Source organism: Streptomyces sp. NPDC057877 (assembly GCF_042796855.1).
GTDB lineage: Bacteria > Actinomycetota > Actinomycetes > Streptomycetales > Streptomycetaceae > Streptomyces.
The window spans coordinates 170,185-226,296 of the sequence record NZ_JBHVMS010000006.1; the positions used below are offsets into that span (position 1 = coordinate 170,185).

Genomic DNA, 56,112 nt, shown 5'->3' on the forward strand with positions numbered 1-56,112 from the left:
CCGTGACTGTTGACATCGACAAGACGACGGGCCCGGCCGACACGCCCCCGGCCGGTCCGGAGGCCATCAAGGCCATCCCGGTCCGGCACTACGGGCGCTATGTGTCCGCCGTCGTCGCGCTCGCCCTGCTGGGCGGGATCATCTACGCGTTCTCCCAGGGCAGGATCAACTGGGGCGCGATCCCGGACTACTTCTTCAACGACCGTGTCCTCAGCGGTGTCGGCAAGACGCTGCTGATCACCGTGCTGGCCATGCTGATCGGCGTGGTCGGCGGCATCATGCTCGCGGTGATGCGGCTCTCGAAGAACCCGGTGACCAGCGCGATCGCGTGGTTCTACATCTGGTTCTTCCGCGGTACGCCGGTGCTGGTGCAGCTCGTGGTCTGGTTCAACCTGGGCCTGGTCTTCGAGTACATCAACCTCGGGCCGTTCTACCAGGACGAGTGGTCGGACTTCATGACCCCGTTCCTGACCGCGCTGCTCGGCCTCGGTCTCAACGAGGCCGCGTACATGGCGGAGATCTGCCGCGCCGGTCTGCTCTCGGTCGACGAGGGCCAGACCGAGGCGTCGCACGCGCTGGGCATGAGTCACGCCAAGACGCTGCGCCGGATCGTCGTCCCGCAGGCGATGCGCGTGATCGTGCCGCCGACGGGCAACGAGGTCATCAACATGCTGAAGACGACCTCGCTGGTGTCGGTCGTCCAGTACTCCGAGCTGTTCCGGGTCGCCCAGGACATCGGCCAGACCTCCGGCGCCCCGGCCGAGATGCTGTTCCTCGCCGCCGCCTGGTACCTCGTACTGACGTCGGTCTTCAGCGTCGGCCAGTACTACCTGGAGCGCTACTACGCCCGCGGCTCCACCCGCCAGCTGCCGCCCACCCCGTGGCAGAAGATCAGGAAGAACGTCCTCTCCCTGTCGAACCGGAAGGGAGCGGCGGCATGACCGAGAAGACCGAGAAGACCACGACCGTACCCATGGTCAAGTCGGAGGGCGTCCACAAGTCCTTCGGCCCGGTCGAGGTCCTCAAGGGCATCGACCTGGAGGTGAAGTCCGGCGAGGTGTTCTGCCTCATCGGCCCCTCCGGCTCCGGCAAGTCGACCTTCCTGCGGTGCATCAACCACCTGGAGAAGATCAACGCCGGGCGGCTGTACGTGGACGGCGAGCTGGTCGGCTACCGCCAGAAGGGCGACAGGCTCTACGAGCTGAAGGACAGCGAGGTCGCGCTGAAGCGCCGGGACATCGGCATGGTCTTCCAGCGCTTCAACCTGTTCCCGCACATGACGTCCGTGGAGAACGTCATGGAGGCCCCGATCCAGGTCAAGGGCGTCAGCCGCGGCCAGGCCCGGGAGCGGGCGATGGAGCTGCTGGAGCGCGTGGGCCTGGGCGACAAGGCCCGGAACTACCCCTCGCAGCTCTCCGGCGGCCAGCAGCAGCGCGTCGCCATCGCGCGGGCCCTCGCCATGGACCCGAAGCTGATGCTCTTCGACGAGCCCACCTCGGCCCTGGACCCGGAGCTGGTCGGTGACGTCCTCGACGTCATGCGCGACCTCGCCGAGTCCGGCATGACGATGGTCGTCGTCACCCACGAGATGGGCTTCGCCCGCGAGGTCGGCGACAGCCTGGTCTTCATGGACGGCGGCGTGGTCGTCGAGTCCGGCAACCCGCGCGACGTCCTGACCGACCCGCAGCACGAGCGGACGAAGTCGTTCCTGTCCAAGGTGCTGTAGCGGTACGACGGTGAAGTCCAAGGTGCCGTAGCGGTACGACGGGGAAGTCCAGGGTGCCGTAGCGGTACGACGGGGAAGTCCAGGGTGCCGTAGCGGTACGACGGGGAAGGGGCGGTACGGAATCCCGTACCGCCCCTTTCTCATGCCCCCTCTTGCGGCCGCAGCTCCGGCCGCAGCGCCAGCTCCCGCAACTGCGGGCGGCTCAGCGGATAGTCCGCCAGCAGCGGGCCCGGGGAGCCGGTGCCGAGGTAGCCGGTGATGTCGCGCAGGCGCAGCGCGCTGCCGTCCGGCATGCGCAGGCTCGCCTCCAGGCTGGGGCCCCAGTTGGGGTGGGTGCCCGGGTCGTCGAGGTTGCCGCTGTCCTCCCAGAGGGAGAGCCGCGTGCCGTCGGGGAGCCTCTCGGTCGTGCAGTTCTTCCTGTAGGGGTGCTCCGAGGAGCGCGCGCAGGGGTCGGACGCCGCCCGCTTCAGCTCCGCCTGCCGGGCGCTGACGACCCCCACGGTGAGGTACCCGACACCGCCGTCCCGCTCGACGGCGTAGTCACCGTCGTAGGGCCCCACGTCCTTGGGCGGCTCGGCCTGCGGCTCCCTCTTGACGAGCCGCAGCAGCGACACCTCCTTGACGTCGCCGATCCCCTTCGGCAGCAGCTCGGTGAAGCCGTCGGCGCCGGTGGACCGCACGCCGCCGGTCGGCGACGCGGCCACGCCGCCCTGCCCGCCGCCCGAGAGGGCACCCGTGCCCAGTACGAGCCCTACGGCCGCCACCGCCGCCACCGTGCCGGTGACCGCCGCCCGCCGCCGCCACCGCAGCCGGGCCGCCCGCTCGAACACGCCGTCGGTCCCCAGCCCCGTGGGCACCGGCACGCCGTCGACGGCCCTGGCGAGCAGCCCCCGTACCTCTTCGGTCTCGTTCATACGTGTTCCTCCCGCACCGCGGCCCTCAGTGCCGCGAGTCCCCGCGCCGTGTGGCTCTTGACCGTGCTCTCCCGCATGCCGAGCAGTTCGGCGGTGGCGGCCACGCTGAGGTCCTCCCAGTAGCGCAGCACCAGCACCGCCCGCTGCTTGGGCGGGAGCCGTCCGAGAGCGGCCCGCACCATCAGCCCGGTGTCGCTGTCCACCGACAGCCCCGGCACGTCCGGCACCTCGCCGTAGGCGTGCTCACGCCGCCAGAACCGGCGGCGCGCCGAGATGAAGGTGTTGACCAGCGTCTTGCGCGTATAGGCCTCGATGTTCTCCAGCCGCCCGTGCCTGCGCGCGCCGAGGACGACGTTCACCAGCGTCGTCTGGACGAGGTCCTCCGCCTCGTCGCGATTGCCGCACAGCAGATAGGCGCTGCGGAACAGCGCCGTACGTCTGCCCTCGACGAAGGCATGTAGAGCCGCGTCTGCGCCCCGGGTCATCCCTCCCCTTCCCCGGCCCACCGGGTTACGGACCGTCTCACCCCTCCAGTGCGGTGGGGGCCGGGGCGGGACGCGGCACGGCGGGAACTACTTGAGGGCGAGCAGGAGGGTGTCCGAGGGCGAGCACCACACCGGGCGCGCCTCCTCGAACCCCTTCTCGCGCAGCACGCGCGCGTGCCAGGCCGCGGAGGGGAGTTCGCCGTCGGCGTGGGAGCCGTAGATCTCGAAGCGGCGGGCGGTGGGCTCGGCGAGTACGGGGTCCTCGGCGGCCAGCCGCCACCACTCGGCCCAGTCGAGGGCGCCGTCGCGCACGGCCTGGTCCCTGCGGGCGTGCCGCAGCGCGGACTCGGCGGCGTTGATGCGCGGGGTGGTGTCGTCGGCCATGTGGTCGGCGTTCAGGAAGACCCCGCCGTACCGGACGAGTTCGGCGAGCTGCCCGTACAGCCCCGCGAGCGGCTCACGGCGCAGCCAGTGCAGGGCGGTGGCCGTGAGGACGGCGTCGTACGTGTCGTGCGGCAGCCGCGCGGTCCACTCCGGGTCCCGCAGGTCGGCTGCTACGAGGGTGACGCGGTCGTCCCCGGCGAAGGTGCCGCGGGCGATGGTGAGCAGCGCGGGGTCGAGGTCGACGCCGGTGCTGGTGGCACCGGGGAACCGGGCCAGCAGCCGGGCCGTGATGCTGCCGGTGCCGCAGGCGAGGTCGAGGACGCGGGGTGCGGTGCCGACGCAGGCCTCGACCATGTCGAGCATGATCCGGAAGCGCTCCTCGCGGTCCGGCATGTACCACTCCTGCTGCCGGTCCCAGCTCTCCTGCCAGGCACCCCAGTCCGCGCCCAGGGATTCCGTCCTCGTGTCCGTCATCGCCGCCCCCTGTTCCCGCCCCTGCGTAATACCCTGGAATCACGATCAGCCATTACTCGACCGTCCGCACGACCATAGCCCACCCCCGTAAGGACCACAAGTGGAACTGGCCTATTACTCGGACTACGCCGTACGCCTGGTCAACAGCGAGGAGCCCGTACGCGGCAAGGACGCGCTGACCTCGGTCGCGGCCGTCCGCGACCTGTTCGGCGGCAACCAGTCGGCGGCCCGCCGGGCCACCGACGCGGACGTGACACGGTTCCGCGCGGTACGGGCCAGGCTGCGCGCGGTCTTCGAGGCGGCGGACGGGGGCGACGAGACCCTGGCGGTCGACCTGCTGAACTCCCTCCTGCTGGAGTTCCCGGTCAGCCCCCAGATCTCCGGCCACGACCACCGCGACGAGGACGGCCGCCCCCTGTGGCACATGCACCTGGCGGACCATCCCTCGAACGCCACCGCGGGCTACGCGGCCATCGCGGCGATGGGGCTGGCCTTCCACCTCACGGAGTACGGCGTGGACCGCCTCGGCCTGTGCGAGGCGGCCCCGTGCCGCAACGCCTACCTGGACACGTCCACCAACCGTTCCCGCCGCTACTGCTCCGACCGCTGCGCCACCCGGGCGAACGTGGCCGCCTACCGCGCCCGCAAACGCCTGGAGGCGGACCGCGCGGACCGGTCGGAGAAGACCGGCCTGGCGGCCGACAGCGCCCAGCGCAGCACGGCCAGCGGCGAACGCTGACCGGGCTTCAACGGCCGGAACCGCAGCCGTACCCGCCCCAGCACCAGCTCATCGGGCACGGCCCCGTAGTCGGTGCTGTCCCCACCCGCGTACGGATTGTCGGCCAGCACCCACCACCCGCTCTCCCGCCGCTCGGCCACCCGCTTCACGACCAGCAGATCCTGCTGGAACGGATGCCGCAGCACGATGACATCACCCGGCCTGATCCGGGCCCGGTGCTGCAACACCAGCCGGTCCCCGTGATACAGCGTCGGCACCATCGACGGCCCCGTCACCTCGGCCAGCCCAAACGGCGGGACGCCCCTGCCCCGCTCGCCCTCCGGCGACAACTCCGGCATCCCAGCACCTCCCCGGTCGGATCCTCCACCAGTCTCAGTCTCACCCCGGACTTTTGTCCTAAGCCCAAGGGGGCACTCGCGAAATCCCGTGCCCCAGGGAGTAATGTCCCACCTGAGAAGACGATCACGAGGAAGGAATGCTTCATGCTTTCCCGCCTGTTTGCCCCCACGGTCAAGGTCAGCGCACACTGCGACCTGCCCTGCGGTGTGTACGACCCGGCCCAGGCCCGCATCGAGGCGGAGTCCGTGAAGGCCGTCCAGGAGAAGATGGCCGGCAACGACGACCCGCACTTCCAGGCTCGTGCCACCACCATCAAGGAACAGCGCGCCGAACTGGCCAAGCACCACGTCTCCGTGCTCTGGAGCGACTACTTCAAGCCCCCGCACTTCGAGAAGTACCCCGAGCTGCACCAGTTGGTCAACGACACCCTGAAGGCCCTCTCGGCCGCCAAGGCGTCGACGGACCCGGCGACGGGCCAGAAGGCGCTGGACTACATCGCCCAGATCGACAAGATCTTCTGGGAGACCAAGAAGGCCTGATCTTCGATCATGCCATCTGACCTGCGATTTCCTTGGTTGCAGTGTCTCGGAGTCCGCACCCGGTCCGCATGCCGCCAAGCACGGCGTCCATGACGGTCCGGGTGCGGTCTTCTTCGTCCGGCCACAGGTGCGCGTAGATCCGCAGCGTGATGACGGCGAACGCGTGGCCGAGGACCAGCTGAACCCTTCAGAGGAAGCCCGCCTGGAAATCTCGGCCTCGCCAAGTCGCCCCAGTCTACTGAAGGTCTCACATGGCCTGACTCTTCCAGTGCCGCATCTGACAGAAGGTATCGAAGGCCAAAGGGTGATGCGGCCCCAGGATGCGATACATGTCGGACAGCAGTTCCTCGTACGCGAGGACCGCTCCTGCTGCATCCCCCGCCTGGCCTTGCAGCGCTGCCAAGTTGTGACGGGTGGCAAGGGTATCCGGGTGGTCAGGACCAAGCACCCGAAGCCGATCTGCGAGAAGTTCGGCCTGCGCGGTGCGCGCCCCTGGTACGTCCCCTGCTTCCCCCTTCCAGCCAGCGAGGTTACTGCGGGTCGCAAGAGTGCTCGGATGATCGCCCCCCAGGATTCGAACCTGATCAGCAAGCAGGTCTTCGTAGGCCGTGACAGCAGAAGCCACATGCCCGGCTTGCCCTCGCCTACCAGCGAGATTGTTACGGGTCGCGAGCGTGTCTGGATGATCGCATCCGAGGACTCGCAGTTGATCGTTCAAGAGTTCTTCGGTGGCAGCGATAGCGCCCTGCAGGTCCCCCGCCTCACCCTGCCAGCCAGCAAGATTACTGCGAGTAGCGAGCGTGTCCGGATGGTCGGGACCAAACACCCTCAGCCGATCAGCCAACAACTGCTCGTAAGAGGAAACCGCACTGAAAACGTCTCCCGCCTCCCCTTGCGCCGCAGCAAGATCACTACGAGAAGAAAGGGTGTCCGGATGGTCGGGGCCGAGCACCCGCAACCGATCAGCCAATAGGTCTTCATATGCGCTGCGGGAGCCCACCACGTCACCAACCTCAGCTCGCCAGAAGGCCAGATTTCCGCGAGCGGTGAGGGTACGGGGGTGGTCAGGCCCCAGAACGCGCTCACATTCTGTGAGCAAACCTCCGAAAGCCACGACAGCGCCTGCTGCGTCACCGGCGTATCCCCGCATCGCAGCAAGATTATTGCGAGTGACAAGGGTGTCTAGGTGGTCGGGACCAAGCACCCGAAGGCGATCGGCGAGAAGATCCTCATACGCAGCGACAGCACCAACCACATCCCCCAACTCACCCCGCCAATGAGCAAGCTGGCTGCGAGTAGTGAGAGTGTCCGGGTGGTCAGCGCCAAGCACCCGAAGGCGATCGGCGAGAAGATCCTCGTACCCAGCGACAGCACCAACCACATCTCCCAACTCACCCCGCCAGCCAGCAGCATTGCCGCGGTTTCCAAGAGTTAGGGGATGGTCAGGCCCTAGCACTCGGACTTGGTCTACCAACACCTCCTCTGTTGCGGCCATGGCGCCCGCCACATCACCCATCTCCCCCTTCCAGTAGGCAACTTCGTTGCGGGTTGTGAGTGTGTGAAGGTGGTCAGGCCCGTGCACACGAAGCTGCTCCGTCAGCAATCGCTCGTATGCAGCAAGTGTCTCCGCTACATCGCCAGCCTGTCCCCTCCAGTATGCATTTTCATGGCGGGCGGCAAGCGTGTCAGGATGGTCGAGACCCAGCGCAGTGTGAGCAGCGTTAGCCAAATGCTCGAAATACTCAACCGCGCCCTGGACTTCACCTGATTCTCCTCGGCTTCGACCAAGGCGGAATAGCACAGGGTGAGCCTCGTCTTGCCACAGATAACCCTCACTACTGCCGATGAGAACGTCTGCATTAGCACGCAACAGCAAGGCGAACATTGTGTCACGCTCGGGATCTGGCCATACCTCCATCAAAGCATCAGCACTAGCAGAAACCAGATCGCGGAGATGCGCACGAACATCCTCTTTTTCGCGGATGGCTCGCTGAATCAACTGGTGGACACGGACAGTGTGGCTATTCGGGTCATGATCTAGCAGATTCAGGCGGTGCAAAATTCGGAGGGCATCCTCGGCATCCACATCGTCAACCACTCCACCATCGGATGCGTCCGAATCCTTGGACCCCTCGGCAGAAGCGGCCGAAGCGCGATGCCGACCAAGGAAGGAACGAACCGCGCAAGCGGTTAGGATCTGCTCGGGCACAGCATTGCTATCCAACACTGCGGAGATTTCCATCATGGGCTTCGCCAACCCAAGTGGCCGGCAAGTGTCAGCAAGAGCGAGGGAGATGTCCCACACAGCGTTGACAGTCCGAGTCTGGGCATCGGGCAGGCCACTGATCTCGGGTACAAGGTGAGCCAGTAGACGGGCACGATCAGCCAACAAGGCGCGGTATCTGGAAACTTCACGACCTGTATCCACCAGGTAAGCGGCTGCCTGTGATAGAGCCAGCGGAAGATGCCCCAAGTCGACCGCCAGAGCAGCAACATCGCTGTCGCTGTCTGCGTGTCCAGAGCGTCCTGGTCGGGCAAGGGCCCGGTGTAGATACGCAGCAGACTGGTCTGGTGTGAACATCCCAACTTGCAAAAGCGTGCGATTCTCGGTCGTCCAAGCCGCATCCCGACTACGGCTGGTTACCAGCACCTGCCCCACCGAAACTTCCGGCGGCCATAGCCCGGTGAGCGTGCTAGGCGCTGTTACATCGTCCAGCACTATCAGCCATCGCCGGGTCGTAGTCCCCAACCAAGCCAAGAATTGCTGTGCGGCCTCGTTGGCGTCCAGCCCTGCTGTGCCCCCGGGGATTACTACTTGCGCAGCCAAGACGTAGGCGCCAGCGACCGCTTGCGGGCTAGTCCCATTCACCCACAGCAGCAGCTCAACAGCCTTCGGTACCAATTCATTGCGAGGCAAGGCTTGTTCATCACCGGTGCCAGGTAGAGCGCTTGCGGAAAGAGTTGCGCGTGCGTACTCAGCGGCCAGCTGAGTCTTGCCCACCCCTCCGGCGCCGGTGATGACTTGGCAACGTCCCGTTGTCCTGCCGCCCTCGATTGCCTCGGCGAGCTCCCCAGCCAGTGGCCGGTGCTGGTAATAGCCCGCCTTGGCCGGGATGACCCCAATCAGCACAGGCCAAGACGGCTGAAGCCAGGGTGGAACTTCCTGCACGACCTGGTGCTCAATGTAGGTAACGGAGCTGCCGTCGCCAAGGGCGTTGCCCTTGATGTCCCGCCCAGCGCCAAGTGAGCCATCGCCTCGCACGCTGACCTGAGTCATTTCGGTTTCAGCAGGAATCTGCGAATCGGTACCTGCCTGGACACATGAGGCTTCGTGCAAATTCCTCGCGTCACGATCCGGTCTCCGGCGCCATCGGGGCGGGTTCATCGCACCTCGCTGTCATCGCCGATGGCGTTTCCGCTTATGTCTCCGCCGGCGGCAACCGCGCCCTCGCCGCGCGACTCAACTTCTGGGCCGGGCGTGACCGAATTCGTTTGCGGGGTACCTGGATGAGCCGGAGTGGTTCTAACCTTGCTACGGGCGCCGATGGCATTTCCCGAGATGCTGCCACTTGCCGCTATCGCACCCCGCCCGTACGCCCTCGCGACACCTCCAGCGTTAACGGGTGCCTGAAGCAGCGTGTATGCACTGAGCGCGAGGCCCACCAATGCAGCAACAGCTCCAACGACACTGGCCGTTCTGTCCGCGGTGTCCAGATCCACGAGCACCGCAACCAGCACCAAACCAACTCCGGTCACCCCACACAGCACTGCTACCGCCCACATGACCTTGCGCCTGGTATCCGACACGTGAAGCGCCCCCTCCGTGCTACTTTCCGCCGCGTAGGCAAGCACCGTAGCGCCCACAAGCTGACGGACATGCCGGACTTCCAAGATCCTCTGCCGGACGTCGTCGGAAGATCCAGGTCATCTACTTCCCGGGGTTCATACCCGCCCCGATCTGCTACGCGGCGAAGCAGGCCAGGACTCAAATCACGCCCATTGGCTTGCGATTTCTTTGGTCGTCGCGTCTTCCTCGCCGCTCCGGCTGCGCAGGCCACCAAGCACGGCGTCCATGACGGTCCGGGTGCGGTCTTCTTCGCCCGGCCACAGGTAGGCGTAGATCCGCAGCGTGATGACGGCGGACGCGTGGCCGAGGACCAGTTGAACCTGCTTGACGCTCGCTCCGCCAGCGATGAGGGCGGAGGCGTAGAAGTGACGCAGGTCGTGAGTCACCACGTGCGGGAGCTCGACGGATTTGCGACCTCGCGCTCGGCCGCCTCGTTCTCATCTGATTGGAGCGTCCTGCGAGCGCAGTTGCACTCCGTCTTCCAGCGGCGGTAGTTGAGAGGCTCGCCCTCCTCCATCGTGAACAGCCACTCTCTGGAGGGCCGTTCGGCGAGGTGCCCCAGGAGGGCGTCGATGACCACCTCTCCGACCGGGACGGTGCGTCGGGACTTGACGGTCTTCGGCGGACCGATCTTCCCGGACTGAAGGCGCTGCCGCTCGACGCGAATGGCGCCCGCCTTGAAGTCCACGTCCGACACCTTGAGGCCGAGCGCCTATTCGCAAGCCTGATCCGGCAAGGGTGACGATGGCCGCGCGGATGTACGGCGGCATCACGCGGGCCATGGCCTCGACCTGCGCGACCGTGGGCGGGATGACCTCCTCGTCCGGCATGGGCGGGAGGGTGATCCGGCGGCACGGGCTGGAAGCGATGACCTTGTCCTCGACGGCCGCGGTCATGAGGCGCACGAGGACGTCGTAGACGTTGCGCACGCTGCCGGGGCCGAGCAGGTGCCGAACGCCCCGCCGAAATCCTCAACTGGCGCATCACTGTGCAGCCGAACAGGCGAGCACAGGCAGCTCGCAACCGGAGCAGCCGTATCACCACACCCGTGACGCCCACACCACAACCCACGCCCACGCCGGTGATCGAACGGCCTGCGGAACGCGGCCGACAGCGATAGCCAAATCGGCTCTCAGCGACGGCAGACGAGGATGCCGCCGAGACACCTGACCTCGAAGGCGCCCTTTCGGGCGATGTGATCGGCAAGGATCGTGCGGGCCCGCTCGATCGTGGCCTCGAAGGGCACCTCGTGCTGGTCCGCCCACGCCCGGTACGAGGCCATGTGCGCGATGACGGGCTCGGGGTCGTGGACCGTGATGGTGCCGGGCAGTTCGATCGTCTCCACCCGGCCGAACTCCTCCCGCAGGAAGCCCGGAGCCTTCTCCAGGGAGAAGCGGGCGCTGAGCGAGATGCGGGCCGGGCCGCGTCCGGTGCCGAGGACGTCGCCCGCGGCCCACTGCCACAGGTCGTCGAGTTCGGCCTTGTCCAGGTCGCTGTTGGTGGAGGCGATCACCAGCCCGTCACGGGCCACGACACGGGACAGCTCCCTGACCGCCTGCGGGATGTCCGGGACGTGGTACAGCATGTGCAGCGCCAAGGCGGCATCGACGCTCGCCGTGGCCAACGGCAGGCGGGTGGCATCCGCGACGGCGACAGGGCCGGGCACGTCGGCGAGGATGCCGGGGGCGATGTCCAGGCCGAGCATGGCCAGCTCAGGACGGTCGTCGCGGAGCCGCTGGATGAACTTGCCGTTGCCGCAGCCGACATCGACCACACGCCCACGTACGCCGCTCAGTTGTTCGGCGACGATGCCAGGCAGGTCGTAACGGGGTGTCTGCCACTGGTAGAGCGACTGGCGGGCGGCCAGGTCCCGGTCGCTGTTGTAGGCGCTTCCGGCGAGGCGGCTCCGGTCGGTGACGGCGGCGTCGCGTGCGGCGGACAGTTCGGTCACGTCGGCAGCTCCGGTGAGTGGGCGGCGGGTGAGGCCGCGAGGACGGCCGTGTGCTGGAGTCGGTCGCGTAGGCGGGCGGCCTGCGCGGCTCCACCGTACTGCGGCTCTCCCAGCTCCCGGCCCAGAGCGGTGAGCCGGCGCACGATGCTGGCCGACATGCGCTCGGGCGGGGAGTCAAGGACGAATCCGAGCATCGCCTCGGTGCCGTCCAGGTCGCCCAGGAGCAGGTGACCGCGGGCGAGATCGACATGGGCGGCGAACAGGTCACCGACGGACTGGTCGTCGTCCTCGGCACTGCGGTAGAGCCGGATCGCACTGTCCGCGCTGACAATGGCCTGCTGGACGTGCTCCCTCCCGCCCACGGCCAAGTGGCTCGTGCCCGCGTACGCGAACTGCTTGGCGGCCGGGAAGGCGAAGATGCCCGGCACCTCGTCATGGCCGGGCATTGCCACGCGGGAGCGCTCGGCATCCGCAAGGGCGGCCACCGCGCCCACCCGGTCTCCGACTATGGCCAGCGCACGCGCCTCCAGGCTCGCCAACCGGGCTCCGATGCTGCCGGGAGCCCGATGGTGGCGGCCGGCCTGCGCCAGCCGCGCGGCCTGCTCGTACCGCCCAGTCCAGTAGGCGATCAGGGACTCCACGGCCCGCACCCAGGCCAGCATCCCCTCGTGCCCGGCTGCCTCCGCACACGCCCGAGCGGTACGAGCGTGAGTGGCAGCGGAGTCATAGTCGCCCAGGTCCAAGCAGACGTGCGCGGACAGCCCGCACAGCCGTGAAGCCGCGACGTACAGGTCAGCAGTCTGCCGGGGATGCTGGCGCCCGCGCAGCAACTCGAACGCCCCGTCCCGCAGCCGCTTGATCTCGATGTACAGCTCCATCAGCGGATGGCTGACGTAGGCGCGAGCGAGCCGAGCAACATCGGCCTCCAACTGCTCGACGACGAACTCATCTGCGTTGCGCTGCGCGATGAACCGGGCGAAGTCCGCCGACATCGCCGCGTCCGCCGCCGACATAGCACCTGATCGCGAGGGCGCCGCAGGCCGCGCCGGAACGGTCTCCGCAGCCTTGTCTTTACCCTGGCGGCCCTTGCTGGCCGCAACAGCACGGTCGAGCACTCCGATGTCGACGCCGAACACCTGAGCCAGGTACCTGCGGGTGTACGGAACCGGGATGCGGGCCTCGCGCTCGTAACGCCCAATCTCCTTACCGGTCTTGGCGGCCCGTCCCTCCAGGGCGTTGCATTCGTCGGCCACCCGCTGCTGGGTCCAACCACGCCCAGTGCGCAGCCGGATGAGCAACGCGCCGATCCCCGTGTCGCCCATCCCATCTCCCAGGCGCATGCGAACTCTGGCCCCCATAGTGGCCCCCCGCATGGCCCCCACGCTGGCTCCCGACCCAAACGAGCGACGGTGCTTGGCTGTTGGCCATGCCCAGCAGACTGCCCGACGAGCCGGACACCCTCGCACGGGACCAAGCCCTCGAAGGCGCCGTCGAGCACAAAACGATGCTCTTCGACCGGCGCCGGACCACCCCAGGCGCCGCCCGCTCCTTCGTCGCCGAGACCCTTACCCAATGGGGCCGGACCGAACGCCTCGACGACATCCGCCTGTGCACCTCCGAACTGGCCACCAACGCCGTCCTGCACCGAGCGCCTATGGGTGGTCAGGTTCTGGTCCGCGTCGAACTGCAGGCCACCGCGCTGCGCATCGAGGTGCACGACGGCGGCAACGGCAGACCCGAAAATAGGGAGGCACGGGAGACCGCCGCCGACGGACGCGGCCTGCTGCTCGTGTCCGCAGTCGCCGACCACTGGGGCGTGGAGGAACACCGGGGCCCGGCAAATGCATCTGGGCCGCCTTCCACCACAGCGCGGTGCCCGCATGCTGACGCCTGCCCGTACCGAGTCCGTCACACCGTCCGCCGGTGTGATCGTCTCCCTTGCCACCACCGCATGGTTGGACACCACGCCGACCGGCGCCACTCTGTGCTGCCTCCTTCTGGTGCCCCAACCGCCGCGCAGCTTCTACGAGACGCCAGCCGTCATCGAGCAACGCATGCGCGCGGTCGCCGAGGCTCTGCGCCTCGGCCCCGCCGCCGCGCCCCCGCCGGACATCGGGCCACGCCTGCGTCTGTTCACCCCAACCGAGGTAGCCCTGCGTTTCGACGGAACCCCCTGCCGCAAGCGCATCCCCACCGGCCGCCCCTGGACTCTGCTGCTCGGCCAAGGAACCCCGGCGGCCCTCGTTCTCGGCCTCGACCCACTCTCCCGCAGCGCCGCACCTGCGGAGATCGACTCCTACCTGGACCGCGCCACGCTCCGCCAGCGCCTTCCGTTCGGCCACACCCGATCCGAGTGAACCCCAACCCAACCCAGGGGGACATCCCGTGACGCCCCACCCCGTCTCACCAAACACAGTCCTGGCCAACGCCCTCCACCACACCGAGGACGTTCTGACCCCACGCATCCTGGCCACCCCACCCGAGCGGATCGTGTTGGTCGTCGGCACCCAGATCAACGGCGCCCCGCACATCGGCACCTCACTCGTGCAGTCCCTGGCCTTCGCCATGGCCGCGCGCCTTCGCGACCGCTTCGGCATCCCCACCGAAGTCCTGTTCAGCGCCCTCGACAACGCCCCCTACGAGCTGACCACCGACCCGGTCAGCGGTCACCGCTACCAGCGCGCCTACGCCCAGGCCCTCGGTGACGAGGCTCTGACCGACCTCGTCACCGCCCTCTACCAACCCCTGTTCACCGCTCTGTCCCGGCACCTGGGCATCCCCCACCGGGTCGAGACCTACAGCCATCAGCAGGCCGGCGCGCACTTCCGCCGCACCTGGCTCCGCCTCCTGCCCCGCCTCGACGCCGCCCGCTGGTGGCTCGCCCCTTCCACCGGCACCCCACACCTGCGCGTCCCTTGCCCGCACCCCGGCTGCGGCTGGGCCGAGAAACACGCCGAACGCACCCGCGTCCACCTCACAGCCCGCGAGACCGCAGAAGTGGCTGCCGCCTGCCTTCACCACGGCCCCTACCAGGCGACCATCACCCCGACAGCGGGCGCCTACCTCGACCTGGCCACCCTGTACCGCAACGCGGTCAAGGAACTCTGCCTGTCCAACCCGCACGGCATCCTGCACGTCATGGTCAAAGGCGGCGACTGGGTCTTCGGCTCCCACCTGGTCGACGAGGCCCTCCAGGCCGTCGGCCTCACCCGCGCCCAGCTCCCCGCTCGCCTGTTCTGCCCGCAGGTAGTCACCGACACCGGCGCCAAGCTGTCGAAGTCGCTGATCCGCGAGCACCGTGCGCCATTGCCCGAGGGCACCGCCGCCTGGATGCTCGACACTCGGCAATGGCCCGGCACCGTCGCCGAGTACGCCGAGCAACTGCTGGCCATGACCGATACGTTGCTGTCCGACCCCCGCCACTTCTTCCGCGCGTACTCGGCTTCCGAGATCGGCCGCATGATGACTGCACCAGCCACCAGGAGCGTTCCACCACCATGACCGACACCAGCGCCCGCGTCCGCGAGCTCAACCTCTACCGCCAGTACTTCGACCTCGTCGCCGCAGGCAGCAAGACCATCGAGGTGCGGGTTAAATACCCGCACCTCGCCGACCTGGCCGCAGGTGACGTCATCCGCTTCCGCATCAAGGGCACCGACGAGACGTGTGAGGTCAATGTCAAGCGGGTCACCGAGTACTCCGACTTCGAGGCGCTGCTCGACGGGGAGGGACCAGCGAACATCAACCCGACCGCCACTCGCGAGCAGCAGATCGCCAACATCCGGGCCATCTACCCAGCCGAGAAGGAAGCCCTCGGCGCCCTCGCCATCGAAATCGAACGTACCGCTGGTCACTAGCCCGAAGTCGCCCACCAAACCGGCCAGCGAAGGGGCACAACCGTGACTCCCCAAAGTCGTCCTACCTGCCCTGAAATCCTCCACCGGGTTAGCCGCGACAGCAAACACGGCCCACCGCCGCGCTGATCAAGCAGATCTGCCACGGTTGTCAGTGCTCTGCGCCAGGATCACCACATGAACTTTGACTGGGAGCGCGCGGCCGCGATACAGCGGTCAGTGGTGGGGGGTGTACTCCTGGCCGCGATTGCGGTTTCGGCCTACCGCATACTTGCGTGGACCGCACGTCGGATCCGACCACTGCAGACATGGTGGTCGGCGTGGAACGCGAGAGTCGCAGAAAGGGATATGGCTCCAACAGCTGAGGCTCTGCAACGCCTTGGCCTGGAGGACTTGCCGATTCAGACGTTCCGGGAGGCGGGCAAGAAGACTGCTGCGAGCGTGAAGCTTCGCTACTGGCTGCTGACCTTTCTGATCGGTGCCGGATGCACGGACCTTGTCATGGCAGTGATTAAAACGATCGAGACACGGAAGGTACAGCCGAGCCTGCAGCCATCGGCCCTCCTACTCGCTGCTGTGACGCTACCCCTTCTGATGTGGGCAGCCCGGCGCAACAAAGCCATCGCGGGATACACGCTTCTACTCTCGATCATGGCCGCCATCGAGGCGTGCGACGCTGTGGCCCGCTCGGATACAAGCGACCGGCCACAGGAACTCAGGCATTTGGACGATACCTGCTCCACAGTCCGGCGCTCGCTTCTGCGCGTCCACCGCATCACGAACAGCGTCGGCCGAGGATCTCCACGACAGCGGAACGCCAAGAACCATGCCGCCCTCGTCGTGGCCAAGCTTCAACTGGCCGAGGCACAAGTCGACGCCAAGGGCGATGGAGCGCTTCGCAGCCTGGCCGCACTACTGGCAAAGATCGCGAACAGCTTCGCCGCGGGGAACGTCAGCACGCTCCTGCCCGAGCAAAGCCTGCGCAGCACCACCCCAGTGGTCAATAGAGAAGGGCTTCGACTAATGGCCGTGGTCGTCGCTGCCGTGGTGTCCCTGTGTCTTGGTGTGCTGCTCGGGCTCCCAGCGGGCGTCGACATCGTCCTGGCGGGCAGTACCGCGCTGCTGGCTTCGATGGTGGCGTACGGACCCCGAGCCGCGATAGCCAAGGCGAGCGAGATCATGAGCATTCTCCGGCAGTAGCGAGGCGTCCCTCCTTAGCCCTGCCGATGTGCGTCACCGCACCAGAATCACCCCGCCGTAACCGGCTACCTGACTACCGCAGCAGCCATACCGACTCCACCGCGCGCCCGTGAGTTCAACCTCCACAGCCAGCACTTCGACCTGGTCTAGGCGCCAAGACCACCGAGGTGCGGGTGAAGCATCCGCACCTCGCGGAGGGGGTGCGGCGCAGTTGCGACTCAATCCTGCCGTCCCCGATCCCGAGGAAGGGTCGCAAAGCGTGCGTTCGGTGTGCCACGCCGGGCCACCGCAAGCATGTTGCGCTCGGTGTCCCTCCGCTTCCCTCGGTCGTGGCCTGGAAGCGGGTGCCGAGCAGGTATCCGATCCCGCAGCAACAGGACGCCACCGCGCACCGACGCTGGGCTTGGGACTCCGGGCGATGCAAGCGTGAGCATCGTCGTGGCGCCTACGACCTCCTCGCACACCGCGGGTAAGACTGGCGCAGAAGATGACGTCGCCCAGTGCAGGGGTCCCTATCTGGTGGCCCGAAAGTAGCGAGGAGGTCCGTCCAACAGTCGGCCATACGAGCTTAGAGTGGCGCAATGGCACGTTCATGGACTCGGCTGCACGAGCACCTCGGTCACCGTCCCGGCCCCCTCACATTCGACATGGTCGCTGCCGCCGTAACGGACAAGCTCGCCGAGAGCGACGACCTCGACTGGAAGGAGAAGTTGCCGAGCTTCGCGCCGAAGCCGGGCATCTGGAACGAGTTCGCCAAGGACGTTGCCGCCATGGCAAATACCCGGGGCGGGCTGCTCGTGTACGGCGTCAGCGACCAAATCGACCTGGTCGGCGTCGACCTCGTGTCAGCCGATAAGAAGCAGATGCTCAGCGCCGTACGCAACGGCATTCAGCCCTATGTCTCCGGTGTCGACTTCATTGAGCTGCCAGCCCCAGGCGGCAGCGGCCCGGATATCCTGGTTGTCGACATCCCACCCAGCGAGATGGCCCCGCACTTTCAGTACGGATGGGAACAGAAGGACAAAGATCGGGTCACCTTCAACGCCCCCTTCCGGGTCAACGACGACACCTTCTATATGACCGAGCACCAGGTCGCCCGTGCTTACCAAGAACGGTTCGCCCGCCGGGCCACGGCAGACACGCTCCTTAAAGATCGTCTCGCAGAGGTGACCGAAGTCGTCATGAGTGAGTCCGAGGACTCTCACGCGTGGCTGGTCGTCGCCACCTTGCTCACTCGGCCCGTCCCCCAGCTGGTGCCAGCGCCGACCCGGAGTGAGGCTGCTGAAATTCTTCGGCAGTCGACAGTGTCGGCGGCTCGGATCGGGGGCGCCAGACCTGCGGTCCTCTCCAACCGCCTGGCCGACGATGTACGTGTTGGGTTGCGACGTTGGATTGGCAGCAACTTTCTCGTCCCTGACCGCCGCAGCCGCGGCCGTGGAGCCCTCATCGAGCTGCACCACGACGGGTCTGTCGTCGTCTGCGTCGACGTGAGTACCCACCTGGCCGCTGGCGACGACACCGCAGTGGACACCCTGGTCCTGAGGACCGTCGCCCAGGAAGCACTCGTTCTGGCCGACTTGCACCGCCTCCACCGTGCCCCAGACACTGCTGTCGAGATCACTGCCACGGTAGCGACGACCAGCACTGGTCGACGCCTCGTCCCCTTCGACTACGACTGGGGCCGGATGGAAGTGGTCGAAGGCACCCGCCGCCCGAAGCGCCTGTTGCCCTCCTCCAGTGAACTGGCACCCAACGCCGACGGCGAAGCCTTGCGAGAGTGCGCCCGTGAGGTCGCCAGCGGTCTTCTTCACCAGTTTGGGATGGAACCCGCCGCTGACTGAGTGCGCTGTCGACGGTCGCACGTTCCCGTGACATGCCGATGATTAAGTTGCGAAGCAGCTACAGAGTCCTCAGGGCACAGCAGATCCCCATTTGCTAACCCACGCCCCTCGCAAGACGGACTACCCCACACACGACAGCAACATTTCTTGGGTCCGGCAGTCCGCACCCAGTCCGCAAGACACCCGCTCAAGACCGTCGCCTCCCATCGCCACCAATCGCCAAAAGGCCAGGTCAGCGCCCCGCAGGAAACATCCCCGCAGGCCACCGACCCGGCCCATTACTAGGAGACCAAGAAGGCCTGACCCCGGCCCTCATATTTTCCCACCCGCACCCGGCCCGCTGGCCGCCGAGAACGGCGTCCGTGAGGGTCCGGGTGCGGTTTCGTTCCCCCGGACGCCGACCGTGACGCCGGAGGACCTACTGTCCGACGGGGCCTTCCCCTGGCGGAGACGGCGGACGAACTCGCGGCCCGCCGCGCGGTCGAGGCCGCGGCACCGTACCTTCTGGGCCGTTGGGACAGCGAGGACGAAGCCGTGCGGTTCGCCCTCGCCGCCCTCGCGGCGGCGACTCAGCACAGCGCCGCCAGCGCGCGGATGCGGCACCTGGCAAAGCGCTGGGACACAGGGCTGAAGCCCTTGGTCGAGCGGGAGTTGTCTCCGCCGCTGGCCCAGTGGACATGACGGCCTACGCTGTGGTCCGTGAACAGACGCCGCCGTAAGAAGTCGTCGAAGGCCCTGGTCCGGGCCGCGATGTTCGGTGAGGTCGACGCCGTACGGGCCCTCCTGCGTGCCGGTGCCGACCCCGACGGGGCTGACCCGGAGGGCACCACCCCGCTGTACGCCGCCGCGGTCGGGGGCGCGAGCGAGGTCGTCGGCTCGCTGCTGGCGGCGGGGGCCTCGCCCGACGTGGAGAGTCGTGGGGTGACGGAGGGGACGCCGTTGTGCGCGGCGGCGGCGTGGGGGCATGAGGAGGTCGTGCGGCAACTCCTCGCGCGGGGGGCCGATCCGTGGCTGCGGGAGGACGGCGGGACCGGTTGTTCCCCGGTTGAGTGGGCCGAGCGTGGTGGTCACACCGGGACGGTCGCGTTGCTAGTGGGGCAGTCTCGCCGCCCGGGAGCGTAGGTAGCGCTGCTCGGGGAGGCTGAGGGTCTTCGTGGCGGCCGACTCGTACGCGGTGCGGGCGGCGGGGAAGTCGCCCGCGCGCTCCAGGAGATGGGCGCGGACGGCGTCCAAACGGTGGCCCGTGGTCAGTTCGGGGGCGAGGGCGTCCAGTTCGGCCAGACCGGCTCGAGGGCCGTGGGCCATGGCGACCGCTACCGCGCGGTTGAGGCGTTCGACGGGGCCGGGGACCAGGGTGACCAGGATGTCGTAGAGGCCCAGGATCTCCCGCCAGTCGGTGGTCTCCGCGGAGGACGCCTCGTCGTGTACCGCTGCTATCGCGGCGCGCAGTTGGTACGGGCCCGGGCGGCGGAGGGAGAGTGCCTGGGTGATCAGGGCTACGCCCTCTTCGATCGCCTTTCTGTCCCAGCGGTCGCGGTCCTGTTCGTCCAACGGGATCAGTTCGCCGTGCGGGCCGGTGCGGGCGTCGCGGCGGGCGTCGGTGAGGAGCATGAGGGCCAGGAGGCCGGTCACCTCGCCGTGGTCGGGGAGGAGGCGGTGCACCGTGCGGGTGAGGCGGATGGCCTCGCCCGCGAGTTCGCGGCGGGTCAGGGACGTACCCGAGGTGGCCGTATAGCCCTCGTTGAAGATCAGGTAGAGGGTGTGCAGGACCGCCGGGAGGCGTTCGGCCCAGTGCTGCGGGCGGCCGAAGCCCGTGCCGCGTACCTTCTGCTTCGCCCGGCTGATGCGCTGGGCCATGGTCGCCTCGGGGACCAGGTACGCGCGGGCGATCTCCGCCGTGGTCAGACCGCCCACGGCGCGCAGGGTGAGGGCGATCTGCGCGCGTGGGGTGAGGTCGGGGTGGCAGCAGAGGAAGAGGAGGGAGAGGGTGTCGTCCTCGCGCGGGGCGCGGTCGGCGCCCGGGGGCGGGGCCGTCCAGGCGTCCCTCGGGGTGAGCGCCGCCTCCCGTTCCTCGCGCTGCCGCCGTGCCCGCTCGCTGCGCAACGCGTCGGTCAGCCGCCGCGCCGCGACCTTGATGAGCCACCCGCGCGGGTTGTCCGGCACGCCCGCCGACGGCCACTGCCCGGCCGCCGCGAGCAGCGCCTCCTGTACGGCGTCCTCGGCGGCGTCGAAGTGTCCGTACCGTCTGACCAGCGCGCCGAGGACCTGCGGCGCGTGGCGGCGCAACAGGTCCTCGGTCTCGGAGAACGGGCGCACGGTGCTCAGGCGACGTCCCCGGAGCCGTCCGCGATGGGGCGGATGACGACCGGGTACTCGGGGGCCCCGGCGGGCTGGGGGCAGCGGGCGACCCGGGCGGCGATCTCCGTGACCCGCTCCAGGCTCTCGCACTCCAGGACCCAGTAGCCCGCCAGGAGTTCCTTGGTCTCGCCGTACGGGCCGTCCGTGATCACCGTCCTGCCGTCCGCGTCCAGGCTGACGTGCCGGGCCTTGGCGGGTTCGGTGAGTCCCTGGGCGTCGACCAGTTCGCCGGACTCGGCGAGGTCGTTGCTGATCGCGCTCATGAACTCGAACATCGTCTGGATGTCCTTTTCCGACCAGGCCGGAGAGGTCTCCGAGCCCTTGCCGGTCATCGCGTGGTAGTCCGCCTGCGTGCCCTGCACCATGACGAGGTACTTCATCGGTCCGCTCCTTCGACTTCGATGGGGCCGCCCTCGGTGGGCGGCTTCACAGGGGACGTCGGAGCCGGTCCGGGGTTCTCGACACGCTGCTCAGGAATTTCCCGTGGTTTTCTCGGCGGCTTGGGTCGGCTGTCGTGCCTCCCGGGCCGCCGGGGCGTCCGGCGGCTGCGGCGCGGGGGCCCGGTGGTGCCGTTCCGCGTGGGGTTCGGCGCCTTCCGGGACGTACGCCTCGCAGTCGGCGTTGTGACACGGGCCTGCCACCCACTTGGGGACCCAGGCACCCAGTGTCTTGTGACGGTGCACCACCGTATCGACGGGCTGTCCGCAGGCGGGACAGACGTTCGTTTCGCTGCCCATGCCCCAAGGGTAGGGCGGCGGACGGCTCAGCGCTTCCTGTTGTACGCGCGGATCAGTACGCCGTTGCCGAAGGCGCGCACCGACTCCAGGGTGAAGTCGGTGACGGCGAAGCCCGTGCCCGCGAACATCGGCATGCCGGAGCCGTACACCTGCGGGTAGGTCTTGATGACGAGTTCGTCGATCTCGTCGCGCAGCGCACCGGCGATCTCCGCGCCGCCGCAGAGGTAGATGTCCAGGGGGCTGTCCTCGGCCTTCAGGGCGCGGACCCTGCCCACCAGGTCGTCGGCGATGATCTCGACGTTCGGGTCCGGGGACTCCTTGAGGGTGCGCGAGGCGACGTACTCGCGCAGATGGGCGTAAGGGCTGGTGACGCCCTCCTTCAGGGCCAGGTCGTAGCTGCGGCGGCCCTGGATGATCGTGTCGAAGCGCCTGTTCGGTACGTCGTCGATGCCCAGCCCCTTGCGGCCCTGCGTCGGCACGGTGTCCGGGTGCTCCGTGGTGAGGTGGCCGAGGTATTCCTCGTCCAGGTAGGCGAGCATCGAGGTGGCGTCGCCCGTCGGGTCGCCGATGAAGCCGTCGAGCGAGCAGGCGATGACATAGGTGAGCTTTCGCAAGCCGGTCTCTTTCCGTAGGCTGCCTTCGTTTCAACAACTGCAGTTGTAGTACTTCGGGCGTAGTGGTTGCAAGGGCATTTCGGCGCCGGATGGAAGTGAGAGAGGGGATTCCGTATGGCGGGCAATCCGGAGCGCCGGGCGGCGCTGGTGGACGCGGGCATCGAGGTGCTCGCGCGGGAGGGTGCCCGTGGGCTGACGTTCCGCGCGGTGGACTCGGCCGCCGGGGTGCCGGTGGGCACCGCCTCCAACTACTTCGCCTCGCGCGACGACCTGCTGCGCCAGATCGACGCCCGGGTGCAGGTGCGGCTCACCCCCGACCCGGAGGTGCTCGCCGGGCTGATGAGCCTGCCGAGGGACCGGTCGCTCGTCACGGCGCTGATGCACGACCTGATGGCCCGGGCCGAACGGGACCGCACCGGCCACCTCGCCCTGCTGGAGCTACGGCTCGAGGCCACCCGGCGCCCGGAACTGCGCGCCTCCTACACCGACTCGGTGCGCGGCCAGCTGGAGTACGGCATGCGGTTCCACCGTGAGGCCGGGCTGCCCGGGGACGACACCACCGTCACCGTGCTCTATCTCGCCATGCTGGGGCTGCTCGTGGAGCACCTGACGCTGCCGGGCGTGCTGGACGGCGCGCTGCCCGGGGCGAGTGTTCCGGAGGGGCTGGTGGCGCGGATCGTGGCGGCGGTGGTGCCGGAGGGAGAGGGCTGACCCCGGCCTGACTCAGGGCTGCTGGGGCTCGCGCCACATGGGCCACATCAAGGGGCCGTCGGGCAGTCGCAGCGCGGGGCCGTGCTGTTCGAAGCCGAGCCGCTCGTAGAGGCCTCGGCTGCGGGCGCTGCTGGCCTCCAGGTAGGCGGGCGTCCCCTCGCGGTCGCAGCGCTCGAGGACCGAGCCGATGAGTGCGGTGCCCAGTCCCTGGCCCTGGCGGTGCGGGGACACGCCGATCATCCACAGGTACTCGTGGGCGCGGTCCGCGGGGTGGATGTCGGCCGTCAGCCTGCCGATCAGCTCGACGCGCTCGTTGGCCGGGTCGACGACGGCGCGCAACTGGGCGGGCCCGTCGTCGTCGGGGTCGTGCGCCCCGGCCGGGGTCGGCAGCCACAGCGCGCAGGCCGTGCCGTCCTCGGCGAGGTCGATCCGCCCCTCCGCGAGCACGATCTCGGTGAACGCGGTCATGAGCCGGTGGTGGGTCGCACGGCGGTACTCCGCGCCGGGGAAGACCCAGCCGCTCACCGGGTCGTCCTGGAAGGCCTCGTCCAGCAGCCGGACGATCCGCTCACGGTCGTCCCGGCCCGCCGCCCGTATCGCCGCACCCATGCCCGCTCCCCTGTCGTTGAGGCATCAACAAGCCCTGCTCCTACGGCTGTTGAGCCTATCGGTACGACGAAAGGGTGGGCCCGCACGAGGTGGCGGGTGCGGGCCCACCGGGCCGGAGCCCCGGCCGCGCGGGGCAGGAACCACGCGGCCGGGGCTCCGGGGCCGGACCCTGCCTCAGCTGGTGCGGCGGGTCACGTACTCGGCGAGGGCCAGCAGACCCCCCGCGGACTCCGGCGACGGGATGGCACGGGCCAGCTCGTGCATCGCCCGGGACATCCGGTCGGCCGCCTGGACCTGCGCCCAGTCGCGCCCGCCCGCCCGCTCCACGGCCTGGACCGTGCGCTCAAGATCGCCCTTGTCGTACGGCGCCTCGTACAACTCGGCGAGTTCCCCGGCCGCCGGGGTGCCGGAGGAGAGGGCGGCTACGACCGGCAGGGTCTTCTTGCGGGCGGCGAGGTCGGCACCGGCCGGTTTGCCGGTGCGGCCCGGGTCGCCCCACAGACCGATCACGTCGTCGATGAGCTGGAAGGCGAGCCCGGACTCACGGCCGAACGCGTCCAGCGCCTCCACCTCGTCCGCCGAACCGCCCGCGTACAGACCGCCGATCGCGCACGCGCACCCCAGGAGCGCGCCCGTCTTGGCCTCGGCCATCGCCAGCACCTCGTCGAGGGTGACCTCGGCGGGTGCGCACCCCTCCAGCGCGGTGTCCGCCTGCTGTCCGGCGCACAGCTCCACGACACAGGACGCGAGCCGGGCGGCGGCGGCCGTGGCCGCCGGGTGCGGGTCCTCGGCAAGCAGCCGGTGGGCCACCGCCTGGAGGGCGTCCCCGGCGAGGATGGCGTCGGGGACGCCGAACACCGTCCACGCCGTGGGCCGGTGCCTTCGGGTGGTGTCCCGGTCCATCACGTCGTCGTGCAGCAACGTGAAGTTGTGGACCAGCTCCACCGCCGCGGCCGCGGGTACGGCGGCCAGCCGCGCCGGGGCGCCACCGAGCGCGGCGGCCGCGGTGAGCACCAGAGCGGGCCGGACCGCCTTGCCCGGGTTGCCCGCCGCCGGGCTGCCGTCCGCCTGCTCCCAGCCGAAGTGGTAGCGGGCGATGCGGCGCAGGGCCGCGGGCAGCGAGTCGACGGCCGTGCGCAGCTCGGGGTCGACCGCCGCCCTGGTGCGCGCGAGGATCTCCGCCGCCTCCTGCGCGTCGGGCAGACCGGGCGTGCCGTCCGTGCTGTCGGTGTGGGGCGTCGCGATGGGGGTCCGCCTTTCCAGCGCCTGGGGGTTCCACGCCGGGTCCACGCGCCCGGGCGGGCGAGGACCCGGCAGGCCTACCGGGAGGGTCACCGCCAGCGGCCGATCTCGACGTTCTCCAGCACACCGAGCGCGTCCGGCACGAGGACCGCGGCCGAGTAGTACGCCGTCACCAGGTACTTGATGATCGCCTGTTCGTTGATGCCCATGAAGCGCACGGACAGGCTCGGCTCGATCTCGTCCGGGATGCCGGACTGCCGCAGTCCGATGACGCCTTGGTCCTCCTCGCCGAGCCGCATCGCGATGATCGAGGTGGTACGGGCCTCGGTGACCGGGATCTTGTTGCACGGGAAGATGGGCACACCGCGCCAGGTGGGGATGCGGTTGCCGCCCATGTCGATGGTCTCCGGCACCAGACCGCGCTTGTTCAGCTCACGCCCGAACGCGGCGATGGCGCGCGGGTGGGCGAGGAACAGCTTGGTGCTGCGCCGCCTGCTGAGCAGCTCGTCCATGTCGTCGGGGCCGGGCACGCCGTCGTGCGGCTGGATCCGCTGGTCGTACTCGCAGTTGTGCAGCAGCCCGAACTCGCGGTTGTTGACCAGTTCGTGCTCCTGGCGCTCCTTCAACGCCTCCACGGTCAGCCGGAGTTGCTGCTCGGTCTGGTTCATCGGCTGGTTGTAGAGGTCGGCCACGCGCGAGTGGATGCGCAGCACGGTCTGGGCGATGCTCAGTTCGTACTCGCGGGGCCGGGACTCGTAGTCGACGAAGGTGTGCGGGATGTCCGGCTCGCCCGCGTGGCCGGCGGCGAGGTCGATCTCCTTCTCGCCGTACTTGTTGGTGCGCTGCTCGGGGATCGCGCGCACGAACTCCAGGTGTTCGCGCAGGGAGTCCGAGCGCTCCGCGACCTGCTCGACGTCCTGCCGGGACAGCACCAGGACGGTGCAGGCGGTCACCGCGCGGGCCGTGAACTCCCAGATGGCGTCCGGGTCGAGGAGCGCGTGCTCGCCGAGGTGGGCGCCGTCGGCGAGGATGCCGAGGCTCTCGTCGTCGCCGTAGGGGCCGGTGCCGAACTTCTCGACCCTGCCGTGGGCCAGCAGATAGACCTCGTCGGTCTGGTTGCCGAAGTCGGCGATCACCTGGCCCGCGGCGATCTCGCGCTGCTCACAGCGCCGGGCCAGCTCGGCCAGCACCTCCTCGTCCTCGAATCCGCGCAGGGCGGGGATCTCGCCCAGTTCGGCGGGGATGACCTCGACCCGGTCACCGGTCTTCACGAAGGTGATGCGGCCGTCGCCCACGGCGTAGGTGAGTCGCCGGTTCACCCGGTACGTGCCGCCCTTCACGTCCACCCACGGCAGCATCCGCAGCAGCCAGCGCGAGCTGATCTCCTGCATCTGGGGCACGGACTTGGTGGTGGTGGCCAGATTCCGCGCGGCCGCCGTGCCGAGGCTCTGCTGCGGCCTGGTCTCTTCCGTGCGGACCTCTTCGCCTACCGACATATGGAACTGCCCTCCCGGTTGTGTGTCCGGCCGCGATCTGCGCCGGCCACCGATCTCACGAAAGAGCCTTCCATCACTCAGCGTGCCGATGCTATTACCCGAAAGAGCGGGAATTTCTGATCGCCCGCCGGGGCAGAAATGGGGACCCCCGCTGGGACTCATGGGGCCGTCGCAACCCGGCGACGCGCTGTCCGCACAGCCGTCCGGTTGGTGTCCGAATCGGCTCGCACGCTGTGCGAACGGAGGGTTCCGGCCGCCTCCGTTTTGGTACATCCAGCGATACGAGGCGACCGCGCGGGGTGGTCGTCGCGCAACGGGTGAAGGAGGCGGGCCATGGCCTCACCGATGTCCGCGGCCAAGTTCCTCGCACGGCTGCGGGCCGAAGGGCTCACGGTCGTCGAGGTGGGCGAGTGGAGACAGCACCACCGCAACCACAAGGGGCCGTGGGGACCGGTCCACGGCGTGATGATCCACCACACGGCCACCAAGGGCACCAAGCGCACCGTGGACCTGTGCCGCAAGGGCTACGAGGGCCTGCCCGGGCCGCTGTGCCACGGCGTGATCACCAAGGACGGCCGGGTGCACCTGGTCGGCTACGGCCGCGCCAACCACGCGGGCAGGGGCGACGACGACGTCCTGCGCGCCGTGATCGCCGAGAAGGCGCTGCCGCCCGACAACGAGGCGAACACCGACGGCAACCGGCACTTCTACGGCTTCGAGTGCGAGAACCTCGGCGACGGCGAGGACCCCTGGCCCGAGGCCCAGCTCGAGGCCATCGAGAAGGCCGCCGCCGCGATCTGCCGCCACCACGGCTGGACGGAGCGCTCGGTCATCGGCCACCTGGAGTGGCAGCCGGGGAAGACCGACCCGCGCGGCTTCCCGATGAAGCGGATGCGGGAGCGGATCCGCGAGCGGCTCAAGTGACACGAGCCACCATCGCCCCCGCCCAGTGCCGGGGCGCGTCGCCGACAATGGTGGCGTGTCCAGCCGACCCGACCCCACCACCCTGCGTCCCCTGCTCCCCTCCCCCCTCCAAGAGGTGCCGGACGACCGCCTCGCGCGGTACGGCGTCGGGCTCGTCCTCAAGCGGGACGATCTGATCCACCCGGAGCTGATCGGCAACAAGTGGCGCAAGCTCGTGCCCAATCTGAGGGCGGCGCGGGGTCGCACCGTGCTCACCTTCGGTGGTGCCTACTCCAACCATCTGCGGGCCACCGCCGCCGCGGGCAGGCTGCTCGGGCTGCCCACGGTGGGGGTGGTCCGGGGGCAGGAGCTGGCCGACCGGCCGCTCAACGCGTCCCTGGCGCGGTGTGCGGCCGACGGTATGCGGCTGCACTTCGTCGACAGGTCGACGTATCGACGCAAGACCGAGGCCGGGGTGCTGGCGGGTGTGCTGCGTGCGGCGGACGCCGAGGGGGCGTACGTCGTGCCCGAGGGCGGCAGCAATGCCGAGGCCGTACGGGGCTGTGTGGACCTCGGCGGGGAACTGCGTGGGCACGCCGAGGTCGTGGCCGTCGCCTGCGGTACCGGGGGCACGCTGGCGGGGCTGGCCGCCGGACTGGCGGCCGGGCAGCGGGCGGTGGGGGTGCCGGTGCTCAGGGGCGGTTTCCTCGGCGGGGAGATACGGGCCCTGCAGGAGCGGGCGTTCGGCGGGCCGCGCGGTGCCTGGTCGCTGGACGAGCGCTTCCACTTCGGCGGTTACGCCCGTACCGGCCCCGAACTCGACGCCTTCGCCGCGGACTTCGAACAGCGGCACGGGCTGCCCGTCGAACGTCTCTATGTCGCCAAAATGCTGTACGGCCTTGTCACCCTGGCCGCGGAAGGAGCCTTCCCGCGCGGGAGCACCGTGGCGGCCGTCGTCACCGGCCGTCCGTTCCCGTAGAGAGCCCCCGCTACTGGTGCGTCTCCCGGTACGCCGCCGCCTCCTCCAGGTCCAGCCTGCGCAGCAGCGAGCGCAGCATCTCGTCGTCTATGTACCGGGCGTCCCGGAGCCTGACGAACACCTCCCGCTCGGCGCCGATCATCTCCCGGGCCAGCCGCCGGTAGGTGTCGTCGGCGGTCTCGCCGGTGATCGGGTTGGGCTGGCCGAGGCGCTCCCAGACGGCGTTGCGGCGGCGCTCCAGGACCGCGCGCAGCCGGTCGGCGAGCGGCTCGGGCAGGGCGTTGCGCTCGTCGGCGAGGAGTTCCTCCAGGCGCTGCTCGGCGGCCCGGGAGGCCTGCGCCTGGGAGTTGGCCTCGGCGAGGGTCTCGGCCCGCACATCGCGTCCGGGCAGCTTCAGCAGGCGGATCAGCGTGGGCAGCGTGAGGCCCTGGAGGACGAGCGTGCCGATGACGGTGGTGAAGGTCAGGAAGAGGATCAGATTGCGGCCGGGGAAGGGCTCACCGTCGTGCATGGTCGCCGGGATGGAGAAGGCGATGGCCAGGGAGACCACGCCCCGCATCCCGGCCCAGGAGATGATGAACGTCCCCTTCCAGGTGGGGTTCTCCTCCCGTTTCCGGATCCGCGCCGACAGCAGCCGTGGCAGGTAGGTCGCCGGGTACACCCACACGAACCGGGCCACGACGACCACGAGGAAGACGGCCACCGCGTACCAGAGGGCCGAGCCGACCTCGCGCGTCTCGAGTTCCCTGAGGACGACCGGCAGTTGCAGTCCGATGAGCGCGAACACCGACGACTCCAGGACGAAGGCGACCATCTTCCACACCGCGCCCTCCTGGAGGCGGGTGGCGAAGTCGACCTGCCACGCGCGGTGGCCGAGGTACAGGGCCACGACGACGACCGCGAGGACACCGGAGGCGTGCACCTGCTCGGCGACGGCGTACGCGACGAACGGGATCAGCAGCGAGAGGGTGTTCTGCAGCAGCGGCTCCTTCAGGTGCAGGCGCAGCCAGTGGATCGGCACCATCAGCACCAGGCCGATGCCGATGCCGCCGACCGCCGCGAGCAGGAACTCGCCGATGCCGCCCGCCCAGGTGGCGCCCTCGCCGACGGCCGCCGCGAGGGCCACCCGGTAGGCGGTGATCGCGGTGGCGTCGTTCACCAGGGACTCGCCCTGCAGGATCGTGGTGATCCGGGACGGCAGCCCCACCCGGCGCGCGATCGCCGTGGCCGCCACCGCGTCCGGCGGCGCCACCACCGCGCCCAGCACCAGCGCCGCGGTCAGCGGGAGGTCGGGCACGATCAGATGGGTGGCCCAGCCGACGACGACGGTGGCGAACAGCACGTAGCCCACCGACAGCAGGGCGACCGGGCGGAGCTGGGCGCGCAGGTCGAGGTAGGAGCTGTCGATGGCCGCCAGGTGCAGCAGCGGGGGCAGGATCAGCGGCAGGACCACGTGCGGGTCGATGTGGTAGTCCGGCACCCCGGGCACGTACGACACCGCCAGCCCCGCCGCCACCAGCAGCAGCGGCGCCGGGACCGGGGTGCGCCGCCCCGCCCCCGCGACCGCCGCGCTGCCCGCCACCAGCAACAGCAGTGGCATCACGTCCATGCCCTCACGCCCCCTACCTTTTCCGCGCGGTCGGCCGCACGCCCGTCGTAATCTGGCAATCATGAAACAGTGCACGCACGCCGACGCGCTGCCACACCCCGAACCCGAGCCGCTCAGCGTCACGTGCCTGGTGTGCCTGCGGCAGGGCACGCATCCGGTGCAGCTGAGGCTCTGCCTGTCCTGCGGCTTCGTCGGCTGCTGCGACTCCTCGCCGGGACGGCACGCGACGGAGCACCACACGGAGACCGGCCACCCGGTGATGCGGACCTTCGAGCCCGGCGAGAGCTGGCGTTGGTGCTTTGTCGATCATGTCCTGGCCTGACCGGTAAAGGTCCCGGCGGCAGGACGGTTCGACGGTCTGACGTCTGGGTACGTCAACCCGGCGCGCGCTCTTCCCAATTGGGCCCGCAGACCCCCTAGCCACTGTGCGTATATGTATGTTTACTATGAGTGACAGCACGGGGATGGGGTCCCGGGGACAGGATCGTCGAGGGCGCGGTAGCGTCACGGCTGAACCACATCGCGTTCCCCGAGGGGCGACCCTCGGCCCCGAACAGCTTGTACCACCTTGGAGGTGAGGGTGTCCCAGATCGCAGGCGAGCCCGCGACCCAGGACTTCGTGGAAGTCCGGCTGCCGGCCGCGGGTGCCTACCTGTCGGTGCTGCGGACGGCCACGGCCGGTCTCGCGGCCCGTTTGGACTTCACCCTCGACGAGATCGAGGACCTGCGCATCGCGGTGGACGAGGCCTGCGCGATCCTGCTCCAGCAGGCCGTCCCCGGTTCGGTGCTCAGCTGTGTCTTCCGGCTCGTCGACGACTCGCTGGAGGTCACCGTCTCGGCGCCGACCACCGACGGCCACGCCCCCTCGCGGGACACCTTCGCCTGGACCGTGCTGTCCGCCCTCGCGGGCAAGGTCTCCTCCGCCGTGGACGAGGACAAGACCGTTTCGATCAGCCTCTACAAACAGCGCGGCGCGGGACCTGGGCCGGCGTGAGGGACGGGGACGGGCCGGTGCGGGACGAAGATCGCGGCACACGTGAGCTGCCGGCCGAGGACGGAATTCAACCTTCCGCCGACGCCGAGGACCCCGGGGCGGGCGGTCCGGACGGAGCCAGGCGCATGGCGGACGGCATCGACGGCATCCCCGAGCAGGCCCGGCCGCACCCGGAGGACGACTCCGGGGACTCGGCGGAGGCCGAACTCCCGGTCGGCGGGCAGCGGGATCAGGAAGGTGCCGGGCAGAGCGCACCTCTGGAACGGCGGATCGGGGTCACCCCTGTCCGAGCTGCGGCGAGGGCTCGGGGAAGGGCAACGGGCGGGACGATGAGCGAGCACGAGCGATACTCCGAGCAGGACGCGGCCGCGCAGGGCGTGCAGGGCACGCAGCACGAGGCGCCGGACCGCAGCGGGGCGCGCGCCATGTTCGTCGAGCTGCGCCAGCTGAGGGAGGGCAGCCCGCAGTACGCGGAGCTGCGCAATCAGCTGGTCCGGATGCATCTGCCGCTCGTCGAGCACCTCGCGCGCCGGTTCCGCAACCGCGGCGAGCCGCTCGACGACCTCACCCAGGTCGCCACCATCGGCCTGATCAAGTCGGTGGACCGGTTCGACCCGGAGCGGGGCGTGGAGTTCTCCACGTACGCCACCCCGACGGTCGTCGGCGAGATCAAGCGGCACTTCCGCGACAAGGGCTGGGCGGTCCGCGTCCCGCGCCGCCTCCAGGAGCTGCGGCTGTCGCTGACCACCGCGACGGCCGAGCTGTCCCAGCTGCACGGCCGCTCCCCCACGGTCCATGAGCTGGCCGAGAAGCTGGCGATCTCGGAGGAGGAGGTCCTGGAGGGCCTGGAGTCCGCCAACGCGTACTCCACGCTGTCCCTGGACGTCCCCGACACCGACGACGAGTCCCCGGCGGTCGCCGACACCCTCGGCGCGGAGGACGAGGCGCTGGAGGGCGTGGAGTACCGCGAGTCCCTCAAGCCGCTCCTCGAGGACCTGCCGCCGCGCGAGAAGCGGATCCTGCTGCTGCGCTTCTTCGCCAACATGACCCAGTCGCAGATCGCGCAGGAGGTCGGCATCTCCCAGATGCACGTCTCCCGCCTGCTCGCCCGCACCCTGGCGCAGTTGCGGGAGAAGCTCCTCGTGGAGGAGTGACCGGGGAGCTGGCGGGCTACTTCTCGGCGCTGCCGGGTCCCCGGATCCCGAGGGCCCGGGTCGTCGCGGGGTTCATCAGCAGCACGAGCGCCGTGACCGCCACGACCCCGAGCACGATGCCCGCCGGGATGGAGGCGCTGTCGGCCTGGAGCAGGTTGTAGGCCACCGGCAGCGCCATGATCTGCGTGATGACGGCGGGCCCCCGGCTCCAGCCGCGTCGGCCGAGCAGTCCGCGCGCGGCCAGCAGCGGCAGCAGCGCCAGCACGGCGAGGGTGATCCCCCCGGTCACGGCCTGCCGCTGGTCGTCCGCCTCGCCCATGAGCCCGTAGACGAGGATCCAGACCCCGCCGACCATCAGCGCCAGCCCTTCGAGGCCGGTGAGCACGGCGGCCCACATCAGCCGGCGCGGCCGGGACTCACCGTTCTCCGGCTGGGCGGAACCATCGGGCTTCTGCTCACTGCTCACCCCAGCAGGGTAGCCCTCCGGTCCATCCGATCCGCACTCCGGTCTACGCCCGGTACCCCCCAGTAGGTACGCTGCCCTCCATGCGTGCACTTCTCGTGGTCAATCCGGCGGCAACCACCACAAGCGCACGTACGCGCGATGTGCTGATCCACGCGCTCGCGAGCGAGATGAAGCTGGAGGCGGTCACCACCGAGTACCGCGGGCACGCCCGCGATCTCGGTCGGCAGGCGGCGGAGAGCGACGACATAGACCTGGTGGTGGCCCTCGGCGGTGACGGCACGGTCAACGAGGTCGTCAACGGTCTGCTGCACGCCGGTCCGGATCCGGCGCACCTGCCGGGCCTCGCCGTGGTCCCCGGCGGCTCCACCAATGTCTTCGCCCGCGCCCTGGGCCTGCCCAACGACGCCGTGGAGGCCACCGGCGCCCTGCTCGACGCGCTGCGCGAGGGCAGCGAGCGCACCGTCGGCCTCGGCCTCGCCTCCGGCACCCCGGGCAGCGACGACGAGGCGGTCCCGGCGCGCTGGTTCACCTTCAACGCGGGGCTCGGCTTCGACGGGGGCGTGGTCGGCCGGGTCGAGCAGCAGCGCGAACTCGGCAAGAAGTCGACCCACGCGCTCTACGTCCGCCAGGTGGTGCGCCAGTTGCTCGGCGAGCCCAACCGGCGGCACGGCACCATCACCCTGGAGCGGGCCGGCGCGGATCCGGTCGAGGGACTGGTGGTGTCCATAGTCTCGAACACCGCCCCGTGGACGTTCCTCGGCAATCGCCCGATGTACGCGTCACCTAAGGCCTCGTTCGATACCGGGCTCGACGTATTCGGGCTCAGCCGTCTGTCCACGGCCGCGGTTGCCCGGTATGGCACCCAGTTGCTCACTTCGTCCCCCGAGCGCGGCCCCCGTGGCAGGCACGCGGTGTCCCTGCACGATCTGACCGACTTCACCTTGCATTCGAAGGCGCCACTGCCCCTTCAGATGGACGGTGACCACCTGGGGCTGCGCACCAGCGTGACGTTCACAGGCGTACGCCGTGCACTGCGTGTGATTGTGTGAGCAGAAAGGGCTGAAGTCCTTTCACTCGAACGTTTAGGCCACGATCCACCCCATGGAAGTACGGCTGTGACCTAGTCGACACCGAGGAATCAAAAAAAACTTTCCGGAAGGGGTTGTATCCGCCGCTGAGGTTTGCGAGTCTCTACGTGGCGATCGGGACAGCCCGCAACACCGGCTCCACAGATCACCGGAACCCCTCTCCAAATCACAGGACCACGGCAGGGAAACCTGACGGTCGGCCCTTCACTTGTTGAGGGATTCGTGAAAGCGTTCACATTCACAAGCAATCAGCACGTAATACCAAGGAGAGGTAGCAGCCATGGACTGGCGTCACCGCGCCGTTTGCCGCGAGGAAGACCCCGAGTTGTTCTTCCCCATCGGCAACACCGGTCCTGCGCTGCTGCAGATCGAGGAAGCCAAGGCCGTCTGCCGTCGCTGCCCGGTTATCGAGCAGTGCCTGCAGTGGGCGCTGGAGTCCGGTCAGGACTCCGGTGTCTGGGGTGGACTCAGCGAGGACGAGCGCCGCGCGATGAAGCGCCGCGCCGCCCGCAACCGGGCTCGTCAGGCCTCCGCCTGACATACCCACCCCGCTGACAGCCTGAGCTTGGCGGCGCGTGCAGCGAGTACGCATCTCCCGCCACCCGAGTCGCAGCGCGCAGTACCCCCGATGCGCTTGAACTTGCAGCAGCAGCGAGCACTGGCCTCGGACCCCATGGGTCCGGGGCCTTTTGCTTTGCCCCCACCCGCGGGCGACTCGGCTACTTCTGCGAGCGCACCGGCACGTCCAGGATCACCTGGGTGCCCCGCTCCGGTGCCGGGACCATGTCGAAGGTGCCGCCCAACTCGCCCTCCACCAGGGTCCGTACGATCTGCAGGCCCAGGTTTCCGGAGGTGTGCGGGTCGAAGCCCTCGGGCAGGCCCACCCCGTCGTCATGCACCGTGACCAGCAGGCGGGACTCCTTCGACGTACCGCCACGCACCGCGGAGACCTCGACCGTGCCGGTGTCGCCCTCGCGGAAGCCGTGCTCCAGGGCGTTCTGGAGCACCTCGGTCAGGACCATCGACAGCGGGGTGGCGACCTCGGCGTCCAGGATGCCGAAGCGGCCGGTGCGGCGGCCGGTGACCTTGCCGGGTGAGATCTCGGCGACCATCGCCAGCACCCGGTCGGCGATCTCGTCGAACTCCACGCGCTCGTCCAGGTTCTGGGAGAGCGTCTCGTGCACGATCGCGATCGAGCCGACCCGGCGTACGGCCTCCTCCAGCGCCGCGCGACCGCGCTCGGACTCGATGCGCCGGGCCTGGAGGCGCAGCAGGGCGGCCACCGTCTGGAGGTTGTTCTTCACCCGGTGGTGGATCTCCCGGATGGTGGCGTCCTTGGTGATCAACTCGCGTTCGCGGCGTCGCAGTTCGGTGACGTCCCGGAGCAGTACCAGGGAGCCGATGCGGGTGCCCTTGGGCTTGAGCGGGATCGCCCGGAACTGGATGACGCCGTCCTTGGCCTCGATCTCGAACTCGCGCGGGGCCCAGCCGCTGGCCACCTTGGCGAGTGCCTCGTCCACCGGCCCCCGGGAGGGGGCGAGTTCGGCGGTGGTGTGGCCCAGGTGGTGGCCGACGAGGTCGGCGGCGAGGCCCATGCGGTGGTAGGCGGAGAGCGCGTTCGGGGAGGCGTACTGGACGGTGCCGTCGGCGTCCAGCCGGATCAGGCCGTCGCCGACGCGGGGCGAGGCGTCCATGTCGACCTGCTGGTTGGGGAACGGGAAGGAACCGGCCGCGATCATCTGGGCGAGGTCCGAGGCGCTCTGCAGGTAGGTCAGCTCCAGTCGGCTCGGGGTGCGCACGGTGAGGAGGTTGGTGTTGCGGGCGATGACGCCCAGGACCCGGCCGTCGCGCCGTACGGGGATGGACTCGACCCGGACGGGGACCTCCTCGCGCCACTCCGGGTCGCCCTCGCGGACGATGCGGCCCTCGTCGAGGGCGGCGTCCAGCATGGGGCGGCGGCCCCGCGGGACGAGGTGGCCGACCATGTCGTCCTGGTAGGAGGTGGGGCCGGTGTTGGGCCGCATCTGGGCGACGGAGACATAGCGGGTGCCGTCGCTGGTGGGGACCCACAGGACGAGGTCGGCGAAGGAGAGGTCGGAGAGCAGTTGCCACTCCGAGACCAGCAGATGGAGCCACTCGAGGTCGGAGTCGTCGAGGGCGGTGTGCTGGCGGACCAGTTCGTTCATGGAGGGCACCTTGTGAGCGTACCCGGGGGTGTGCGGGGCGCCTAAAAGCGCGAACCCCCCGGAAACACCCGCGGGCCGCGGCGCCTGAGAGGGACCCTCAACCCTCCCGGCACCGCAGCCCGGAGCAACAACGGCCGCGGGGTGTGCGGTCCCGGTCGGCCGAAGGATGAGGAGCCGGGGCAGTCAGGGCAGAGAGCGCCGGTTCCTCGATCCGCCTTCCTGTGCGGGGAAGACGGAGGCTTGTGATCTGCGCGGGGAACAGGCAGCTTCCCCGCGCATTGATTTCCACCACACATTGTGGACTAGACCAGTTGGGTGTGTCCATGCGTGGGCGGTATTTGTTGTCGGAGACTGACTGGACTTGACGCTCGGCCAGCCTAACCCGCGCGCGTCGGCCGCGGGGCCGGATGCCGGCGCCAATTTCCGCCAACGCGCCGGTGCGCCCCCTTCAGCTCGTCTCCGTCACCTTCGCCAGCGCGCGCGGGGCGTCCGGGTCCTGGCCCCGGGCGATGGTCACCTCGTGGGCCAGCAGCTGGAGCGGGATGATCTCCAGGACCGGCTGGACCTCCTCGGCGACGTTCTCGGTGGGCATGACGAACCCGGCCGAGGCGCGCTCGACGTGTTCCCGGGGGCCGATGACGACCAGGTCGGCGCCGCGTCCGCGCAGCCGGTCCAGGACGGGGCGCAGCGCCTCGCCGCCCCTGCCGTCGGTGACCACCGCGATCACCGGCGAGACGTTGTCGACCATGGCGAGCGGGCCGTGCAGCAGATCGGCGCCGGAGTAGGACAGGGCGGGGATGTAGCTGGTCTCCATCAGCTTCAGGGCGGCCTCCTTGGCGGTGGGGTAGCCGTAGCCGCGTGAGGTGATCACCATGCGCTCGGCGAACCGGTACCGGGCGGCCAGCGCGCGCACCTCGTCGTGCCGGGCGAGCAGCTGCTCGGCCAGGCCGGGCAGCACCCGCGCGGGGGCGCCGTCGCCGTCGCGCAGGCCCTCGACGAAGAGGTAGAGGGCGAGCAGGGAGGCCGTGTAGGTCTTGGTGGCGGGCAGCGCCCGCTCCGGTCCGGCCAGGATGTCGATGTGGTGCTCGGAGATGCCCGCCAGCGCCGAGTCGGGGTTGTTGGTGACGGCGAGGGTGATCGCCCCGGCCGCGCGGGCGGCCTGGGTGGAGGCGACCAGGTCCGGTGAGCCGCCGGACTGGCTGACGGTGATGACCAGCACGTCCGTGAGGTCCGGGCGGGCGCCGTAGGCCGTGGTCGTGGACATCGAGGCGAGCCCGCAGGGCAGGCCGAGGCGGATCTCCAGCAGGTACTTGGCGTACAGCGCGGCGTTGTCGGAGGTGCCGCGGGCGGTGAGCAGGACGAAGCGGGGTCTCCGGGCGGCGATCTCCCGGGCCACCCGCCGGATGGGCCCGGCGCCCTCGTCCAGGAGCCGCCGGAGCACGGCGGGCTGTTCGGCCATCTCGCGGGCCATGATCCGGCCGGGGACGTCGCCGCGCGGGTCGAGGGTCGTGCCGCTCATAAGGGTGTCCTCCCGGTCCTCCTGACGGTCCCCGTGCCTTCCCTCCCATTGCACTCCCCCGCGCCGCGCCGCGCCTGTTAAATTGGACCCGAGATTGGTCTAAACCACATCCCCGTGACCCCCTCTTCAGAACGGCAGGCCCAGCGTGGAAGTTGTCATCGTTCCGGACGCCAAGGCGGGCGGCGAGCTGATAGCCGAGGCCATGGCGCGGTTGCTCAGGGGCAAGCCCGACGCCCTGCTCGGGGTGGCCACCGGCTCCACCCCGCTGCCCGTGTACGAGGCGCTGGCGGCCAAGGCGCGCTCCGGCGCGGTGGACGTCTCGCGGGCGCGGATCGCCCAGCTCGACGAGTACGTGGGGCTGCCCGCCGCGCACCCGGAGTCGTACCGCTCGGTGCTGCGGCGTGAGGTGCTGGAGCCGCTCGGGATCGGGATGGACGCGTTCTACGGGCCCGACGGCGAGGCCGCGGACGTCCAGGCGGCGTGCGAGGCCTACGACGCGGCGCTGGCCGCGGCGGGCGGGGTGGACCTCCAGCTGCTCGGGATCGGCACGGACGGGCACATCGGCTTCAACGAGCCGTGTTCGTCGCTGGCCTCGCGCACCCGGATCAAGACGCTGACCGAGCAGACCCGCGTCGACAACGCGCGCTTCTTCGAGGGCGACATCGACCAGGTGCCGCACCACGTCATCACGCAGGGCATCGGCACCATCCTGGAGGCCCGCCACCTGGTGCTGCTGGCCACCGGCGAGGGCAAGTCGGACGCGGTCGCCGCGACCGTCGAGGGCCCGGTCGCCGCCGTATGCCCGGCCTCCGCGCTCCAGCTGCACCCGCACGCCACCGTGGTCGTCGACGAGGCCGCCGCGTCGAAGCTGAAGCTCGCCGACTACTTCCGGCACACCTACGCCAACAAGCCGGACTGGCAGGGCATCTGACCGGCGAAGGCGAACGCCGGGCACCCCGTGAGGGGGCGCCCGGCGTTCGCCGTCTCCCGTGGGTCATCCCCCCGTGACGACCCCCGCGAGAACCTCCGCCGCCGCCCGGCCGCAGACCCGCGCCGCGCCGTAGGTGGCGAGGTGCAGCGCGCCCCGGGGCGGCGCCTGGGGGACCCCCATCTCGACGACAACGGTGTCAGGGCGGGCCGCGAGCAGGGTGGTCAGGGCCGCCATCCAGGGGTGCCGGTGCTCGTCGCGGACGACGGCGACGATACGGCGCTCCCCGGCCGCCGCCAGGACCGCACCGGCCGCCACGCTGCCCGTGAAGGTGCCCGACTCGGTGCCGGGCAGCAGCCCGGCCAGCTCGGCGGCCACGCCCCAGGGCGTCTCGTCGCCGACGGCGATGTTGGCGACCGGCGTGAGCGCGGCGACGTAGGGCGGAGCGGTGAGCGGGGTGCGGTCACCGGTGATCCGCAGGGCGCGGCGGGCGGCCCGCATGCCCACCTCGTCGTCGGCGGGGCCGGACGGCCCGGACTCGCCCGCCGTCCACTGGGCGAGCTTGCGTACCCGCTCGGCCGCGTCCGCGAGCCGCGCCTCGGCCAGCTCACCCGCGCGCACGGCGGCCACGAGGGCGTCGCGCAGCCGTCGTACCGTGTCGTCGTCGGCGAGGCCGCCGCCCACGCAGATGGCGTCGGCACCGGCGGCGATGGCGAGGACGCTGCCGCGTTCGATGCCGTAGGTGCCCGCGATGGCCTGCATCTCCATGCCGTCGGTGACGATCAGGCCGTCATAGCCGAGTTCGCCGCGCAGCAGCTCGGTGAGGATGCGGGGCGAGAGGGTCGCCGGGTGGTCCGGGTCCAGGGCCGGGACCAGGATGTGGGCGCTCATCACCGCCTTGGTCCCGGCGGCGATGGCGGCCCGGAACGGCGCCAGCTCGCGGTCGGCCAGTACCGCGGGGCCGGCGTCGATGCGGGGCATCGCGTGGTGGGAGTCGACGGCGGTGTCCCCGTGGCCGGGGAAGTGCTTGGTGCAGGCGGCGACCCCGGCCGACTGGAGGCCCGTGACATAGGCGGCGGTGTGCCGGGCGACCAGGTCGGGGGCGGCGCCGAAGGACCGTACGCCGATCACCGGGTTGTCGGGGTTGGAGTTGACGTCGGCCGAGGGGGCCCAGTTGAAGTTGACCCCGCAGGCGGCCAGGCGGCGGCCGAGCGCGTGGGCCACCTCGCGGGTCAGGCCGGTGTCGTCCACCGCGCCCAGGGCGTGGTTGCCGGGGTAGGAGGAGCCGGTGCGCACCTCCAGGCGGGTGACGTCGCCGCCCTCCTCGTCGATGGCGACCAGGACGTCATCGCGCTCGGCCCGCAACTGTGCGGTCAGGGCGGCGAGTTGGGCGGGGGAGGCGATGTTGCGGCCGAACAGGCCCACCGAGGCGAGGCCCTCGCCGAGGCGGCGCAGCAGCCAGTCGGGGGCGGTGGTGCCGGTGAAGCCGGGCTGGAGAACGGTCAGGGCGTCCCGCGTGAGGGTGTCGGTGCCGCTCGCGAAAGTGGTCATCGGGTGGCGTTATCCCTTCACGGCGCCATCGGTCAGGCCGCTGACGGCCCTGCGCTGGAGGTAGACGAAGAGGATCAGGATCGGGACGGCGAAGAGGGAGGAGGCGGCCATGGTGGCGCCCCAGTCGTCGCCGAAGGCGGTGCGGAAGCTGGACACCCACAACGGCAGGGTCTGTGCCTCGGCCTCCTTGTTGAGCACCAGGACCAGCGGGAACTCGTTCCAGGCGGTGATGAAGCCGAACATGGAGGTCGACATCAGGCCGGGGGCGAGCAGCGGGAGGATCACCCTGCGGAACGCGGTGACGCGGGTGCAGCCGTCGACCATGGCCGCCTCCTCCAGTTCCCTGGGCACGGCGGCGACGAAGCCGCGCAGTGTCAGGATGGTGAAGGGCAGGATCATCATCATGTAGAAGACCGTCAGCGGGACCAGGCTGTTCAGCAGGGAGGCGTCCCGGACGATCATGTAGATCGCGATGACCATGACCTCCCAGGGCGCCATCTGGGCCAGCATGAAGCCGACGATGAAGCCGCGCCGCCCCTTGAACCGCATCCGGGCCAGGGCGAAGGATCCGGCGAGCGCGATGATCAGGGAGAAGACGACCGCGAGGCTCGTGACGATCAACGAGTTGGTCACGTACGTCCAGAAGTGGTCGACGCTGGTCGCCGTCTTGAAGTGCTCCAGGGTGACGTCGGTGGGGAACCAGACGGGGTCCTCGGAGATGATGTCGCCGGTCGGCTTGAAGGCCGTGGAGAACATCCAGTACACGGGGAAGACGCAGCCGACGAACAGGACGACGGCCGTGACGTTGGGCCAGATGCGGCCGAAGAGCGTGCGCTTCACAGCTCCCCCTCCTCGTCTTGCTTGAGCACGATCCGCAGGTAGTAGGCGGTGAGCCCGAGCAGGATCAGGATGGTCAGGACGGCGATGGCGGCGCCCATGCCGTAGTGCTGGTTGCCGACGCCCTCGATGTAGGCGTAGACGGGCAGGATCTCGGTGAGCCGGTCGGGGCCGCCCGCGTTGATGACGTAGACCTGCACGAACGCCTTGAAGATCCAGATGACCTCCAGGAACGTCGTGGCGTAGAGGAAGGGCCGCAGCACCGGCAGGGTGACCGTGGTGAAGGACTTCCACGCGCCCGCGCCGTCTAGGGCCGCGGCCTCGTACAGCTCGCCGGGGATCACGGTGGTCGCCGCGTACAGGTTGATGGCGACGAACGGGATGGACATCCAGACGATCAGCACGGTGACGACGAAGAACGTCGACATCTGGCTGCTGGTCCAGCTGTAGTCGGCCATGGAGTGCCAGCCGAGCTTGTCCAGGACCCAGTTGACGACGCCGAAGCGCTCGGCGAACAGCCACTGGTAGACGGTGGTCGCCGCGACCACCGGCATCGCCCAGGCCAGCACCAGGCCGATCATCAGCAGGAACCGCATCCGCCTGCCGAGGCGGGCGAGCAGCAGGCCGACCAGTGCGCCGCAGACCATGGTCAGGGCGACGTTGACCGCCGTGAACAGGACCGAGCGCAGGGTGACGCGCCAGAAGTCCTCGCCGGTGAGGACCTCCTTGTAGTTGTCGACGCCGTTCCACTCGGTGACGTGCTGGATCAGCTGCGTCATGTTGAGGTTCTGGAACGACAGCAGGATGTCCTTCAGCAGCGGCCAGCCCAGCAGCAGCACGGTGGCCACGCAGGCGGGCAGCAGCAACAGGTACGGGGCGAGCGCGCCGACGCGCGCCGCGGCTCGCGGTGTCGGCCTGTCGGACTCGCCGCCGTCCGCCCCCTTGCGGACGTCCGTCGGCCCGGAGGGCGGCCGTTCGGTCTGCACGGTCATGCTCGCGTTCTCTCTACTCGACCTACTCGACCTGACGGAACGCGGGGCGGGGGCCCGACCGGAACCGGGCCCCCCTCCCCTGTGCCTTACTGCTGCTGCGACAGGCGCTTGTTGAACTCGTCCTCGACCTGCGCGGCGGCCTCGGCCGGGGACTTACCGCCCAGCACGGCGGTCATGTAGGTCTTGATCGGGTTGGGGGCGTTCTCGACGGCGGCCCACTCGGGGATCAGCGGCGTGGTGCCACCGCCCGCGGCGGCCGGGGCGGCGGCCTCGGCGGCGGCGTTGCCCGTCAGGTTGGTCTGCAGGGACTCCTTGTTCGGGATCACGCCGTTGGTCTTGGCGAGCTGGCCCTCGAACTCGTCCGACAGGGCGATCTTCAGGAACTCCTTGGCCAGTTCCTGCTTCTTGCTGCCCGCGGCGACGGCCAGGTTGGAGCCGCCGAGGAAGACGCCCTCGGGCTTGTCGGCCGTGGCGCCCGGGATGGTGAAGTAGCCGATCTGCTCCTCGATCTTCGGGTTGGCCTCGATCGCGATGCCGGCTTCCCAGCCCATGCCGATGAACGCGCCGACGTCGCCCTTGCCGAAGACCTGGCCCTGCTGCGGGGTGGCCTCGTCCTTGTCCTTGGGCGCCTTGGACAGGGCCTGGAACTTCTTGTACGTCTCCATGGCGGCGGCGACCTTGGGGTCGTCGAGGTTGGAGACGTACTTGTCGCCGTCCTTCTTGACGAGTTCGCCGCCCTCGCCGATGACCAGGCCGACGAAGTGGTACCAGTTCTGGCCGGGCAGGTAGATCGGCTCGGCGTCGGTCTTCTCGCCGATCGTCTTCAGGGCGTCGTAGAACTCGTCGCGGGTCTTGGGGGTCTCCTTGATCCCGGCCTCGGCCCAGACCTCCTTGTTGTAGAGGACCACGCGGTTGGCGAAGTACCAGGGCGCCGCGTACTGCTTGCCCTCGTAGATGGAGGACTCGTTGAGGGACTCGGTCCACTCACCGCCGATCTCGGCCTTCAGGTCGGCGAGGTCGGCGAGGCCGCCGGTCTTGGCGTAGGCCGGGGTCTGGGTGTTGCCGATCTCGAAGACGTCCGGCGGGTTCTCCTCGGACAGGGCGGTGGTCAGCTTCTGCTGGATGCCGTTCCACTGCTGGACCTCGAACTTGACCTTCGCCTTGGTCTTCTTCTCGAAGGCGGCGGCCAGGTCGGCCTGCCAGTCGTCGGGCGAGGAGCCGTCCATCACCCACACGGTGAGGGTCTGGCCCGCGTAGCCGTCCGCGCCGGCCTTGCCGCCGTCGCCCTCGTCGCCGTCGTCGCCCCCGCACGCAGCGATGGAGACCATCATTGCCGCGACACCGATCGCGGATATCAGCTTGCGCTTCACGCCACCCTCCTCAGGGATGCCACAAACCCCCCTCGTCCCCGCGGTGAGACCGTCAACGCGTGCTGTCCGTGGGGCCGGGACCTGGACCAATGGTGTAGACCAGTACCGGGAGCTTGGCCCAGACCAAATGGCCTGTCAAGGGTCCTGAAGTAGGCCTCTACCAGCCGTTATGGGACCTACATATGCAGGAACCATTACTAAAGAAGGCGACGAAAACACCGCCAGACGGGGCCCTCCTCCGGTAGACCACTGGGGGACCATTGCGCGGGATGGACTAGACCAACGATGGGCGCGGGGGTATACAGAGGGGATCACGGACCGTGCGGAGACCCGTACGAAAAGCCGTGCCACGATGTGAGCCGTGGCCGACACACGTCGGTCGTGTCGGACCGGGAGCCGGGAAGGCGGAGCATGAGCACCGACGTCAGCAGTGCGGAGAACGAGGGCGGGGCAGGCGTCCGTACCGCACGCGTGCCCAAGTACTACCGCCTGAAGAAGCACCTGCTCGACATGACGGAGACCCAGGCGCCGGGCACCCCCGTGCCGCCCGAGCGCACGCTCGCCGCCGAGTTCGACACCTCCCGCACCACCGTGCGCCAGGCCCTCCAGGAACTCGTCGTCGAGGGCCGTCTGGAGCGCATCCAGGGCAAGGGCACCTTCGTCGCCAAGCCCAAGGTCTCCCAGGCGCTCCAGCTCACCTCCTACACGGAGGACATGCGCGCCCAGGGCCTGGAGCCCACCTCCCAGCTCCTGGACATCGGCTACATCACCGCCGACGACACCCTCGCCGGGCTGCTCGACATCACCGCGGGCGGCCGGGTGCTGCGCATCGAGCGGCTGCGCATGGCCAACGGCGAGCCGATGGCCATCGAGACCACGCACCTGAGCGCCAAGCGCTTCCCGGCGCTGCGCCGCTCGCTGGTCAAGTACACCTCCCTGTACACCGCCCTCGCGGAGGTGTACGACGTCCATCTGGCCGAGGCCGAGGAGACCATCGAGACCTCGCTGGCCACCCCGCGCGAGGCCGGACTGCTCGGCACCGACGTGGGCCTGCCGATGCTGATGCTCTCCCGGCACTCCCTGGACCGGGACGGCCATCCGGTGGAGTGGGTGCGCTCGGTGTACCGCGGAGACCGCTACAAGTTCGTGGCGAGATTGAAGCGTCCACAGGAATAGTGCGCGCGCTGTAGCGCACCTGCTGATCCTGCTCTACGGTCCTGGCGTCATCGCAGACCCCATGACCTACGGCATGGCAGCGACGGGAGGACGACCCGGTGCGCACCGCGAACCCTCGAACCATCGTCATCTGGACGCTCGTAGCGCTGGTCGGGGCCACCGGCTGGACCGTCCTCGCGCTCTCCCGCGGCGAGGAGGTGTCCGCCGCCTGGATGGTGGCGGCGGCCCTGGGCTCGTACGCGATCGCCTACCGCTTCTACGCCAAGTTCATCGCGCGCCGGGTGCTCAAGGTCGACCGCACCCGCGCCACCCCGGCCGAACGCCTCGACAACGGCATCGACTTCCACCCCACCGACCGGCGGGTGCTGCTCGGCCACCACTTCGCGGCGATCGCCGGTGCCGGACCGCTGGTCGGTCCGGTGCTCGCGGCCCAGATGGGCTATCTGCCCGGCACGATCTGGATCATCGCGGGCGTCATCTTCGCGGGCGCCGTGCAGGACATGGTGGTGCTGTTCTTCTCCACCCGCCGCGACGGGCGCTCGCTCGGCCAGATGGCCCGTGAGGAGATCGGCCCGTTCGGCGGGGCGGCGGCGCTGCTCGCCGCCTTCGCCATCATGATCATCCTGCTCGGGGTGCTCGCCCTGGTCGTGGTCAACGCCCTCGCCGAGTCGCCGTGGGGCACCTTCTCCATCGGCATGACCATCCCGATCGCCCTGCTGATGGGCTTCTACCTGCGGGTCATCCGCCCCGGCCGGGTCGTCGAGGTCTCCGTCATCGGGGTGGCCCTGCTGCTGCTCGCGCTGGTCGCGGGCCGCTGGGTCGCCGAGTCGTCGTGGGCGGAGACCTTCACCCTCGCCCCGTCCACGCTGGTCATCTGGCTGGTGGCGTACGGCTTCATCGCCTCGATCCTGCCGGTGTGGATGCTGCTCGCGCCGCGCGACTACCTCTCCACCTTCATGAAGATCGGCACCATCGGCCTGCTCGCCCTCGGCGTGGTCGTCACCCTGCCGACGCTGAAGATGCCCGCCGTCACCGACTTCGCCTCCCGTGGCGACGGCCCGGTCTTCGCGGGCTCCCTCTTCCCGTTCGTCTTCATCACCATCGCCTGCGGCGCCCTGTCCGGCTTCCACTCCCTGATCTCCTCCGGTACCACCCCCAAGATGATCCAGAAGGAGACCCAGGTCCGGATGATCGGCTACGGCTCCATGCTGATGGAGTCGTCGGTGGCGGTGATGGCGCTGGTCGCGGCGAGCATCATCGACCCGGGTCTGTACTTCGCGATGAACGCGCCCGCCGGGGCCATCGGCACCACGGTGGAGAGCGCCTCGCAGGTGGTGACCGGCTGGGGCTACCAGATCTCCCCGCAGGACCTGGCCGCCGCCGCGGCCAGCGTCGAGGAGTCCAGCCTGCTGTCCCGCACGGGCGGCGCGCCCACCCTCGCCGTCGGTGTCTCGGAGATCTTCTCCCAGGTGACCGGGGGCAGCCTCAAGGCGTTCTGGTATCACTTCGCCATCATGTTCGAGGCGCTGTTCATCCTGACCGCGCTGGACGCGGGCACCCGCGTGGGCCGGTTCATGCTCCAGGACACCCTCGGCAACGTCTACAAGCCGTTCAAGGACGTCAGCTGGAAGCCCGGCCTGGTCATCACCAGCGCGATCGTGTGCGGGCTGTGGGGGTACTTCCTGTGGGTGGGCGTCCATGAGCCGCTCGGCGGGATCAACCAGCTCTTCCCGATCTTCGGCATCTCCAACCAGTTGCTGGCCGCCGTCGCGCTGGCCGTGTGCACCACGCTGCTGGTGAAGTCCGGACGGCTCAAGTGGGCCTGGATCACCGGGATTCCGCTCGCCTGGGACGCCACGGTGACGCTGACCGCGAGCTGGCAGAAGGTGTTCTCCAGCGATCCGCGCGTGGGCTTCTTCGAGCAGCGCAGCGTCTACCAGGCCGGGATCGACCGCGGCGAGGTCATCGCCCCCGCGAAGGACATGGACGACATGCACACCATCGTCACCAACGCCACGGTGGACGGCGTGCTCTGCGCGGTCCTCGCCCTGCTGATCGTCGTCGTGGTCGTCGACGCGGTCCGCGTCTGCGTCCGGCACGTCCGCCGCCCGGCGCTGTCCACGCTGCACGAGGCGCCGTACGTCGAGTCGAAGATCGTCGCCCCGGACGGGCTGTTCCCGACCCGGGCGGAGAAGGAGGAGGCCCGCGATGCGGTCGGCACTGACACGCGCGTTTAGGGGCATCCGCTGGTATCTGCGGGAGCTGACCGACGAGTCGGCATACGACCGCTATGTCACGCATGTACGCAAGGACCACCCGGAAGTGGAGGTTCCCTCAAGGCGCGCATTCGAGCGGATGCGCACGGACCGGCAGGAAGCGGACCCCAGACAGGGTTTCCGCTGCTGCTGACGCCCGCCGCCGGTGTTTCGACATACGAACGAGGGGTTCCGTTTGCGCCATCCCCTGACCTAGATTGCCTGCGCGTTACACAGGTGATCAGTGAGGGGACGGAGCCGCCAGATGCCACAAGCACCTGAAGTGAACAGAGCGGCGGTGGTGACGCCCACGCGCGTCGTCATCGCCGTCTGCCTGATAGCACCCTTCGTATCGATGCTGTGGGTCGGTTCCTACGCGAAGACCGACCCGACCCTGATCGGCATCCCGTTCTTCTACTGGTACCAGATGGCCTGGGTGGTCGTCTCCGCCGGACTGACATCGTTGGCATACCAGCTCTGGCAGCGTGACCAGCGCGCCCGCAAGTCGCAGGGGGGTGCCGGAGAATGAAGGACGGCGTCAACGGCGTAGCGCTCGCCGTCTTCATCCTCTTCTTCGTCGCCGTCACCGTGATGGGCTTCCTGGCCTCACGCTGGCGCAGGGCGGCCAACGAGCACAGCCTCGACGAATGGGGCCTGGGCGGCCGGTCGTTCGGCACCTGGGTCACCTGGTTCCTGCTCGGCGGCGACCTCTACACGGCCTATACGTTCGTGGCGGTCCCGGCGGCGATCTACGCGGCGGGCGCGGCCGGGTTCTTCGCGGTGCCGTACACGATCCTCATCTACCCGATGATGTTCGTGTTCCTGCCCCGCCTGTGGTCGGTCTCCCACAAGCACGGGTACATCACCACCTCGGACTTCGTGCGCGGCCGGTTCGGCTCCAAGGGCCTGTCGCTGGCGGTCGCGGTCACCGGCATCCTCGCCACCATGCCCTACATCGCGCTCCAGCTCGTCGGCATCCAGGCCGTCCTGGACGTGATGGGCGTGGGCGGCGGCGAGGACACCCACTGGTTCATCAAGGACCTGCCGCTGCTGATCGCCTTCGGTGTGCTGGCGGCGTACACCTACTCGTCCGGCCTGCGCGCGCCCGCGCTGATCGCGTTCGTGAAGGACACGCTGATCTACCTGGTCATCGCGGTCGCCATCATCTACATCCCGATCAAGCTGGGCGGCTTCGACGACATCTTCGCCGCGGCGAGCGAGAAGTACGAGTCGGCGGGCGCGGGCGGCCTCGCGCCGACCTCCGCCTCCCAGTGGACCTACGCCACGCTGGCCCTGGGCTCGGCGCTCGCGCTGTTCATGTACCCGCACAGCGTGACCGCCGTGCTGTCCAGCCGCAGCCGGGACGTGATCCGCCGCAACTCCACGATCCTGCCGCTGTACTCGCTGATGCTGGGCCTGCTCGCCCTGCTGGGCTTCATGGCCATCGCGGCCGGGGTCCAGGTGGAGAACGGCCAGCTGGCGATCCCGCAGCTGTTCGAGAACATGTTCCCGGACTGGTTCACGGGCGTGGCCTTCGCCGCGATCGGCATCGGCGCGCTGGTCCCGGCGGCCATCATGTCCATCGCCGCCGCGAACCTGTTCACCCGCAACATCTACAAGGACTTCCTGAAGCCGGACGCCACCCCGGCCCAGGAGACCAAGGTGTCCAAGCTGGTGTCCCTGCTGGTGAAGGTCGGCGCGCTGGTCTTCGTCCTCGGCATGGACAAGACCGTCGCCATCAACTTCCAGCTCCTGGGCGGCATCTGGATCCTGCAGACCTTCCCGGCCCTGGTCGGCGGCCTGTTCACCCGCTGGTTCCACCGCTGGGCCCTGCTCGCGGGCTGGGCGGTCGGCATGCTGTACGGCACCATCGCCGCGTACGGCGTCTCCTCACCGACGCAGAAGCACTTCGGCGGCTCCTCCAAGGAGATCCCCGGCATCGGCGAGATCGGCTACATCGGCCTGACGGCGTTCGTCCTCAACCTCGTGGTCACCATCGTCCTGACCTTCGCCCTGAAGGCCCTCAAGGCCCCCGAGGGCGTGGACGAGACCAGCCCGGAGGACTACACGGCGGACGCGGGGGAGCCCGGAGTCCAGACCGAGCTTCCCAAGGTGGGCACCGGTCACTGAGCCGACCAGGGGCGCGGGGCCGTAGCGGGATGCGGCTCCGCCGCGTGGGCGCGACCGGCCACGACGAACCCGCAGCGGGCCGCCGAAACGCACCAGCGACGGCGGCCCGCTGTCGTCCACACTCCCCTCATGGACATCCAGATCCGCCCCATCGCCCCCACCGAACACGCCACCCTCGGCACCATCACAGCCGACGCCTACCTCAACGACGGCCTCCTCGACTTCGGCGAGAGCGACGCCTACCTCCACGAACTGCGCGACGTGACCAAGCGCGCCGCCACCGCCGAGGTACTGGTCGCGGTAGAGAACGGCCAGGTCCTCGGCGGCGTCACCTTCGTACCCGCCCCCGGCCCCATGTCGGACATCGCCCAGCCCGGCGAGGCCGAGATACGGATGCTCGCGGTCTCCGACAAGGCCCGCGGGCGCGGCACGGGCGAGGCCCTCGTCCGCGCCTGCGTCGACCGCGCCAGGGCCACCGACGGCTGCACGGGCGTCGTCCTGTCCACCCAGCGCACCATGCACGCGGCCCACCGCATCTACGAACGCCTGGGCTTCACCCGCACCCCGGAGCGCGACTGGAACCCGCTGCCGGAGCTGGACGACATCACTCTGCTCACCTACAAACTGACGCTCTGAAACCGGCGCGCCACAACATCTAGGGGCAGCACCGCTCCCCAACACAAGATGTATGCTCATGCTCGCTGTCGCCGCAGGGGAATCCGGTGCGAATCCGGAACTGTCCCGCAACGGTGTACCCGCGTGTGCCCACACGCGGGACCAGTCCGAGGACCTGCCGACAGCGCACCCGGCCGACCGGCCCGGGTGCCATGACGTCCGGGCCTCGTGGAGTGGGCCGGTGGGCGCGACGCCGTGTGCGCTCGTGAGCTGCCGCCTGCCCTCAAGGCCCCGTGCCGAGCGAGGGAGAGCACCACGTGACCATCGCGCCAGCGGATCCGGTCTCAGCAGCCCCGCAGGGGAGTGACGGCCCCGGCGCCGCGCTGCTGCGGACCCTGACCGAGCTGACCGCCGACCTGCCCGACGCCGACCCCGGCCGGGTCGCCGCCGCCGCGCTGCGCGGCCGGTCCGCGCGGGCCGACGCCACGGAGTTGCGGGAGCTGGCCACGGAGGCCGCAGCGGGGCTGATCTCGGAGGACCCCGCCTACTCCCGGCTGGCGGCCCGGCTGCTGACGCTCGCCATCCGCGCCGAGGCGGCCTCGCAGGGCGTCACGTCGTTCACGGAGTCGGTCGCGACCGGCCACCGCGAGGGCCTGATCGCCGACCGCACGGCGGAGTTCGTCCGCGTCCACGCCGCGCGCCTGGACGCGCTCGTCGACCCGCAAGCCGACGACCGCTTCGGCTACTTCGGGCTGCGCACCCTGCACTCCCGCTATCTGCTCCGGCACCCGATCACCCGCAAGGTCGTCGAGACGCCCCAGCACTTCCTGCTGCGCGTGGCGTCCGGGCTGGCGGAGGACGACAGCCACCGCTCGGCGGACGAGGTCGCGGCGCTGTACACGCTGATGAGCCGCCTCGACTACCTGCCCTCCTCCCCCACCCTCTTCAACTCCGGTACCCGCCACCCCCAGATGTCGTCCTGTTACCTCCTGGACTCCCCCAAGGACGAGCTGGACTCCCTCTACGAGCGCTACCACCAGGTCGCCCGGCTCTCCAAGCACGCGGGCGGCATCGGGCTGTCGTACAGCCGCGTCCGCTCGCGCGGCTCCCTGATCCGGGGCACCAACGGCCACTCCAACGGCATCGTGCCGTTCCTGAAGACGCTGGACGCCTCGGTGGCGGCGGTGAACCAGGGCGGGCGGCGCAAGGGCGCGGCGGCGGTCTACCTGGAGACCTGGCACTCGGACATCGAGGAGTTCCTGGAGCTGCGCGACAACACCGGTGAGGACGCCCGCCGCACCCACAACCTCAACCTCGCGCACTGGGTCCCGGACGAGTTCATGCGCCGGGTCGACGAGGACGGGGTGTGGTCCCTCTTCTCCCCCTCCGACGTGCCCGAGCTGGTCGACCTGTGGGGCGCGGAGTTCGACACCGCCTACCGCGCGGCCGAGGCGAAGGGCCTGGCGCGGAAGACGATCCCGGCCCGTGAGCTGTACGGCCGGATGATGCGCACCCTCGCGCAGACCGGCAACGGCTGGATGACCTTCAAGGACGCCGCCAACCGCACCGCCAACCAGACCGCCGAGCCGGGCCACGTCATCCACTCCTCCAACCTCTGCACGGAGATCCTGGAGGTCACGGACGACGGTGAGACCGCCGTGTGCAACCTGGGCTCGGTCAACCTAGGTGCCTTCGTGGCGGGCGAGGACATCGACTGGGAGCGGCTGGACGCCACCGTGCGCACCGCCGTCACCTTCCTGGACCGCGTGGTCGACATCAACTTCTACCCGACCGAGCAGGCGGCCCGCTCCAACGCCCGCTGGCGTCCGGTGGGGCTGGGCGTGATGGGCCTCCAGGACGTCTTCTTCCAGCTGCGGCTGCCTTTCGACTCGCCCGAGGCGCGCGCCCTGTCCACCCGGATCGCCGAGCGGATCATGCTCGCCGCGTACGAGGCCTCCGCCGACCTGGCCGAGCGCCCCCAAGCACCCACGACAGGCTCCGGTGCGGGGGAGGCCCCCGTCGGTCCGTTCCCGGCCTGGGAGAAGACCCGTACCGCCCGGGGCGTGCTGCACCCCGACCACTACGCCACCGAGCTGACCTGGCCGGAGCGCTGGGCGGCCCTGCGGGAGCGCATCGCCTCGGTCGGCATGCGCAACTCCCTGCTCCTGGCCATCGCGCCGACCGCGACGATCGCCTCGATCGCGGGCGTGTACGAGTGCATCGAGCCGCAGGTGTCGAACCTCTTCAAGCGCGAGACCCTCTCGGGCGAGTTCCTCCAGGTCAACTCCTATCTGGTACGGGACCTGAAGCGGCTCGGCGTCTGGGACGCCCGCACCCGGGAGGCACTGCGCGAGTCGGGCGGCTCGGTGCAGGACTTCGCCTGGATCCCCGAGGACGTACGACGGCTGTACCGCACGGCGTGGGAGATCCCGCAGCGCGGACTGATCGACATGGCCGCCGCCCGCACCCCGTTCCTCGACCAGGCGCAGTCCCTGAACCTGTTCCTGGAGACGCCGACCATCGGCAAGCTCTCCTCGATGTACGCGTACGCCTGGAAGTCGGGCCTGAAGACGACGTACTACCTGCGCTCGCGCCCGGCGACCCGTATCGCCCGCGCCGCCCAGGCCGCTGTCCCCGTCCAGCAGTCGGCCGACCCCGAGGCGGTCGCGTGTTCCCTGGAAAACCCCGAGTCCTGCGAGGCCTGTCAGTAATGACCACCCGTCACCAGAACCTGCTCGACCCGGGCTTCGAACTGACCCTGCGCCCCATGCGCTACCCGGACTTCTACGAGCGCTACCGGGACGCCATCAAGAACACCTGGACCGTGGAGGAGGTCGACCTCCACTCGGACGTCGCCGACCTGGCGAAGCTGACGCCGGGCGAGCAGCACCTGATCGGGCGCCTGGTCGCCTTCTTCGCGACGGGTGACTCGATCGTGGCGAACAACCTGGTGCTGACCCTGTACAAGCACATCAACTCCCCCGAGGCGCGCCTGTACCTGTCCAGGCAGCTGTTCGAGGAAGCGGTCCACGTCCAGTTCTATCTGACCCTCCTGGACACCTACCTCCCCGACCCGGACGACCGGGCGGCGGCCTTCGCGGCCGTCGAGAACATCCCGTCCATCCGCGAGAAGGCCGCGTTCTGCTTCAAGTGGATGGACTCGGTGGAGAAGCTCGACCGCCTGGAGTCGAAGGCCGACCGCCGCCGCTTCCTGCTGAACCTGATCTGCTTCGCCGCGTGCATCGAGGGCCTGTTCTTCTACGGCGCCTTCGCGTACGTCTACTGGTTCCGCGGCCGGGGTCTGCTGCACGGCCTGGCGACCGGCACCAACTGGGTGTTCCGCGACGAGACGATGCACATGAGCTTCGCGTTCGACGTCGTGGACACCGTCCGCAAGGAGGAGCCGGAGCTGTTCGACGACGCCCTCCAGGAGCAGGTCACCGACATGCTCCGGGAGGCCGTCGAGGCCGAGCTGCAGTTCGCGCGCGACCTGTGCGGCGACGGCCTGCCGGGGATGAACACCGACTCGATGCGGCAGTACCTGGAGTGCGTCGCCGACCAGCGCCTGTCCCGGCTGGGCTTCGCGCCGGTGTACGGCTCGGAGAACCCGTTCTCCTTCATGGAGTTGCAGGGGGTGCAGGAACTGACCAACTTCTTCGAGCGGCGCCCGTCCGCGTACCAGGTCGCGGTGGAGGGCACGGTGGACCTGGACGAGGACTTCTGACAGCCCTCGTCCAGGCCGTGGGCATCACCTGGCGACGGTCCGCAGCAACAGTCGCTGGGGACGCAGGGTGATGCCCACCCGCGTGGTGTCGTCCGACCCGGGGACCTGTTCCAGGCGGAAGGCCGTGGCCACCGCCGCGGTGATCAGGGTCAGTTGCGACATCGAGAAGTGGTCGCTGGGGCACTTGCGGTTGCCGACGCTGAACGGGCTGTGGGCGTACTTCGGCACGTCCTTGGCGCGTTCCGGAAGCCAGCGGTCTGGGTCGAACTCCAGGTTGTTGGCGTATGAACGCGGATCGCGCTGGATCGCGTACGGACTGTAGACGATGTCCGCTCCGGCCGGAATGCGATAGCCACCGAGTTCGGTGTCGGTGACCGCCCGCCGGGTCAGAATCCAGACGGCGGGCCGCAAACGCATCGCCTCGACGACGACATTGTTGGTGTACCTGAGCCGACGGACGTCGTCGAATGCCACGGGCCGACCCCCCGTTACGGATTCAACCTCGGCCCGGACCTTGTCGGCGTGTTCCGGGTGTTCCGCGAGAACCTGGAGCAGCCACATGATCGTGGAAGCCACGGTTTCGCTTCCGGGGGTGAGTATGGCGACGACCTGGTCGTGGATCTCCTGCTCCCCGATGGGCTCGCCATTCTCGTCCTTCGCCGCCAGCAATGCCGTCAGCAAATCGTCCGGCCTTTGCCCGGATGCCCGGCGCTCGGCCACGATCTCGTCGACGAGGAGATGCAAATCGGCCAACGCGCGGTTGAATTCGCGGTTGGCGGGAAGCGGCAGCCGGTAGAGCGGCCCGAGGGGGACCACCATCCGCCGGTACATGCCCTGGAAGACGGTGGCGAGCGCGACGCACAGCCGTTCCGCCCGCTCGTCCATGTACTGGCCGCGCAGCAGACAGCGGGCCGCGATGCGCACGGCGATCCGGAACGACTCCGAGGTGCAGTCGATGGTCTCGCCGGGCCGCCACCGCTCGGCGAGGGAGTGCGCCTCCTCCTCCATGATCGGCCCGTACGCCGGGATGGCGTCGAGCCGGAAAGCGGGCTGGATGGTGCGCCGTTGGCGCCGGTGCCGGGGCCCGTTGGCGGTGGCGACGCCCTCCTTGCCGAGCAGGCCCTCCAGCGACTCCCACAGCGGCCCGTCGATCTTGTAGTCGGGGTTGAGCGCCAGCGCGCCGGTGAGCGCGGGGGTGGTGACGGCGTACACCGTCTTCGGGCCGAGCTTCAGCCGGACCACGTCGCCGTGGTCGCGCAACTGGGCCATGAAGGCCAGTGGATCGCGGATCAGCCGCCAGCCGTGGCCGAGGAGCGGCAGGCCGCCGCCCGCGAGGGGTGGTTCACGCAGTTCCCGGGCCGGGGTGGTGACGCCTGCCTCGGGCTGCACTGACTCGACGGTCATTTCTCACCTGCCGCTTCGTTGTTGACGTACGGGGGCGTGGACCGGTCGTCCCAGCTGTCGACCATGTAACGGCCGGACTCGTGGTGGAACCAGTAGACGGTACTGAACCAGTTCCGCATATTCGCGAGGCAGGCTCGCACGGCAACGCTCAATTCCTTTCCCCGCAGCGTGCCGTCGGCGAGGTCGTCGGCGAAGCGTACGGCGTCCCGCTCGGCGGTCAGGAAATCGGAGATGCAATTCTCGACCCGCCGCCGTACCTCGACGACCGCCTCCTCCAGACTCAGCCCTTCATGGGTGATGAGACTGATTCCGAGGTTATGGACCTCATCGCCCGCGATTTCCTTGGGCAGCGAACAGAGGTCGTTGTACCAGGCGGCGAATTCCTGACTGAGCAGTGCCGCCCGCCGATATGCCGGGTGCTTCCGCACCGGGTCCGGGAGTTCGTGTCCCGCACTCGGTTCCAGCAGATCGGTCCAGATCCAGTGGGCGAAGGTGAGACGGCGCAGCGTCACATACTCGTCGACCGTGGGAACAAGCCCCTCGGTACGATTGTGGAACTCCCGGTCATAGGCTTCTATCACGGCGTGGAAATGCCGGGCGAACCGTGCGTTCCAGGTCCGTGACAGAAACGAGTACAGGCGCAGCACGCTGTCCGCGAACCCCGCGACCAGCGAGTCCTCATGGTGCAGATGGTGCTGGGGGGAGTCGAGGGCCGTGTGCAGCCGCTCCTTCAGACGCCGCCACGCTGCCGGACGACGGTGGACGATGTCACGGTCATGCCGGTCGTCCCAGACGAAGAACCACGCGCTGTAGTCCGCAATCGCCTGCATGACGTCGTCCGGGGCGCCGATGTAGTACCCCGCCATGAGATCGGTGTAGCACAGTCCATCGGCATATTCCGCCACCTTGTCCGCGGGCATGAGTCGCTTTTCGAGGAGCCATGCCCGGGTGTTCTCCTGGAGCCGCGGCCAATACGGATGCAGTTGCCGCGGAAAGGCCGCTTCGATCACCGGCAGAGAGAGCGACGGTGGGACCGCGACCGCGGTGGCGGTCGTTGTGGTGCTGTGTGGGAAAGCGTGCAAGACGAACCCCTTTCAGCCGCCGTTGACGCACGCCCCTGCCGCTGTGCCGGGCGTGCGCCGTTGCGTATCCCGCACTCCCCATTCAGCACCACAACTGACCGATTTGGGAACGGATTTGCTCCATTCACTACCCCAACGTGCCGAGAATCCCCCCCTGTGTGACTGGTTATGGATCACTGGCCGGGGCTATGGGATCGAACGTGCGACGGACAGACGAACGGCGCCCGGGCGGGGATCTCGTCCCGCCGGGCGCCGTTGGGGGGTCGGTCGTCAGTCGTTCGCGACCACGGGGTAGCGCGGCTCGTTCTCGGCCATCTGCCGCAGCGCGTCCTTGCGTTCCCGCTTGGAGAGCCGGTCGATGTACAGATAGCCGTACAGGTGGTCCGTCTCGTGCTGGAGGCAGCGGGCGAAGTAGCCGGTGCCGCGCACCTTGACCGGGTTGCCCTTCTCGTCCTGCCCGGTCACCTCGGCGTAGTCGGGGCGGGCGAGGGACGCGTACGCCGTCGGCACCGAGAGGCAGCCCTCGTTGCTGTCGTCGAGGCGGCGCTTGTCGGCGGGCAGCTCGACCAGCTTCGGGTTGCAGACCACGCCGACGTGCCGGACACCGGCGTCGTCCTGGCAGTCGTAGACGAAGACCTTCAGGTCGACGCCGATCTGGTTGGCCGCGAGGCCCACGCCCTCGGCGGTGCGCTGGCTGGCGAACATGTCCGCGACCAGCTGGTCCAGCTCGGCGCCGAACTCGGTGACGTCCTGGCACTCCTTGTGGAGCACCGGGTTTCCGACCACCGTGATGGGCCGCGAGGTGCCGCGCTCACGCCAGGCGGTCTCACGCTCCTCGCACTCCTCGGTGTCGATGACGAAGCCCTCGTCGTCCACGGGGAGCACGCCCACGTGCTGCTGATCGGTGTCCTGCTGGGCCATGACGGACGTACGCCTTCCTGCACAAAACCAAGAACAAAGGGGGGATGATGCTGGTCCAGGGTACGTGCAACGCCCTAAGGGGCGCGGGGAACCGTGCGATCAGCCACGACGCACCCGCACCCGGCAGCGCGCCTCAGCACACCTCTTCCAGATCCCGCCAGTCCCGGGA

At 69.3% G+C, this 56,112-nt stretch carries 52 protein-coding genes, 3 pseudogenes and 1 riboswitch (1 of these 56 only partly in view); of the genes and pseudogenes, 28 read left to right on the plus strand and 27 right to left on the minus strand.

What is annotated here, in order from left to right; all coding sequences use genetic code 11:
* Positions 1-2: 2 nt before the first annotated feature.
* Both ACFVQG_RS19345 and ACFVQG_RS19350 read left to right on the plus strand, forming a co-directional pair.
* A complete protein-coding gene (locus tag ACFVQG_RS19345) occupies positions 3-941 on the plus strand; it encodes an amino acid ABC transporter permease (protein ID WP_383384275.1) in 939 nt (312 codons plus the stop codon).
* Positions 938-1,726, plus strand: coding sequence for an amino acid ABC transporter ATP-binding protein (locus ACFVQG_RS19350; RefSeq protein WP_383384278.1), 789 nt, complete (start codon positions 938-940; stop codon positions 1,724-1,726). The genes ACFVQG_RS19345 and ACFVQG_RS19350 overlap by 4 nt, the downstream gene beginning before the upstream one ends.
* A 140-nt stretch (positions 1,727-1,866) precedes the next feature.
* Here ACFVQG_RS19350 and ACFVQG_RS19355 read toward each other — a convergent pair whose 3' ends face one another.
* The 3 genes from ACFVQG_RS19355 to ACFVQG_RS19365 form a co-directional block, all read right to left on the minus strand.
* Entirely contained in the window at positions 1,867-2,640 is a 774-nt protein-coding gene (locus ACFVQG_RS19355; protein WP_383384281.1) for a hypothetical protein, read from the minus strand.
* The gene (locus ACFVQG_RS19360; RefSeq protein WP_383384283.1) at positions 2,637-3,125 is read right to left on the minus strand and encodes a SigE family RNA polymerase sigma factor; all 489 of its coding nucleotides are present in this window, start codon (positions 3,123-3,125) and stop codon (positions 2,637-2,639) included. Before ACFVQG_RS19360 ends, ACFVQG_RS19355 begins: the two co-directional genes overlap by 4 nt.
* 87 nt (positions 3,126-3,212) lie before the next feature.
* Positions 3,213-3,983: a class I SAM-dependent methyltransferase gene (locus ACFVQG_RS19365; protein ID WP_383384286.1), complete on the minus strand. Its 771-nt coding sequence runs from the start codon at positions 3,981-3,983 to the stop codon at positions 3,213-3,215.
* A 100-nt stretch (positions 3,984-4,083) separates the two neighbouring features.
* On the opposite strand from ACFVQG_RS19365, the gene ACFVQG_RS19370 reads away from it, so the two are divergent.
* Positions 4,084-4,722, plus strand: a complete 639-nt coding sequence (locus ACFVQG_RS19370) for a CGNR zinc finger domain-containing protein (protein ID WP_383384289.1) — start codon at positions 4,084-4,086, stop codon at positions 4,720-4,722.
* Here ACFVQG_RS19370 and sodX read toward each other — a convergent pair.
* Entirely contained in the window at positions 4,617-5,060 is a 444-nt protein-coding gene (gene sodX, locus ACFVQG_RS19375) for a nickel-type superoxide dismutase maturation protease (RefSeq protein WP_383384292.1), read from the minus strand. The genes ACFVQG_RS19370 and sodX overlap by 106 nt on opposite strands.
* 144 nt (positions 5,061-5,204) lie before the next feature.
* On the opposite strand from sodX, the gene sodN reads away from it, so the two are divergent.
* Entirely contained in the window at positions 5,205-5,600 is a 396-nt protein-coding gene (gene sodN, locus ACFVQG_RS19380; RefSeq protein WP_383384295.1) for a superoxide dismutase, Ni, read from the plus strand.
* A 7-nt stretch (positions 5,601-5,607) separates the two neighbouring features.
* Here sodN and ACFVQG_RS19385 read toward each other — a convergent pair.
* The 5 genes and pseudogenes from ACFVQG_RS19385 to ACFVQG_RS19405 form a co-directional block, all read right to left on the minus strand.
* A pseudogene (locus ACFVQG_RS19385) lies at positions 5,608-5,787 on the minus strand (site-specific integrase); the annotation flags it as partial.
* Between the two features lie 60 nt (positions 5,788-5,847).
* The gene (locus tag ACFVQG_RS19390) at positions 5,848-8,601 is read right to left on the minus strand and encodes a tetratricopeptide repeat protein (RefSeq protein ID WP_383384300.1); all 2,754 of its coding nucleotides are present in this window, start codon (positions 8,599-8,601) and stop codon (positions 5,848-5,850) included.
* A 989-nt stretch (positions 8,602-9,590) separates the two neighbouring features.
* Positions 9,591-10,397, minus strand: a pseudogene (locus ACFVQG_RS19395) (tyrosine-type recombinase/integrase); the annotation flags it as partial.
* 182 nt (positions 10,398-10,579) lie between these two features.
* Positions 10,580-11,398, minus strand: a complete 819-nt coding sequence (locus ACFVQG_RS19400; protein WP_383384307.1) for a class I SAM-dependent methyltransferase — start codon at positions 11,396-11,398, stop codon at positions 10,580-10,582.
* A complete protein-coding gene (locus tag ACFVQG_RS19405; protein ID WP_383384313.1) occupies positions 11,395-12,720 on the minus strand; it encodes an XRE family transcriptional regulator in 1,326 nt (441 codons plus the stop codon). Before ACFVQG_RS19405 ends, ACFVQG_RS19400 begins: the two co-directional genes overlap by 4 nt.
* A gap of 182 nt (positions 12,721-12,902) precedes the next feature.
* Here ACFVQG_RS19405 and ACFVQG_RS19410 point away from each other — a divergent pair.
* The 7 genes and pseudogenes from ACFVQG_RS19410 to ACFVQG_RS19440 all read left to right on the plus strand — a co-directional run.
* Positions 12,903-13,160, plus strand: a pseudogene (locus tag ACFVQG_RS19410) (ATP-binding protein); the annotation flags it as partial.
* A gap of 118 nt (positions 13,161-13,278) precedes the next feature.
* Positions 13,279-13,755: a hypothetical protein gene (locus tag ACFVQG_RS19415; RefSeq protein ID WP_383384316.1), complete on the plus strand. Its 477-nt coding sequence runs from the start codon at positions 13,279-13,281 to the stop codon at positions 13,753-13,755.
* 28 nt (positions 13,756-13,783) lie between these two features.
* Positions 13,784-14,899 carry a hypothetical protein gene (locus ACFVQG_RS19420; RefSeq protein WP_383384319.1) on the plus strand — a complete coding sequence of 372 codons (1,116 nt, stop codon included), beginning with the start codon at positions 13,784-13,786 and terminating at the stop codon, positions 14,897-14,899.
* Entirely contained in the window at positions 14,896-15,255 is a 360-nt protein-coding gene (locus ACFVQG_RS19425; protein WP_383384322.1) for an ASCH domain-containing protein, read from the plus strand. The genes ACFVQG_RS19420 and ACFVQG_RS19425 overlap by 4 nt, the downstream gene beginning before the upstream one ends.
* A 174-nt stretch (positions 15,256-15,429) precedes the next feature.
* Positions 15,430-16,452: a hypothetical protein gene (locus ACFVQG_RS19430; protein ID WP_383384325.1), complete on the plus strand. Its 1,023-nt coding sequence runs from the start codon at positions 15,430-15,432 to the stop codon at positions 16,450-16,452.
* A 581-nt stretch (positions 16,453-17,033) separates the two neighbouring features.
* On the plus strand, positions 17,034-18,293 hold the full coding sequence (locus ACFVQG_RS19435; protein ID WP_383384327.1) for a helix-turn-helix domain-containing protein: 1,260 nt from the start codon (positions 17,034-17,036) through the stop codon (positions 18,291-18,293).
* Positions 18,294-18,992: 699 nt separating this feature from the next.
* Positions 18,993-19,415, plus strand: a complete 423-nt coding sequence (locus tag ACFVQG_RS19440) for an ankyrin repeat domain-containing protein (protein WP_383384330.1) — start codon at positions 18,993-18,995, stop codon at positions 19,413-19,415.
* Here ACFVQG_RS19440 and ACFVQG_RS19445 read toward each other — a convergent pair.
* The 3 genes from ACFVQG_RS19445 to ACFVQG_RS19455 form a co-directional block, all read right to left on the minus strand.
* Entirely contained in the window at positions 19,383-20,609 is a 1,227-nt protein-coding gene (locus ACFVQG_RS19445) for an RNA polymerase sigma factor (RefSeq protein WP_383384332.1), read from the minus strand. The genes ACFVQG_RS19440 and ACFVQG_RS19445 overlap by 33 nt on opposite strands.
* Before the next feature lie 5 nt (positions 20,610-20,614).
* Positions 20,615-21,031, minus strand: a complete 417-nt coding sequence (locus ACFVQG_RS19450) for a YciI family protein (protein ID WP_383384335.1) — start codon at positions 21,029-21,031, stop codon at positions 20,615-20,617.
* Positions 21,032-21,414: 383 nt separating this feature from the next.
* Positions 21,415-22,002, minus strand: coding sequence for a dihydrofolate reductase family protein (locus ACFVQG_RS19455; RefSeq protein ID WP_383384338.1), 588 nt, complete (start codon positions 22,000-22,002; stop codon positions 21,415-21,417).
* A gap of 114 nt (positions 22,003-22,116) precedes the next feature.
* On the opposite strand from ACFVQG_RS19455, the gene ACFVQG_RS19460 reads away from it, so the two are divergent.
* Positions 22,117-22,713 carry a TetR/AcrR family transcriptional regulator gene (locus tag ACFVQG_RS19460; RefSeq protein ID WP_383384341.1) on the plus strand — a complete coding sequence of 199 codons (597 nt, stop codon included), beginning with the start codon at positions 22,117-22,119 and terminating at the stop codon, positions 22,711-22,713.
* 12 nt (positions 22,714-22,725) lie between these two features.
* On the opposite strand, the gene ACFVQG_RS19465 is transcribed toward ACFVQG_RS19460, so the two are convergent.
* The 3 genes from ACFVQG_RS19465 to ACFVQG_RS19475 form a co-directional block, all read right to left on the minus strand.
* The gene (locus ACFVQG_RS19465) at positions 22,726-23,322 is read right to left on the minus strand and encodes a GNAT family N-acetyltransferase (RefSeq protein WP_383384344.1); all 597 of its coding nucleotides are present in this window, start codon (positions 23,320-23,322) and stop codon (positions 22,726-22,728) included.
* Positions 23,323-23,496: 174 nt separating this feature from the next.
* On the minus strand, positions 23,497-24,567 hold the full coding sequence (locus ACFVQG_RS19470) for a family 2 encapsulin nanocompartment cargo protein polyprenyl transferase (protein ID WP_383385548.1): 1,071 nt from the start codon (positions 24,565-24,567) through the stop codon (positions 23,497-23,499).
* Between the two features lie 86 nt (positions 24,568-24,653).
* On the minus strand, positions 24,654-26,060 hold the full coding sequence (locus tag ACFVQG_RS19475) for a family 2B encapsulin nanocompartment shell protein (RefSeq protein WP_383384347.1): 1,407 nt from the start codon (positions 26,058-26,060) through the stop codon (positions 24,654-24,656).
* A 333-nt stretch (positions 26,061-26,393) separates the two neighbouring features.
* On the opposite strand from ACFVQG_RS19475, the gene ACFVQG_RS19480 reads away from it, so the two are divergent.
* Both ACFVQG_RS19480 and ACFVQG_RS19485 read left to right on the plus strand, forming a co-directional pair.
* A complete protein-coding gene (locus ACFVQG_RS19480; RefSeq protein ID WP_383384350.1) occupies positions 26,394-26,984 on the plus strand; it encodes an N-acetylmuramoyl-L-alanine amidase in 591 nt (196 codons plus the stop codon).
* A gap of 55 nt (positions 26,985-27,039) precedes the next feature.
* A complete protein-coding gene (locus ACFVQG_RS19485; protein ID WP_383384353.1) occupies positions 27,040-27,942 on the plus strand; it encodes a 1-aminocyclopropane-1-carboxylate deaminase/D-cysteine desulfhydrase in 903 nt (300 codons plus the stop codon).
* A 10-nt stretch (positions 27,943-27,952) separates the two neighbouring features.
* On the opposite strand, the gene ACFVQG_RS19490 is transcribed toward ACFVQG_RS19485, so the two are convergent.
* Complete coding sequence (locus ACFVQG_RS19490; RefSeq protein WP_383384355.1) at positions 27,953-29,551, minus strand: Na+/H+ antiporter; 1,599 nt, start codon at positions 29,549-29,551, stop codon at positions 27,953-27,955.
* Between the two features lie 61 nt (positions 29,552-29,612).
* Between ACFVQG_RS19490 and ACFVQG_RS19495 the strand changes: the two genes are divergently transcribed.
* The 3 genes from ACFVQG_RS19495 to ACFVQG_RS19505 all read left to right on the plus strand — a co-directional run bounded on the left by ACFVQG_RS19495 (position 29,613) and on the right by ACFVQG_RS19505 (position 31,699).
* Positions 29,613-29,873 carry a UBP-type zinc finger domain-containing protein gene (locus tag ACFVQG_RS19495; RefSeq protein ID WP_383384358.1) on the plus strand — a complete coding sequence of 87 codons (261 nt, stop codon included), beginning with the start codon at positions 29,613-29,615 and terminating at the stop codon, positions 29,871-29,873.
* 258 nt (positions 29,874-30,131) lie between these two features.
* Positions 30,132-30,545, plus strand: coding sequence for an anti-sigma regulatory factor (locus ACFVQG_RS19500; protein WP_004925829.1), 414 nt, complete (start codon positions 30,132-30,134; stop codon positions 30,543-30,545).
* Positions 30,542-31,699 carry an RNA polymerase sigma factor SigF gene (locus ACFVQG_RS19505; RefSeq protein WP_383384361.1) on the plus strand — a complete coding sequence of 386 codons (1,158 nt, stop codon included), beginning with the start codon at positions 30,542-30,544 and terminating at the stop codon, positions 31,697-31,699. Before ACFVQG_RS19500 ends, ACFVQG_RS19505 begins: the two co-directional genes overlap by 4 nt.
* A gap of 16 nt (positions 31,700-31,715) precedes the next feature.
* Here the strand turns inward: ACFVQG_RS19505 and ACFVQG_RS19510 are convergent, their stop codons facing one another.
* Positions 31,716-32,165: a hypothetical protein gene (locus tag ACFVQG_RS19510; RefSeq protein WP_383384364.1), complete on the minus strand. Its 450-nt coding sequence runs from the start codon at positions 32,163-32,165 to the stop codon at positions 31,716-31,718.
* An 80-nt stretch (positions 32,166-32,245) separates the two neighbouring features.
* Here ACFVQG_RS19510 and ACFVQG_RS19515 point away from each other — a divergent pair, with 80 nt between their 5' ends.
* Complete coding sequence (locus ACFVQG_RS19515; protein WP_383384367.1) at positions 32,246-33,214, plus strand: diacylglycerol/lipid kinase family protein; 969 nt, start codon at positions 32,246-32,248, stop codon at positions 33,212-33,214.
* Positions 33,215-33,533: 319 nt separating this feature from the next.
* The gene (locus ACFVQG_RS19520; RefSeq protein WP_029383210.1) at positions 33,534-33,791 is read left to right on the plus strand and encodes a WhiB family transcriptional regulator; all 258 of its coding nucleotides are present in this window, start codon (positions 33,534-33,536) and stop codon (positions 33,789-33,791) included.
* Positions 33,792-33,972: 181 nt separating this feature from the next.
* Here ACFVQG_RS19520 and ACFVQG_RS19525 read toward each other — a convergent pair whose 3' ends face one another.
* Positions 33,973-35,439, minus strand: a complete 1,467-nt coding sequence (locus tag ACFVQG_RS19525; protein WP_383384370.1) for a sensor histidine kinase — start codon at positions 35,437-35,439, stop codon at positions 33,973-33,975.
* Between the two features lie 448 nt (positions 35,440-35,887).
* The gene (locus ACFVQG_RS19530; RefSeq protein ID WP_383384373.1) at positions 35,888-36,958 is read right to left on the minus strand and encodes an SIS domain-containing protein; all 1,071 of its coding nucleotides are present in this window, start codon (positions 36,956-36,958) and stop codon (positions 35,888-35,890) included.
* Positions 36,959-37,103: 145 nt separating this feature from the next.
* Between ACFVQG_RS19530 and nagB the strand changes: the two genes are divergently transcribed.
* A complete protein-coding gene (gene nagB / locus ACFVQG_RS19535) occupies positions 37,104-37,889 on the plus strand; it encodes a glucosamine-6-phosphate deaminase (RefSeq protein ID WP_383384376.1) in 786 nt (261 codons plus the stop codon).
* 63 nt (positions 37,890-37,952) lie between these two features.
* Here the strand turns inward: nagB and ACFVQG_RS19540 are convergent, their stop codons facing one another.
* From ACFVQG_RS19540 to ACFVQG_RS19555, 4 genes are all read right to left on the minus strand, one after another.
* Positions 37,953-39,437 (minus strand): glycoside hydrolase family 3 protein, encoded by a 1,485-nt coding sequence (locus tag ACFVQG_RS19540; protein ID WP_383384379.1) that lies wholly within the window; start codon positions 39,435-39,437, stop codon positions 37,953-37,955.
* Between the two features lie 9 nt (positions 39,438-39,446).
* Positions 39,447-40,277, minus strand: coding sequence for a carbohydrate ABC transporter permease (locus tag ACFVQG_RS19545; protein ID WP_383384382.1), 831 nt, complete (start codon positions 40,275-40,277; stop codon positions 39,447-39,449).
* Positions 40,274-41,266 (minus strand): carbohydrate ABC transporter permease, encoded by a 993-nt coding sequence (locus ACFVQG_RS19550; RefSeq protein WP_383384385.1) that lies wholly within the window; start codon positions 41,264-41,266, stop codon positions 40,274-40,276. The genes ACFVQG_RS19545 and ACFVQG_RS19550 overlap by 4 nt, the downstream gene beginning before the upstream one ends.
* Before the next feature lie 86 nt (positions 41,267-41,352).
* Positions 41,353-42,636, minus strand: coding sequence for an extracellular solute-binding protein (locus tag ACFVQG_RS19555; protein WP_383384389.1), 1,284 nt, complete (start codon positions 42,634-42,636; stop codon positions 41,353-41,355).
* Positions 42,637-43,047: 411 nt separating this feature from the next.
* Between ACFVQG_RS19555 and ACFVQG_RS19560 the strand changes: the two genes are divergently transcribed.
* The 8 genes from ACFVQG_RS19560 to ACFVQG_RS19595 all read left to right on the plus strand — a co-directional run bounded on the left by ACFVQG_RS19560 (position 43,048) and on the right by ACFVQG_RS19595 (position 52,536).
* Positions 43,048-43,812, plus strand: coding sequence for a GntR family transcriptional regulator (locus ACFVQG_RS19560; protein WP_383384392.1), 765 nt, complete (start codon positions 43,048-43,050; stop codon positions 43,810-43,812).
* 98 nt (positions 43,813-43,910) lie between these two features.
* Positions 43,911-46,049, plus strand: a complete 2,139-nt coding sequence (locus tag ACFVQG_RS19565) for a carbon starvation CstA family protein (protein ID WP_383384396.1) — start codon at positions 43,911-43,913, stop codon at positions 46,047-46,049.
* Positions 46,021-46,221, plus strand: coding sequence for a YbdD/YjiX family protein (locus tag ACFVQG_RS19570; protein ID WP_383384399.1), 201 nt, complete (start codon positions 46,021-46,023; stop codon positions 46,219-46,221). The genes ACFVQG_RS19565 and ACFVQG_RS19570 overlap by 29 nt, the downstream gene beginning before the upstream one ends.
* A 111-nt stretch (positions 46,222-46,332) precedes the next feature.
* Positions 46,333-46,596 carry a DUF3311 domain-containing protein gene (locus ACFVQG_RS19575; protein ID WP_383384405.1) on the plus strand — a complete coding sequence of 88 codons (264 nt, stop codon included), beginning with the start codon at positions 46,333-46,335 and terminating at the stop codon, positions 46,594-46,596.
* Positions 46,593-48,197: a monocarboxylate uptake permease MctP gene (mctP, locus tag ACFVQG_RS19580; protein ID WP_383384408.1), complete on the plus strand. Its 1,605-nt coding sequence runs from the start codon at positions 46,593-46,595 to the stop codon at positions 48,195-48,197. The genes ACFVQG_RS19575 and mctP overlap by 4 nt, the downstream gene beginning before the upstream one ends.
* 129 nt (positions 48,198-48,326) lie before the next feature.
* Complete coding sequence (locus ACFVQG_RS19585) at positions 48,327-48,833, plus strand: GNAT family N-acetyltransferase (RefSeq protein WP_383384411.1); 507 nt, start codon at positions 48,327-48,329, stop codon at positions 48,831-48,833.
* A gap of 77 nt (positions 48,834-48,910) precedes the next feature.
* A riboswitch (cobalamin riboswitch) is annotated at positions 48,911-48,988 on the plus strand.
* 141 nt (positions 48,989-49,129) lie between these two features.
* Positions 49,130-51,523, plus strand: a complete 2,394-nt coding sequence (locus tag ACFVQG_RS19590; RefSeq protein WP_383384414.1) for a ribonucleoside-diphosphate reductase subunit alpha — start codon at positions 49,130-49,132, stop codon at positions 51,521-51,523.
* On the plus strand, positions 51,523-52,536 hold the full coding sequence (locus ACFVQG_RS19595) for a ribonucleotide-diphosphate reductase subunit beta (protein WP_383384417.1): 1,014 nt from the start codon (positions 51,523-51,525) through the stop codon (positions 52,534-52,536). The genes ACFVQG_RS19590 and ACFVQG_RS19595 overlap by 1 nt, the downstream gene beginning before the upstream one ends.
* A 24-nt stretch (positions 52,537-52,560) precedes the next feature.
* On the opposite strand, the gene ACFVQG_RS19600 is transcribed toward ACFVQG_RS19595, so the two are convergent.
* The 4 genes from ACFVQG_RS19600 to ACFVQG_RS19615 form a co-directional block, all read right to left on the minus strand.
* Complete coding sequence (locus ACFVQG_RS19600) at positions 52,561-53,940, minus strand: cytochrome P450 (protein WP_383384421.1); 1,380 nt, start codon at positions 53,938-53,940, stop codon at positions 52,561-52,563.
* Positions 53,937-55,022, minus strand: coding sequence for an epi-isozizaene synthase (cyc1, locus tag ACFVQG_RS19605; RefSeq protein WP_383384427.1), 1,086 nt, complete (start codon positions 55,020-55,022; stop codon positions 53,937-53,939). Before cyc1 ends, ACFVQG_RS19600 begins: the two co-directional genes overlap by 4 nt.
* A gap of 270 nt (positions 55,023-55,292) precedes the next feature.
* Entirely contained in the window at positions 55,293-55,943 is a 651-nt protein-coding gene (gene def / locus ACFVQG_RS19610; RefSeq protein WP_383384430.1) for a peptide deformylase, read from the minus strand.
* A gap of 133 nt (positions 55,944-56,076) precedes the next feature.
* A protein-coding gene (locus tag ACFVQG_RS19615) for a tetratricopeptide repeat protein (protein ID WP_383384433.1) crosses the window boundary here: on the minus strand, positions 56,077-56,112 show its final stretch. Its footprint extends 945 nt past the window's final position; the window shows 36 of its 981 coding nt (coding positions 946-981); its start codon lies beyond the right edge, outside the window; its stop codon occupies positions 56,077-56,079.

Bases quoted from the DNA above. Each gene is read 5' to 3' on its own strand.
- ACFVQG_RS19350 (WP_383384278.1), top strand. From the start codon at position 938: ATGACCGAGAAGACCGAGAAGACCACGACCGTACCCATGGTCAAGTCG.
- ACFVQG_RS19355 (WP_383384281.1), bottom strand. From the start codon at position 2,640: ATGAACGAGACCGAAGAGGTACGGGGGCTGCTCGCCAGGGCCGTCGAC.
- ACFVQG_RS19360 (WP_383384283.1), bottom strand. From the start codon at position 3,125: ATGACCCGGGGCGCAGACGCGGCTCTACATGCCTTCGTCGAGGGCAGA.
- ACFVQG_RS19365 (WP_383384286.1), bottom strand. From the start codon at position 3,983: ATGACGGACACGAGGACGGAATCCCTGGGCGCGGACTGGGGTGCCTGG.
- sodX (WP_383384292.1), bottom strand. From the start codon at position 5,060: ATGCCGGAGTTGTCGCCGGAGGGCGAGCGGGGCAGGGGCGTCCCGCCG.
- sodN (WP_383384295.1), top strand. From the start codon at position 5,205: ATGCTTTCCCGCCTGTTTGCCCCCACGGTCAAGGTCAGCGCACACTGC.
- ACFVQG_RS19405 (WP_383384313.1), bottom strand. From the start codon at position 12,720: ATGGGCGACACGGGGATCGGCGCGTTGCTCATCCGGCTGCGCACTGGG.
- ACFVQG_RS19415 (WP_383384316.1), top strand. From the start codon at position 13,279: ATGCTGACGCCTGCCCGTACCGAGTCCGTCACACCGTCCGCCGGTGTG.
- ACFVQG_RS19425 (WP_383384322.1), top strand. From the start codon at position 14,896: ATGACCGACACCAGCGCCCGCGTCCGCGAGCTCAACCTCTACCGCCAG.
- ACFVQG_RS19430 (WP_383384325.1), top strand. From the start codon at position 15,430: ATGAACTTTGACTGGGAGCGCGCGGCCGCGATACAGCGGTCAGTGGTG.
- ACFVQG_RS19435 (WP_383384327.1), top strand. From the start codon at position 17,034: ATGGCACGTTCATGGACTCGGCTGCACGAGCACCTCGGTCACCGTCCC.
- ACFVQG_RS19450 (WP_383384335.1), bottom strand. From the start codon at position 21,031: ATGAAGTACCTCGTCATGGTGCAGGGCACGCAGGCGGACTACCACGCG.
- ACFVQG_RS19460 (WP_383384341.1), top strand. From the start codon at position 22,117: ATGGCGGGCAATCCGGAGCGCCGGGCGGCGCTGGTGGACGCGGGCATC.
- ACFVQG_RS19465 (WP_383384344.1), bottom strand. From the start codon at position 23,322: ATGGGTGCGGCGATACGGGCGGCGGGCCGGGACGACCGTGAGCGGATC.
- ACFVQG_RS19475 (WP_383384347.1), bottom strand. From the start codon at position 26,060: ATGTCGGTAGGCGAAGAGGTCCGCACGGAAGAGACCAGGCCGCAGCAG.
- ACFVQG_RS19480 (WP_383384350.1), top strand. From the start codon at position 26,394: ATGGCCTCACCGATGTCCGCGGCCAAGTTCCTCGCACGGCTGCGGGCC.
- ACFVQG_RS19490 (WP_383384355.1), bottom strand. From the start codon at position 29,551: ATGGACGTGATGCCACTGCTGTTGCTGGTGGCGGGCAGCGCGGCGGTC.
- ACFVQG_RS19495 (WP_383384358.1), top strand. From the start codon at position 29,613: ATGAAACAGTGCACGCACGCCGACGCGCTGCCACACCCCGAACCCGAG.
- ACFVQG_RS19515 (WP_383384367.1), top strand. From the start codon at position 32,246: ATGCGTGCACTTCTCGTGGTCAATCCGGCGGCAACCACCACAAGCGCA.
- ACFVQG_RS19520 (WP_029383210.1), top strand. From the start codon at position 33,534: ATGGACTGGCGTCACCGCGCCGTTTGCCGCGAGGAAGACCCCGAGTTG.
- ACFVQG_RS19525 (WP_383384370.1), bottom strand. From the start codon at position 35,439: ATGAACGAACTGGTCCGCCAGCACACCGCCCTCGACGACTCCGACCTC.
- ACFVQG_RS19530 (WP_383384373.1), bottom strand. From the start codon at position 36,958: ATGAGCGGCACGACCCTCGACCCGCGCGGCGACGTCCCCGGCCGGATC.
- ACFVQG_RS19540 (WP_383384379.1), bottom strand. From the start codon at position 39,437: ATGACCACTTTCGCGAGCGGCACCGACACCCTCACGCGGGACGCCCTG.
- ACFVQG_RS19550 (WP_383384385.1), bottom strand. From the start codon at position 41,266: ATGACCGTGCAGACCGAACGGCCGCCCTCCGGGCCGACGGACGTCCGC.
- ACFVQG_RS19560 (WP_383384392.1), top strand. From the start codon at position 43,048: ATGAGCACCGACGTCAGCAGTGCGGAGAACGAGGGCGGGGCAGGCGTC.
- ACFVQG_RS19570 (WP_383384399.1), top strand. From the start codon at position 46,021: ATGCGGTCGGCACTGACACGCGCGTTTAGGGGCATCCGCTGGTATCTG.
- ACFVQG_RS19575 (WP_383384405.1), top strand. From the start codon at position 46,333: ATGCCACAAGCACCTGAAGTGAACAGAGCGGCGGTGGTGACGCCCACG.
- mctP (WP_383384408.1), top strand. From the start codon at position 46,593: ATGAAGGACGGCGTCAACGGCGTAGCGCTCGCCGTCTTCATCCTCTTC.
- ACFVQG_RS19585 (WP_383384411.1), top strand. From the start codon at position 48,327: ATGGACATCCAGATCCGCCCCATCGCCCCCACCGAACACGCCACCCTC.
- ACFVQG_RS19595 (WP_383384417.1), top strand. From the start codon at position 51,523: ATGACCACCCGTCACCAGAACCTGCTCGACCCGGGCTTCGAACTGACC.
- ACFVQG_RS19600 (WP_383384421.1), bottom strand. From the start codon at position 53,940: ATGACCGTCGAGTCAGTGCAGCCCGAGGCAGGCGTCACCACCCCGGCC.
- def (WP_383384430.1), bottom strand. From the start codon at position 55,943: ATGGCCCAGCAGGACACCGATCAGCAGCACGTGGGCGTGCTCCCCGTG.